At 63.6% G+C, this 56,779-nt stretch carries 53 protein-coding genes (1 of these 53 cut by a window edge); 23 read left to right on the top strand and 30 right to left on the bottom strand.

Annotated features, from left to right (window positions below):
- Positions 1–921 carry the beginning of a hypothetical protein gene (locus Q8P46_07810; protein MDP2620068.1) on the bottom strand. It extends 1,437 nt beyond the left edge of the window, so the window shows 921 of its 2,358 coding nt (coding positions 1–921); it begins with the start codon at positions 919–921; the stop codon falls past the left edge of the window.
- A gap of 282 nt (positions 922–1,203) precedes the next feature.
- Between Q8P46_07810 and Q8P46_07805 the strand changes: the two genes are divergently transcribed.
- The 3 genes from Q8P46_07805 to Q8P46_07795 are packed head-to-tail and all read left to right on the top strand — an operon-like array spanning position 1,204 to position 3,335.
- Positions 1,204–2,280 carry a lysylphosphatidylglycerol synthase transmembrane domain-containing protein gene (locus tag Q8P46_07805; GenBank protein MDP2620067.1) on the top strand — a complete coding sequence of 359 codons (1,077 nt, stop codon included), beginning with the start codon at positions 1,204–1,206 and terminating at the stop codon, positions 2,278–2,280.
- Between the two features lie 45 nt (positions 2,281–2,325).
- Positions 2,326–2,856: a hypothetical protein gene (locus tag Q8P46_07800; protein MDP2620066.1), complete on the top strand. Its 531-nt coding sequence runs from the start codon at positions 2,326–2,328 to the stop codon at positions 2,854–2,856.
- The gene (locus Q8P46_07795; protein MDP2620065.1) at positions 2,856–3,335 is read left to right on the top strand and encodes a hypothetical protein; all 480 of its coding nucleotides are present in this window, start codon (positions 2,856–2,858) and stop codon (positions 3,333–3,335) included. Before Q8P46_07800 ends, Q8P46_07795 begins: the two co-directional genes overlap by 1 nt.
- Before the next feature lie 4 nt (positions 3,336–3,339).
- On the opposite strand, the gene Q8P46_07790 is transcribed toward Q8P46_07795, so the two are convergent.
- The 6 genes from Q8P46_07790 to Q8P46_07765 form a co-directional block, all read right to left on the bottom strand.
- Complete coding sequence (locus tag Q8P46_07790; protein MDP2620064.1) at positions 3,340–5,835, bottom strand: hypothetical protein; 2,496 nt, start codon at positions 5,833–5,835, stop codon at positions 3,340–3,342.
- A 66-nt stretch (positions 5,836–5,901) separates the two neighbouring features.
- The gene (locus Q8P46_07785; protein ID MDP2620063.1) at positions 5,902–6,729 is read right to left on the bottom strand and encodes a class I SAM-dependent methyltransferase; all 828 of its coding nucleotides are present in this window, start codon (positions 6,727–6,729) and stop codon (positions 5,902–5,904) included.
- 169 nt (positions 6,730–6,898) lie between these two features.
- Positions 6,899–7,708, bottom strand: coding sequence for a glycosyltransferase family 2 protein (locus tag Q8P46_07780; protein MDP2620062.1), 810 nt, complete (start codon positions 7,706–7,708; stop codon positions 6,899–6,901).
- A 213-nt stretch (positions 7,709–7,921) separates the two neighbouring features.
- Complete coding sequence (locus tag Q8P46_07775) at positions 7,922–8,065, bottom strand: DUF3096 domain-containing protein (protein ID MDP2620061.1); 144 nt, start codon at positions 8,063–8,065, stop codon at positions 7,922–7,924.
- Positions 8,066–8,121: 56 nt separating this feature from the next.
- On the bottom strand, positions 8,122–9,138 hold the full coding sequence (gene cydB / locus Q8P46_07770) for a cytochrome d ubiquinol oxidase subunit II (protein ID MDP2620060.1): 1,017 nt from the start codon (positions 9,136–9,138) through the stop codon (positions 8,122–8,124).
- Positions 9,135–10,523 carry a cytochrome ubiquinol oxidase subunit I gene (locus Q8P46_07765; protein MDP2620059.1) on the bottom strand — a complete coding sequence of 463 codons (1,389 nt, stop codon included), beginning with the start codon at positions 10,521–10,523 and terminating at the stop codon, positions 9,135–9,137. Before Q8P46_07765 ends, cydB begins: the two co-directional genes overlap by 4 nt.
- Before the next feature lie 616 nt (positions 10,524–11,139).
- On the opposite strand from Q8P46_07765, the gene Q8P46_07760 reads away from it, so the two are divergent.
- From Q8P46_07760 to ccmI, 3 genes are all read left to right on the top strand, one after another.
- Complete coding sequence (locus tag Q8P46_07760; protein MDP2620058.1) at positions 11,140–12,042, top strand: DmsE family decaheme c-type cytochrome; 903 nt, start codon at positions 11,140–11,142, stop codon at positions 12,040–12,042.
- Between the two features lie 19 nt (positions 12,043–12,061).
- Complete coding sequence (locus Q8P46_07755) at positions 12,062–14,380, top strand: MtrB/PioB family decaheme-associated outer membrane protein (protein MDP2620057.1); 2,319 nt, start codon at positions 12,062–12,064, stop codon at positions 14,378–14,380.
- A gap of 253 nt (positions 14,381–14,633) precedes the next feature.
- Entirely contained in the window at positions 14,634–15,830 is a 1,197-nt protein-coding gene (ccmI, locus tag Q8P46_07750; protein ID MDP2620056.1) for a c-type cytochrome biogenesis protein CcmI, read from the top strand.
- Between the two features lie 4 nt (positions 15,831–15,834).
- Here ccmI and Q8P46_07745 read toward each other — a convergent pair whose 3' ends face one another.
- From Q8P46_07745 to Q8P46_07735, 3 genes are all read right to left on the bottom strand, one after another.
- Positions 15,835–16,296 carry a DUF411 domain-containing protein gene (locus Q8P46_07745; protein ID MDP2620055.1) on the bottom strand — a complete coding sequence of 154 codons (462 nt, stop codon included), beginning with the start codon at positions 16,294–16,296 and terminating at the stop codon, positions 15,835–15,837.
- 114 nt (positions 16,297–16,410) lie between these two features.
- Entirely contained in the window at positions 16,411–16,701 is a 291-nt protein-coding gene (locus Q8P46_07740) for a c-type cytochrome (GenBank protein MDP2620054.1), read from the bottom strand.
- 129 nt (positions 16,702–16,830) lie between these two features.
- The gene (locus Q8P46_07735; GenBank protein ID MDP2620053.1) at positions 16,831–17,229 is read right to left on the bottom strand and encodes a c-type cytochrome domain-containing protein; all 399 of its coding nucleotides are present in this window, start codon (positions 17,227–17,229) and stop codon (positions 16,831–16,833) included.
- Between the two features lie 573 nt (positions 17,230–17,802).
- Between Q8P46_07735 and Q8P46_07730 the strand changes: the two genes are divergently transcribed.
- The 6 genes from Q8P46_07730 to Q8P46_07705 all read left to right on the top strand — a co-directional run bounded on the left by Q8P46_07730 (position 17,803) and on the right by Q8P46_07705 (position 25,438).
- A complete protein-coding gene (locus tag Q8P46_07730; protein MDP2620052.1) occupies positions 17,803–19,779 on the top strand; it encodes a cytochrome c3 family protein in 1,977 nt (658 codons plus the stop codon).
- Between the two features lie 34 nt (positions 19,780–19,813).
- Positions 19,814–21,025 carry a c-type cytochrome gene (locus Q8P46_07725; protein MDP2620051.1) on the top strand — a complete coding sequence of 404 codons (1,212 nt, stop codon included), beginning with the start codon at positions 19,814–19,816 and terminating at the stop codon, positions 21,023–21,025.
- 206 nt (positions 21,026–21,231) lie between these two features.
- On the top strand, positions 21,232–21,993 hold the full coding sequence (locus Q8P46_07720) for a hypothetical protein (GenBank protein MDP2620050.1): 762 nt from the start codon (positions 21,232–21,234) through the stop codon (positions 21,991–21,993).
- A gap of 73 nt (positions 21,994–22,066) precedes the next feature.
- Positions 22,067–23,212, top strand: coding sequence for a c-type cytochrome (locus Q8P46_07715; GenBank protein MDP2620049.1), 1,146 nt, complete (start codon positions 22,067–22,069; stop codon positions 23,210–23,212).
- A gap of 695 nt (positions 23,213–23,907) precedes the next feature.
- Positions 23,908–24,822 carry a tetratricopeptide repeat protein gene (locus tag Q8P46_07710; GenBank protein ID MDP2620048.1) on the top strand — a complete coding sequence of 305 codons (915 nt, stop codon included), beginning with the start codon at positions 23,908–23,910 and terminating at the stop codon, positions 24,820–24,822.
- Between the two features lie 88 nt (positions 24,823–24,910).
- Positions 24,911–25,438: a DUF3592 domain-containing protein gene (locus tag Q8P46_07705; protein MDP2620047.1), complete on the top strand. Its 528-nt coding sequence runs from the start codon at positions 24,911–24,913 to the stop codon at positions 25,436–25,438.
- 96 nt (positions 25,439–25,534) lie between these two features.
- Here Q8P46_07705 and Q8P46_07700 read toward each other — a convergent pair whose 3' ends face one another.
- From Q8P46_07700 to Q8P46_07670, 7 genes are all read right to left on the bottom strand, one after another.
- Positions 25,535–26,818 (bottom strand): hypothetical protein, encoded by a 1,284-nt coding sequence (locus Q8P46_07700; GenBank protein MDP2620046.1) that lies wholly within the window; start codon positions 26,816–26,818, stop codon positions 25,535–25,537.
- A gap of 13 nt (positions 26,819–26,831) precedes the next feature.
- Complete coding sequence (locus tag Q8P46_07695) at positions 26,832–27,020, bottom strand: hypothetical protein (GenBank protein ID MDP2620045.1); 189 nt, start codon at positions 27,018–27,020, stop codon at positions 26,832–26,834.
- A 4-nt stretch (positions 27,021–27,024) separates the two neighbouring features.
- The gene (locus tag Q8P46_07690) at positions 27,025–27,585 is read right to left on the bottom strand and encodes an OmpA family protein (GenBank protein MDP2620044.1); all 561 of its coding nucleotides are present in this window, start codon (positions 27,583–27,585) and stop codon (positions 27,025–27,027) included.
- Positions 27,586–27,595: 10 nt separating this feature from the next.
- A complete protein-coding gene (locus Q8P46_07685) occupies positions 27,596–28,066 on the bottom strand; it encodes a hypothetical protein (GenBank protein MDP2620043.1) in 471 nt (156 codons plus the stop codon).
- Positions 28,067–28,509: 443 nt separating this feature from the next.
- On the bottom strand, positions 28,510–29,724 hold the full coding sequence (gene nrfD, locus Q8P46_07680; GenBank protein ID MDP2620042.1) for an NrfD/PsrC family molybdoenzyme membrane anchor subunit: 1,215 nt from the start codon (positions 29,722–29,724) through the stop codon (positions 28,510–28,512).
- Complete coding sequence (locus tag Q8P46_07675; GenBank protein ID MDP2620041.1) at positions 29,724–30,572, bottom strand: 4Fe-4S dicluster domain-containing protein; 849 nt, start codon at positions 30,570–30,572, stop codon at positions 29,724–29,726. The genes nrfD and Q8P46_07675 overlap by 1 nt, the downstream gene beginning before the upstream one ends.
- 37 nt (positions 30,573–30,609) lie before the next feature.
- Positions 30,610–31,647 carry a c-type cytochrome gene (locus tag Q8P46_07670; GenBank protein MDP2620040.1) on the bottom strand — a complete coding sequence of 346 codons (1,038 nt, stop codon included), beginning with the start codon at positions 31,645–31,647 and terminating at the stop codon, positions 30,610–30,612.
- A gap of 380 nt (positions 31,648–32,027) precedes the next feature.
- On the opposite strand from Q8P46_07670, the gene Q8P46_07665 reads away from it, so the two are divergent.
- From Q8P46_07665 to Q8P46_07655, 3 genes are all read left to right on the top strand, one after another.
- Entirely contained in the window at positions 32,028–32,921 is an 894-nt protein-coding gene (locus tag Q8P46_07665; GenBank protein ID MDP2620039.1) for a helix-turn-helix transcriptional regulator, read from the top strand.
- 187 nt (positions 32,922–33,108) lie between these two features.
- Positions 33,109–33,978 (top strand): site-specific DNA-methyltransferase, encoded by an 870-nt coding sequence (locus tag Q8P46_07660; GenBank protein MDP2620038.1) that lies wholly within the window; start codon positions 33,109–33,111, stop codon positions 33,976–33,978.
- Entirely contained in the window at positions 33,978–34,946 is a 969-nt protein-coding gene (locus Q8P46_07655) for an XcyI family restriction endonuclease (protein MDP2620037.1), read from the top strand. The genes Q8P46_07660 and Q8P46_07655 overlap by 1 nt, the downstream gene beginning before the upstream one ends.
- A gap of 175 nt (positions 34,947–35,121) precedes the next feature.
- Here Q8P46_07655 and Q8P46_07650 read toward each other — a convergent pair whose 3' ends face one another.
- The 6 genes from Q8P46_07650 to Q8P46_07625 form a co-directional block, all read right to left on the bottom strand.
- Positions 35,122–35,952, bottom strand: coding sequence for a substrate-binding domain-containing protein (locus Q8P46_07650; protein ID MDP2620036.1), 831 nt, complete (start codon positions 35,950–35,952; stop codon positions 35,122–35,124).
- An 82-nt stretch (positions 35,953–36,034) separates the two neighbouring features.
- Positions 36,035–36,658, bottom strand: a complete 624-nt coding sequence (locus Q8P46_07645) for a hypothetical protein (GenBank protein MDP2620035.1) — start codon at positions 36,656–36,658, stop codon at positions 36,035–36,037.
- A 219-nt stretch (positions 36,659–36,877) separates the two neighbouring features.
- Positions 36,878–37,651, bottom strand: coding sequence for an ATP-binding cassette domain-containing protein (locus Q8P46_07640; protein MDP2620034.1), 774 nt, complete (start codon positions 37,649–37,651; stop codon positions 36,878–36,880).
- Positions 37,644–38,351, bottom strand: a complete 708-nt coding sequence (locus tag Q8P46_07635) for an ABC transporter permease (GenBank protein ID MDP2620033.1) — start codon at positions 38,349–38,351, stop codon at positions 37,644–37,646. The genes Q8P46_07640 and Q8P46_07635 overlap by 8 nt, the downstream gene beginning before the upstream one ends.
- Positions 38,352–38,740: 389 nt before the next feature.
- Positions 38,741–40,171 (bottom strand): RtcB family protein, encoded by a 1,431-nt coding sequence (locus Q8P46_07630; protein MDP2620032.1) that lies wholly within the window; start codon positions 40,169–40,171, stop codon positions 38,741–38,743.
- A gap of 24 nt (positions 40,172–40,195) precedes the next feature.
- Positions 40,196–40,624, bottom strand: a complete 429-nt coding sequence (locus Q8P46_07625; GenBank protein ID MDP2620031.1) for an archease — start codon at positions 40,622–40,624, stop codon at positions 40,196–40,198.
- A 177-nt stretch (positions 40,625–40,801) separates the two neighbouring features.
- Here Q8P46_07625 and Q8P46_07620 point away from each other — a divergent pair, with 177 nt between their 5' ends.
- From Q8P46_07620 to Q8P46_07605, 4 genes are all read left to right on the top strand, one after another.
- Entirely contained in the window at positions 40,802–41,743 is a 942-nt protein-coding gene (locus Q8P46_07620) for an EamA family transporter (protein ID MDP2620030.1), read from the top strand.
- Positions 41,744–41,802: 59 nt separating this feature from the next.
- Positions 41,803–42,024, top strand: a complete 222-nt coding sequence (locus tag Q8P46_07615; protein ID MDP2620029.1) for a hypothetical protein — start codon at positions 41,803–41,805, stop codon at positions 42,022–42,024.
- On the top strand, positions 42,021–42,293 hold the full coding sequence (locus Q8P46_07610) for a type II toxin-antitoxin system RelE/ParE family toxin (protein MDP2620028.1): 273 nt from the start codon (positions 42,021–42,023) through the stop codon (positions 42,291–42,293). Before Q8P46_07615 ends, Q8P46_07610 begins: the two co-directional genes overlap by 4 nt.
- A gap of 125 nt (positions 42,294–42,418) precedes the next feature.
- The gene (locus Q8P46_07605; protein ID MDP2620027.1) at positions 42,419–43,369 is read left to right on the top strand and encodes a D-2-hydroxyacid dehydrogenase family protein; all 951 of its coding nucleotides are present in this window, start codon (positions 42,419–42,421) and stop codon (positions 43,367–43,369) included.
- A 9-nt stretch (positions 43,370–43,378) separates the two neighbouring features.
- On the opposite strand, the gene Q8P46_07600 is transcribed toward Q8P46_07605, so the two are convergent.
- Entirely contained in the window at positions 43,379–44,746 is a 1,368-nt protein-coding gene (locus Q8P46_07600; protein ID MDP2620026.1) for a porin, read from the bottom strand.
- Between the two features lie 778 nt (positions 44,747–45,524).
- Here Q8P46_07600 and Q8P46_07595 point away from each other — a divergent pair.
- Positions 45,525–45,929, top strand: a complete 405-nt coding sequence (locus Q8P46_07595) for a hypothetical protein (GenBank protein ID MDP2620025.1) — start codon at positions 45,525–45,527, stop codon at positions 45,927–45,929.
- Between the two features lie 564 nt (positions 45,930–46,493).
- Here Q8P46_07595 and Q8P46_07590 read toward each other — a convergent pair.
- A complete protein-coding gene (locus Q8P46_07590; GenBank protein MDP2620024.1) occupies positions 46,494–46,883 on the bottom strand; it encodes a hypothetical protein in 390 nt (129 codons plus the stop codon).
- Between the two features lie 325 nt (positions 46,884–47,208).
- Between Q8P46_07590 and Q8P46_07585 the strand changes: the two genes are divergently transcribed.
- The 3 genes from Q8P46_07585 to Q8P46_07575 all read left to right on the top strand — a co-directional run bounded on the left by Q8P46_07585 (position 47,209) and on the right by Q8P46_07575 (position 52,498).
- Positions 47,209–49,176, top strand: coding sequence for an acetoacetate--CoA ligase (locus Q8P46_07585; GenBank protein MDP2620023.1), 1,968 nt, complete (start codon positions 47,209–47,211; stop codon positions 49,174–49,176).
- Positions 49,177–49,436: 260 nt separating this feature from the next.
- Complete coding sequence (locus Q8P46_07580; GenBank protein ID MDP2620022.1) at positions 49,437–51,065, top strand: ATP-binding protein; 1,629 nt, start codon at positions 49,437–49,439, stop codon at positions 51,063–51,065.
- The gene (locus tag Q8P46_07575; protein ID MDP2620021.1) at positions 51,062–52,498 is read left to right on the top strand and encodes a sigma-54 dependent transcriptional regulator; all 1,437 of its coding nucleotides are present in this window, start codon (positions 51,062–51,064) and stop codon (positions 52,496–52,498) included. The genes Q8P46_07580 and Q8P46_07575 overlap by 4 nt, the downstream gene beginning before the upstream one ends.
- A gap of 45 nt (positions 52,499–52,543) precedes the next feature.
- Here Q8P46_07575 and Q8P46_07570 read toward each other — a convergent pair whose 3' ends face one another.
- The 5 genes from Q8P46_07570 to Q8P46_07550 form a co-directional block, all read right to left on the bottom strand.
- A complete protein-coding gene (locus tag Q8P46_07570; GenBank protein MDP2620020.1) occupies positions 52,544–53,215 on the bottom strand; it encodes a cytochrome b/b6 domain-containing protein in 672 nt (223 codons plus the stop codon).
- 31 nt (positions 53,216–53,246) lie between these two features.
- Entirely contained in the window at positions 53,247–54,605 is a 1,359-nt protein-coding gene (locus Q8P46_07565) for a multiheme c-type cytochrome (protein MDP2620019.1), read from the bottom strand.
- Between the two features lie 116 nt (positions 54,606–54,721).
- Positions 54,722–55,438: a response regulator gene (locus Q8P46_07560; GenBank protein ID MDP2620018.1), complete on the bottom strand. Its 717-nt coding sequence runs from the start codon at positions 55,436–55,438 to the stop codon at positions 54,722–54,724.
- A 389-nt stretch (positions 55,439–55,827) separates the two neighbouring features.
- Positions 55,828–56,259: a response regulator gene (locus Q8P46_07555; GenBank protein ID MDP2620017.1), complete on the bottom strand. Its 432-nt coding sequence runs from the start codon at positions 56,257–56,259 to the stop codon at positions 55,828–55,830.
- An 82-nt stretch (positions 56,260–56,341) separates the two neighbouring features.
- Positions 56,342–56,605 (bottom strand): hypothetical protein, encoded by a 264-nt coding sequence (locus Q8P46_07550; GenBank protein ID MDP2620016.1) that lies wholly within the window; start codon positions 56,603–56,605, stop codon positions 56,342–56,344.
- Positions 56,606–56,779 lie beyond the last annotated feature (174 nt).

Raw genomic sequence — 56,779 nt, 5'->3', positions numbered from 1 at the left:
ATGCAGGAGCCGGTCGAGGACGTCCGGCCCCACGGGCGTGGTGAAGTCGATTGCCAGATAGTCGAAAAGGCCGGTTTCCGCACCGCCGGCGAAACGGGCGGAGCGCTTCATGAAGCTGAGGAGGAAACCGGGCAGATCGACGATGAACGCAACGGCCAGCGATGCCAAGCCGGCCATGATGCGCCAGACCACCGTCTGCAAGTCGGCCGAGGTCAAAAAGACGATGGCGAAAAAGACCAGATCACCGATGAGAAAGCCGGCGTTCCAGAACGGAGCCGCCAGAAACAGAAGCGCCAAACAGGCGAGGATGCCGAAAATGAGAAGGAGATTTCGCGATGCCCCGCCATAGGGCCAAGGAGATCGCGCCGGTTTGGGTCCCAGCCTGACGAACAGCGACAGCATCGCATTGCCGACCGCCAAGGTTTGCGCCTGGAACGCCGAAGAGGCCACGATCCCGGGAAGTCCGAAGACGAAATTGAACGGCGGGAACACGATCCAGCTCGTCACCAGGGCGGCGAAGAAGGCCCGCGGCGCAGCAAGACCCAGAGCGCGCGCCAACAAGAGCGCCGAAAGAAAGACTTCCCCCCAATAAAGCATTCCCGACCAGACGATTTGCGCGTGCAACGGCAAATCCAGAAGAAACAGCCAGGCGGGCGGATGGAACCAGGGATTGACGGGAATCAGCATGCTGCCCATGCCTTGAAAGGGATTCAGCGTCGTCGATTGAAATGGCGTGGACCAATCGATATGAGCGAGAACCAGCCACAGACTGAATCTTCCGTCCCGGGGCAGATAGACCGTGCCTGGATATTCGGAAATCGCAAAATAGGCGGCCGACGCGACGATGAGGAAGGCCGACAAATAGTCAATGTAGCAGACGATATGCCTTTTTGATTCTTCCGAAACCGCCGCATAAAACATATCGCTTCTCCGGTTCAATATTTTTGCGGCAAATTCAATCCATATTGCAGCGCGCCAGGCCAAGGGCTCAGGCCGCAGCAATTTCTCGAACCAGGCGCAAGTTTCTTTTTGCACTAATTCAATCCATAGGCACACTGGAGAGCCAATGGTCACCGGACTGCACGCCAAACGTGTAATTAAAACTTATTTATTGTCAAATAGACGGGCGGGTGTCTATTATGAACCGGACTCGCCGTCCCGGCCGTCCTTCGATCTCCGGCGATGGGAAATGCGGGCGCGGACATGTCGCCGGTCGGTCCGGCTTCACCCCGAATAGCTTCGCTGGTAAGCACAGCCACACGAATGATGCAGCATCGGGATCAGCCCGGGCGCAGGGGCGCCTCCAAATTCATTGGCCTCGGCGCAAAAATCCTCACGTCCCTGGCGGCCCTTGCCTATTTGGGCACCAAGATCGAACAGGACACGCTGGTCCAGACGATCGGCGGCGCCGACCCCGGCCTGATCCTGGCGGCGATTCTGGCGCTCGCCTTGCAGCCGCTTCTGGCGACGATCAGGTGGTGGGAGCTGTTGCGCGCCATGTTGATGCAGGTCGGCTTCGGGCGCCTTCTGCAAATCATCTACGTTGCGCATTTCTTCAATCAGGTTCTGCCGGCCAGCATCGGCGCCGACGTGATCCGCGTATGGCTGGTGCGCCGCGACGGGTGCTCCCTCAGCAAGGGGGTAATGAGCGTCTTTATCGACCGCATTGTTATGCTGCTGATCCTCTTAATGCTTGCGATTTTCGGTTATTTCATGTTGCGGCGCTCCTTTGCGATGCCGGAAGCAAATCTATTCGTACTTGGATCGCTTATTATATTTCTCCCGATCCTCATCCTGTCGATCGCGTTCAAGACGAATTTTGTAAGAGCCCTTTCGCGGCGTGCATGGCGGTTTGCCGCTTTGCCAATTCAACATTTGCGGATGTTTCTGGTTCACCCGAAAGCCTTGGCGTCGGTCTCATTTTTCAGCCTGGCGAGCCACGTCAACATCATCTTCACGGTATTCCTGTTGATGCTGGCCTTCGGCGCCAAAGCGAGCTTTGTCGAGGTTGCGGCGCTGATGCCGCTGGTGCTGGTCGCCGCAACCCTGCCGATCTCGCTCGGCGGATGGGGGGTTCGCGAACTGGCGATGGTGACGGCGTTCGCGCAACTGGGCATTCCGGAGGCCGCGGCCCTGTCCGCGTCGGTGATGCTCGGGATCATAAGCATTGTCGTGACGTTGCCCGGCGCCGCCTTTTTCGCCACTTTGCGGCGCGATGTACGTCCTGCCGGGCCGATGTCTGAAAATCTCCGGGAACTGGAGGCCTCGCAGCGTCCCTGATCGAGGCCGGACACGTCCCATGGCCGCGTTTGGATGCCGACCGAGATGCTGGATTTCTCGATTACGCCACCGCTGATTGCCGCCTTTGCATTTGCCGCCGCAAATCCGCTGTGGCTGGCGCTGCTCGCCCGCCTCCCCGGTCTGCGCGGCCGCAATCCGCTTCAATTCCTGCTCAGCACGTCGGTCGGTCTTGCCGCTTGGGCCGCCTATCTCCTTTACGCCGTCCAAAGCGAGCCGGTCGCTGCGTCCGATGTCCTGCTGGGAGCCATGGCGATGGCCGCGGCGAGCCTGTTCTATCTCGAGGTCTGGGCGCTGTTGTCGCGCGGCTACACGCTTGCGCTGCTATTGGCCTTGTTGCGGGCCGGCGGCCCGCTGTCGGCCGAGGAGCTGGCCCGTGTCTATCGCGGCGGAGAAGGTTTGGGCTGGGTCTTCAGACACCGGGTTTCCGGGCTCGTCAGGGCCGGCTTGATCGCGCGTGGCAACGGCATCCTCGCCCTGAAGGCGCCGTTGGGAGTCATGCTTGCCGTCGCCTGCAAGGCGTGCATCGCCTTTCTAGGTCTTAAACGGACGGGCTGATGTTCGAGCTGGTCGCGGGCTTCACCGTTGCTCTGGCCTATGTCGGCTCCGTCGCGCTCGTCGTGCGGCGGGCGGAGGCCTCGCCGGCGGCCCTGGCGATCATCTTGGCGGTGGACGGCCATCTTGTCCTCTTGGCTGTTGTCCTCGTGCTCGGAGTCCCGGCCTCTTTCTGGGCTCTCTCCATTTCCTACTGGTTCGTCGCGGTCTCGTTCCTGATGCTTTTCGGCGCCGTCTACAAATCGATCTCGCTGCGGATGATCCTCAATCTGTATGAGCGGCCCGCCCGGTCGGCGCCGGAAGACGCCGTCAAGTCCGGCTATGTCGAAGCGGACAGTTTTGAAAGCAGGCTCGCGGTCATGGTGCGAAGCGGTTTCGTCGAGGAGGTCGCCGGCGGCTATCTGCTGCTGCCCAAGGGCAGGCGCGTCGCCGGGGTGGCCGCGGCCTTGCAGAAGGCATTCGCGATCGAACGCAGCGGATGAGGCGTCAGGATGGCGGCGCGGTCATCGCCGCGACGTCCCTTCCATCCTTGAGCCGGCAGGACCCGTTGCCGAACAGTCCGAAGTCGAATTCGATCGTGGCGTCGAGCCTGTCCCGAAACAGAACCCCGGTCTGGGCGAGGTTGGCGCGGAAAAGCCGCGGCCTGGAATCGCCGCCGGCATGGTCGGCAAGCGTCAGGCAATGGGAGAATTGGACCGGCAGAAGCAGCAGCGAGACGCCGTCCGCTTCGGCGCTCACCCGGTAGCCGTCCCGCTTGAGCGTCATTGAAGAGCGCCTTGCCGGCGTGAACGGACCCTGCAGCGGGTCCCGAACGAAGACGAGTTCGTCGAGCTCGCCTGCGGCGTCGCCCATCCTCGACAAGATCGCTTCGGCGTCCATTTCGACCCGGATCGCCCGGATGGGCGAATAGGTGGCGAGATTGGGGCGCTCGATCTCGTAGAGGTAAACGGGAAATGCGTCCGGCGCGCTTTCCTTCATGCGAAAGACTAGGCGCGGATCGTCGTCGATGGCGAGGTCCGTAATCAGGAAGCGGATGCCCAGCGCCCGCATGATGTCGATGTCGAGCTTGTAGATGCGCAGGAAGGTCGGAAAGTCATACGGGACGCCGGGTTCGGCCAGCAGGCCTTTGGCTAGAATCTGCGACTGGCGCGACACCCACTGGCCATATTCCTCGAAGGTCGGAATGCCGGCGCGCCACAGATCCACCTCGGTGAATGTCGTCCCGTATCGGGCGACGAAATAGGTCCGGGCATGGATGTAGCGGAACACAGGCGATCGCGCCGCCATGCCGGATTCGTCGACGACGTTAAGCGCCGGCGACCAGAACGTGGCGGCATAGCCGCGAAACGGCTTGTCGAGGCCAAGCCGCGCTTCCCTGGCGATGGTGTCGGTGATGGGCCCTTGGCGCACCGGATCCGGCCGGCCCGGCGCCACGTGCGCGACGGTGATGTAGCCGGCGGCAGCCGGAACGGCGAGTAGCGCCAATAGGGTCGCAAATGGCAGAGCCGGGGGAAGAGGGCTGTCGGCCAGCGAACGCACGATGTTGGTCAGCACGGGGTGGATCTTGCCGGCCGCGGTCACCAGCACCAGTGCGATCGCGCCCCACAGCGCGAACGCGGTACCTGTTCTGAAGACGGCGGCGAAATTCAATTCCCTGAGGCTGACCCCACCGCTCTCCCGGATGGCGCGCCACGGCCCCCAGAAGGCCAGCATTCCGAGCAGGATCCAGATGGCGAGCATGGGCAGCGAGATTTGGCCGTCGCGCACGATCCGGGTGAACGCCCTTGCCGCAAGGCAAATGGCAGCGATGGCCAGAACCGGCAGAACCGCGTGCGCCGACCAGCTCAGAAAATGCGTCGACAAGGTGCCGATGGGTCCGAGCGTGCCGGACTGATAGGCATAGGCATAAAGATGCATGCCGCCAAGGAAGAGGATGCCCCAGACGCCGGCCGCCCGAGGCCCGCCCCGGGCCGCGAGCGCGAGATAGGCGCCGCCGGCAAGCGCCAGCGCCTGCAGCCACCAAAGCGGATAGTCCAGGCACATCAAGCCGCGCGGATCGGTGCTGCAGATGGAATGGCCGAGGACTCGCTCGAACCAGGCGGCCGGCGATAGGAGCAGGCTCCAGTTGGCCGGGCCGACCGGCGTCCGCGCCGAGGTTGCCACCGTTCCGAGCAGATAATCGGTAAAGCCGGCGAAATGGGCGGTCAGCAGAAGGCCTGCGATCGCGCCGGCCTTCCACGCCAGCTCGCGCAGCGAGGGCGGACGGGCGCAGATAAGGGCAAGGCCGAGCGTGGCGAAGGGAACCGAGAAGAATATGAAGGAGAAGGGCGCGGAAAGAATGCCGGCCAGCACCAGAATGCCGAAGCCTGCCGCGGCCAAAATGTCGATAGATCCGCCCTTGCGCCCGCACGCCATGAAGACGGCCAGCGCGAAGCACCAGACCGCGGTCAGGTGGGCGTAGACGGGGGCAGCCGAGTACCACTCCAGCGGCATGAAATAGGCTGAAAAGGGCGGGAAAAGTACCAGGATGTGCAGCTCGGCCGCGATCGTCGCGATTGCCCACGAAAAGCCGATGCTGCGCGCAAGGATCGTCAGCGCCGCCCCGACCTCGACCATGTAGGCGAGGTAGGACAGCAGATATGCATCGTGCTGGCCGAAGGGGGCGGCCAGCATCAGCGCGCCGGGATTGAGCCACGGCAGGTTGGGCAGAAACATCGACCCCATGCCGGCAAAGGCGTTGAAGGGGCTCGGGTCGAGAAATTGGCCGTAGTGCATGATGAACGACGCGTTCCATTCCGCCCACATGCCGTCGGTGCCGGAATAGATGCCGCCGGTGGTCACATAGGCGCCGTCGGCGTTGATGTTCGCGGTCAGCGACAGGCCGTATGCGGCGACAGCCGCAAACAACAGCCACGAGGCCATGCACATCAATGCCGTGGCAAGCGAGGTCTCCGCCGAGAGCGCCGCCGGCCGGCCCGCCATGGCCGGAGCCGGCGGGCCTGAGCGAAGAGGGGATGCATCCGGCTCCGCGTGCATGCGGCGATACCCTTATGCGGGACGCCGGGCGACGGCGGCGATATTGCCGAGACGCACGCCGACCAGCGGCGTCGTCCAGGCGGGAATGAGATCGGGCGAGCGGCCGATGAGCGACAGGCCGGCGCGCGCCAGATACGCCGCCGGGAAGAAATTGACCGTCTTCTCGATCTTGATGCACTCGAGGCCCGCCGCCGCCGTGACGCGGCGCATCGAGCGGGCGGAGAACAGGTGCGGATGCTGAAGGGTGAAGGGCGGCCATCGCCGCCCCAGGAGGCGGGCGAGCAGCGAATGCGCATCGTGGGTCACGATCAGGATCACCGCGCCCGGCTCCAGCACCTTCTTGATGTCGCGAAGCGCGCCGACGGGGTCCAAGAGATGGTCGAGCACGTGGATCATCGCCGCCGTCGAGACCGACCGTTCCGCAAGATCGGAAGGCGAGAAGGGCGTGGAGTGGATGCGATGCCGTCTATCGCGGAAACGGCGCGACAGCTCGCCATGCACCTCGACGTTCGGCTCGTAGAGATCGAAGCGGTCGAACCGGTCTTGCCGGGCACAGGCCTCGGCGAAAAGGCCGATGTCGCAGCCGATCTCCAGATAAGTGCCGGCGCCGCGGCTGAGCGGCATCAGCATGCGGGCATAGCCCTCCTGGGTCCGCCGGCGGGCCTCCAGAGGCGCCTCGGCCATGTTCTCGTCCTGGCGCGCATAAAGGCGGCCGAGCTGGCGTTCATTGAAATAGACGGGGCAATAGAGCGTCGCACAGTCGGGACACGCGACATAGGTGAAGAACACCCTGTTTGCAGTGTATCCGGAAAGGAATCGGCCGTGTTCCTCCTCCGACAAGGCTTCTGCGGGGGGTGTGGAAACGACTTTTGGTATTGGATTGGTATTCAGGCCACCACAACACGGGCAGTGGTCGCGCCGGAGGAAGCCGCAATGCGCCATTTCTGCTTTCGTATACTTACGGCATTCCCCCGAAGACGGATGTTAGCATGGATTTTTGGCGCCGCAATCACTTAAACAGATAGACGCGCAAGCGGCCGAGCCAGATCTTGAGCAGGGAATGGCCGACCGAGATGAAATTGCGCATGTTCAGGGTCGCCGAGCCTTCCCGGTCGATCGAGACCAGAGGGACCTCGACGAAGCTTTTTCCCTCGCGCAAGAGCCGCGTCAGGAATTCGGCCTGATAGCCGAAGCCGGTGGCTTCCACATGGTAGCGCAGCACGTCGACGCGCCGGAATATCGGGCAGCCATTGTAGTAGCGCAGGCGGTAGCCGCTGACGAAATTGACCAGCCACGTATACAGCCGCGAAATGACGTGGCGGTGGGGTTTCCTTCCGCCGATCTCGGTGAAATAGGGAATGATGATGTCGGCCTCGTCGATCCTGCGGGCAAGCGCGAGGTGGCTCTCGATCGGCTCCACGTCGTCGCCGCAGACCAGCCGGTAATATTTGCCCCTGGCGCGGAACGCCCCCTCGACGAAGTTCCGCGCCACGCCCCGGTTGAGGCGGCTCTCAAACAAGCGCAGGGGGATGTCGGGATGCGCCTCCTGATAGGCATTGACCGCTTTGACGGTGCGGTCCTTGGAGGCGTCGTCGAAAACCAGGATCTCGTAGGTCAGGTCCGCCCGCGCCCCCAGTTCGACCAATTTCTCCACGGCGCCGATGACAGTATTTTCTTCATTGTAGCAGGGGACGAAAAACGAGATGTCGACGCTGCTGACCAGCCCGTATTGCGTGCCGTCGGCCTCCGACGAAGTCACGTCGATGACGGTGGCGTGCGCCGGTCCACTAAGGCGTGATTCACGAAGAAGACGTTCCATTTGGCCCAGGTTTATTCATATGGGATCGGCAAGACTATCGGTGCGCAGTTTAGGGAAGTTGAATTTCCCTGGGAGCGATTATAGACGCCGTGGATTTATTTGGCGATGGCAAGCCGCGCAAAATCTGCAGCGTGCGCTGCCGGTTCGCCCGCGCAGCACAAAACCCCCCGGTCGAACGCGTCGACCCGGTCGAAAGACCGCCGGAGCCTGCGCCTATAGCTTGTCGGCCAGGCCGAGAACGCCGATCACGATCAGGTAGATGGCGACAATGTAATTGAGCAGCCTTGGCACCAGGAGGATCAGGATCCCGGCGGCCAGCGCCACGAGGGGAGAGAGATAGGTGACATTGAGCATCATTTTCGTCTCCTTTCAGCCGATGAAGTTGGCGCGGTCCACACCGCCTTCCGTCATGCTTAGTGATAGCTCGCCCCAGGATCGACCTTGCCGCGGAAAACCCAATAGGCATGGCCTGTATAGGCGAGGATGATGGGAACGAGCACCGCCACGCCGACAAAGGTGAAGGCGAGGCTGCTCGCGGGCGCCGCCGCCTGCCAGATGGTGACGCTGCGCGGAATGATATACGGATAGAGCGAGATGCCGAGGCCGATGAAGGAAAGCGTGAACAGGCTGAGCGCGAACAGGAAGGGCAGGACTTCGCGGCGCGCGGCAAGCGCCCGGTAGAGGCCGAACGCTGCAGCCGCGACCAGGAGCGGCACCGGAGACAGAAATGCGATGTTCGGCCAGGAGAACCAGCGCGTCGCGACCGCCGGTTCGGTCAACGGCGTCCAGATGCTGACCACGCCGATCAGTGCCACCACGGCGGCGCCGAGCGGCCGGGCGAGCCGATAGCAGTGCCCTTGGAGGCCGCCTTCCGTCTTCATGATCAGCCAGGTCGCGCCGAGCAGCGCGTAGCCGACGACGAGCGCCGCCCCCGTCATCAGGCTGAAGGGCGTGAGCCAGTCCCACCAGCCGCCGCCATAGGCGCGGCCCTCGACCGCGATGCCCTGAATGAAGGCGCCGAGCGCGATGCCCTGGCAGAAGGTGGCGACGATCGAACCGGCGCTAAAGGCGACATCCCAGAGCGGCTTTAGGCGCTGCGTCTTGAACCGGAACTCGACGGCGACGCCGCGAAAGATCAGCGCCAACAGCATAGCCATCAGCGGCGCATAGAGGGCCGGCAGCACCACCGCATAGGCGAGTGGAAAGGCGGCGAACAGGCCACCGCCGCCGAGCACCAGCCAGGTCTCGTTGCCGTCCCAGACCGGGGCGATGGAATTGACCATCGTGTCTCGCTGTTTCGCGTCGCGGATGGCGACAAAGAGGGTGCCGACGCCGAGGTCGAAGCCGTCGAGCACCACATAGGCATAGACGCCAAAGGCGATGACCAGCCCCCAGGCGAGAGCCAGGTCGAAGGGCGGAGTGGCGATCATGGATGCGTCTCCCGGCCGGCGATCCTGGCGGTGCGCGTCGGCCGCGCCGCTTCCTCGGCAGCCGCATCGGCCGGCGAGGCGCCCATCAGGCGCAACAGATAGAAAGTGCCGGCGCCGAAGACCATGAGATAGACGATGGTGATGGCGGCGAGCGACCCGGCGAGGGCGGGCGCGCCGACGGGCGAGGCCGCGTCCGCAGTGCGCAGGAGCCCGTCGACGGTGTAAGGCTGGCGTCCGATCTCGGTGGTGAACCAGCCGGCCAGGATGGCGATGAAGCCGGCCGGCGCCATGGCCACCGACAAGCGCAGGAAGCCATTGTTCCGATACAGGCTTCCGCGCCATCGCAAGGCCAGGCTCGCGAGCCCGGCCAGCATCATGGCAAGACCGAGGCCGAGCATGATCCGGAAGCTCCAGAAGGTGACCGGCAGCGGCGGCCAGTCCTCTTTGGGCCAGGCTTCGAGCCCTTTGACCGGGCCGTCAAGGTCGTGGGTCAGGATCAGGCTGCCCATCCGGGGCAGGGCGAGGGGGTATTTGAGCCGGCCTTCCTCCGCCGACGGCCAGCCGAACAGGTAGAGCGGCGCGCCGTGTTGCAGCGCCTCGAAATGGCCTTCCATCGCGGCCACCTTGCGCGGCTGGTATTCGAATGTGTTGAGGCCGTGCAGATCGCCGATGAATATCTGCACCGGAGTGACCAGGGCGGCCATCCACATGGCCATCGAAAACATCAGCCGCGCGGCCCCATCGTCCCGCCGGCGCAGCAGATGATAGGCGCCGACCGCGCCGACCAGGAACGCGGTCGCCAGGTAGGCGGCGACGGTCATGTGCAGAAAGCGATACGGGAAGGACGGGTTGAAGACGATCGCCCACCAATCCTCCGGCACGAACTGGCCGGCGGCGTTGACGCCGTAGCCGGCAGGCGTCTGCATCCAGCTGTTCGCCGACAGGATCCAGAAGGCTGAGATCAGCGAGCCGGCGGCGACCATCGCCGTCGAAAAGAAATAAAGCCCTTTGCCGACCCGCTCGCGGCCGAACAGCATGATGCCGAGAAACCCCGCCTCGAGGAAAAAGGCGGTCAGCACCTCGTAGCTCATCAGCGGGCCGAGGACGGGGCCGGTCTTGTCTGAAAAGACGCTCCAGTTGGTGCCGAAATGGTAGCTCATCATCACCCCGGAGACGACGCCCATGCCGAAAGCGATGGCGAATATCCGCAGCCAATAGTCGAAGACCTGGCGGTAGGTCTGGCGCCCGGTCGCGAGCCAGAAGCCCTCGAGAACGAAGAGATAGCTGGCAAGCCCGATGGTCAGCGCCGGAAAGACGATGTGGAAGCCGATGGTGAAGGCGAATTGAATTCGCGCCAGAATGACCGGATCCAGTTCTTCGAGCATGGCCGTCAAGTCCTCGCTCGTGTTGCGTCCCAGGGGGACAGTGGTCGCAAGCGCGGGCGGTTTGCCCAGAGACTCTAACCTAGCATTTTCCGACGCGTGTTTAGCGCTCGCTAATGCCGGCTGCGAGGTCAAGGCGGAGCTGATTGAAACCGATGCGGCAGGAGTCGAATCTTCGCCGCCGTTGCAGGATTGCCACAGGCGGTCCGCGGCCCGTCGGTACCTACTCTGATACCGCGATCCAGGGCTCGATAATGGCCCATGCGGGCGTTAATTTTTTCTTAGGATTCAGCCTTCTGGCGACTGATTCGCCAAAGCCGGATAGGACCTCGCCGGTACCCCATACGGGTCCTTTTTGGGAGCCAAAACGGACCTTGCGCGGCGCTCCCGCCCGCATGCGGCGGGTGCAAATGCCGCACTCTCACGCTATGAAAAAATTGGTAAATGGGAGACGGATTTAGCTCCCAAGCTGCGCGAATTCCTCCTCGCGCGGTGTCAACAACCAGGTGCCAGGGGGGGCATCGACATGAAGTATAGGATGAATATCGAGGCAGCCCGTTCGTTTCGGTCCACTGCCGGACCCGGTCCATCGCAGGCGCTATCAAAAGGGTTAGTGAGATTGGCATTCCTGTGGCTCGTGAGCTGCGGGCTGGTCTTTCTTGCGCAGCCGGCCCACGCCGCGATGCCGACCTACCTTCCCGAAGCCACCTATGTCGGCTCCGAGGCCTGCCTGGGCTGTCACGCCCAGTATTTGGAGGAATTCGAGAAGACCCTCATGGGCCGGATCTTCATGAAGAATCCGCGCAACGAGCTTGAGAAGCTGGGCTGCGAGAGCTGTCACGGCCCCGGCTCCGAGCACGTCGCGGCCGGCGGCGGCCGCGGGGTCGGCGGCATCGTCGGCTACGGCAAGGATTCGCTGTATCCGATTTCCGAGCGCAACGGCGTCTGCCTCGGCTGTCACCAGGGCGGCATGCGGTTGCACTGGACGGGCGGCGTCCACGAGTCGCGCGGCGTGGCCTGCACCGATTGCCATACGGTGATGAAGAAAGTCTCGCGCAAGAACCAGTTCGCCAAGCGCACGGAGATCGAGACCTGCTACCAGTGCCACAAGCTGAAGCGTGCGCAGATGCAGCGCTCCGCGCACATGCCTCTGCGCGAAGGCAAGATGACCTGCTCGGATTGCCACAATCCGCACGGCTCCTTCACGGATCCGATGCTGAGGGAGGCCTCGGTCAACGAGACCTGCTACACCTGCCACGCCGATAAGCGCGGGCCGCTCCTGTGGGAGCATCCGCCGGTGCGCGAGAACTGCATGAACTGCCACGACCCGCATGGCACCAACCGTCCGAACATGCTCAGGGTCGCGCCGCCGCGGCTGTGCCAGCAGTGCCACTCGGAAAGCGGCCACGTTTACAGCCTGTACGACACGGACTCGAATCGCGGGTTCAACCGCTCATGCCTGAACTGCCACACGATGATCCACGGCTCCAACCACCCGGCCGGTATGCGGTTGCACAGGTAAAGTGATGGGGGCGAAAACCATGAAGAACCAAGTTCAACCTTTACTGGCCGCGGTCCTGCTGAGCGGCGCCATGTCGCTGGGCTTTGCCGGCGAGGGATTTGCCGAGGATGCAACCAGCGATTGGTACTCCCACGGATTCGTCAAGCTGGGCGGCCTCGTTTTCATCGACCGTCCGGCGGTGGGGGAAAGGTCCAAATTCGAGGAATATGGCGAGGTCTCGCCGGGGTTCATCATCGACACCGCTCATCTCGAGTTCGGCAGCATGGACATGCTTCGCGTTGCCGAGATTTGGGCGGACGACCTGACCCAGAACGACCGCAATGTGAGTGCGAGTCTGTCGTCTGCCGGGAACCACTATCTGGACCTCGAATTCGACCAGACGCCGCATCTCTACCGGAACCGCGCCTTTACACTGCATGATGGCGTCGGGACGGGCACCCTGACCGTCGACGATGCCGTGCAGACGGCTTTGCAGGCGGCGCAGTTTGCGGGGGACACCGCCGCCATAGACGCGACCATAGCCGCCAATGTCAGGCCCGTGACGCTGGACGTCGACCGGAAAGCCGGGAAGTTGGCATTCCGCTACACGCCGACGCCTCAGTGGGACCTCAACTTCAACTATTCCCTTGAGCAGCGGGATGGGACCCTGCCCATGGGCCAGGTCATCGGCATGACCCATACCCTTGTTCGTGGCAGCCCCGGCATCGTCGAGGGCATGGTCGAGATTCCCGCGCCGGTCGACTATACGACGCACAATTTCGGCGCCAGCGTCGAATACAAGATGGATCTCGGAGACGACCGGAAGTGGATTACCAATCTGTCCTATGGCGGTTCGATCTTCGAGAACAAGTACGACTCGGTGACGTGGGACAATCCGTTCCGCATCAACTACGATCTCTCGCCCTTTTCAACGGGTGTCGGGGGCATCTTACCGGGCGAGGACGGCTCTCCCTTGGGCCGCGCCAGCCTGCCGCCGGACAATTACGCGCACCGGGTCATGCTCCAGACCGCGGCCGACATCTGGGAAAAAACCCGCTTCACCGGCACCGTGTCCTACAATGCGATGCGCCAGGACGAGGCTCTCCTGCCCTGGACGGTCAACGACCCGCTGTTTGCTTTGAATCCGCTGCCCTTGCCGGCCGACAGCGCGAACGCGGAGATCAACACGCTGACCATCGACACGAAACTGACGACGCGGGCTCTTCACCCCGATCTTACCAACACGCTCCGTTACCGGTACTATTCTTCCGACAACGATACGCCGCGTCTCTATTTTCCGGATCGCATCGCATTCGATTCGGAATATGCCGACGAAACCTACATCAATCTGGCTCCCTCGTACGTCAAGCAGAACGCCGGCTTCGACACGGTGTGGCGGGCGGACGACTGGGTCACGCTCGGCTTCCTGCTCGGATGGGAGCAGTATGACCGCGGTATCGGCCGCGAAGCCGATATCACGAACGAATATTCGGGCAAGCTGACCGCCGACATGCAACTCCACCCGTGGATGTCGGTCCGGGGCTCGGCCTACTATTCCCAGCGCCGGTACGATAATTACGACTATCTCAATCGCATCGACAGACCGGGGAGCCTTGTCGGCGACGAGACCGAATCCGGCTCGACGAATTACCGGCTCATTCGCAAATACTCGATGTCGAACCGCGACCGGTTCAAGCTCGAACTCTCGAGTGAAATCGGTCCCTTCCAGGGGGTGACCTTCACCCCGCTGGTCGGCTGGCGGGACGACGATTACGATCTCCCCTGCACCCCCGACTTCGCTCTGGCTCGTCCCTACGACCCGTGCCACCAGGGCCTGTTGTATGACCGCTCCTGGGACGCCGGTGTCGAATTGAACTATATGACCGGCGAGAGGACCTCGCTGTTCGGTTCGTACGTCCACGAGGACTTCGATCGCAGAATCCGGAACAGGGGTTATGGCGTAGGGGGACACGCGGATATCGAGGAAGCGGTGGACACGTTCATGGCCGGTTTGAACGTGGCCCTGATCCCGGACTCCGTCGACCTCAAGCTCGCCTACACCTACGCCAGGGGAGAAGAGGTATGGGTGCCGGACGTCTTCCCGGTCGTGAACACCCGCTTCCATCGTTTCGACGCGAGCCTCAAATACACACTGCCGGAGGAAACCACCCAGGGCACGGGGCTGAGCAAGGCCTTCGCCAAGATCCAGTACGCCTATGAGCGCAACCGGATCGACAACTGGGCCCTCAACGAAGACGTCTACGTGCCGACGTTGGCATCGTCCTCCATTTGGCTCGCCGGCAGGGAAGCGAACTACGACGCCCAGATCGTGACGGTGAGCGTCGGGCTCGGCTGGTAGGCGAGAAAAAGCAGGCCCCTGCGGCCAAAGAAACGGCCCGGGCATGGCCGGCCGCCCTGCCCGGGCTTTTGCTTGACCGGCAGGCCCGGTTTCGATGCCGGGGCCGGTTCCGGTCGAAGGGTCGCCGATGACGGAAACCGCCGCAGACCGCGGCGCGGGCTTCTCCTGCCCGCGCAGCCGTGCTACCCACGCGCCGCGGGCTGGGGAATGATCGGCGAGGCGGCCGGGGCCGCCGGCGAAGGCGAATAGAGCGATGCTGCTTTGGTACATTTTGGGCGTTATGACGGGCCTTGCCCTGCTGCCCATCTTCGGCCTGCTCGGCTGGCGGCTGCGGCCTCTGGCCGGCGCCGGCCAGGAGAGGAAGGTCTATGAGGACCAGCTCCGCGCGCTCGAGGCGGAGGCCGAGCGCGGCGTGATCGACAAGCAGGAACTGGAGGCCGCGCGGGCCGAGATATCGCGGCGGCTGCTCGCCGCCGCCGACCAGCGGGACAAGGTGGCGGCGCCCCTGCCGGCGACGAGCTGGGCGCTGATCGCGTTCGGCAGCGCCGGGCTCGTGGTGCTGATCGCTCTCGGCGGCTATCTGGCGCTCGGTCGGCCGGATCTGGTCGCCCGCGCCCCGGCCCCGGCACCGGCCGCGACGCAGGATGCGGACGTACCCGGCCAGGCGGAAATGGCCGCGCGGCTGGCTGACGTCGAGGCGCAGCTTCGCGCCAGCCCCGACAACGGCACCGCCTGGGAAGAGGCGGCGGCGCTCAATTTCGCGCTTGGTCGCTACGAGGCCTCGGCGCGCGCCTATGCCGGCGCCATCCGTATCCTCGGCGAAACGGCCCAGCGGCTCGGCGATTACGGCGAAGCGATGACCCAGGCCAATGGCAGCATCGTCTCCGACGAGGCCAGGGAGATTTTCGAGCGTGCGAGGAAGCTCGACCCCTCCCTGGTGCAGGCGCGCTTCTATCTCGCCCTGGCGCAGGAGCAGGGGGGCGAGCTGAAGGAGGCCGCCGAGTCGTGGGGGGCAATGTTGAAGGACGCGCCGGAAGGCGCATTCTGGAAACCGCTGGTGGAACGCCGCCTCGCCGAGGTCAATGCTCGCCTGGGCGGCGGGACCGCCGCACCGGCCGCCGCACCGGCCGCCGCGCCGGGTACCGCGCCGGGCGCGGAGCCTGCCGCCCCATCCTCCGCCGGGCCGAGCGCCGAGGACTTGAGCAATGCCCGGGAGCTGTCGCCGGACGCGCGCGACGAGATGGTCGAGGATATGGTCACCCGGCTTGCCGCGCGGCTTAAGACCGAAGGCAACGACCTCGACGGCTGGCTGATGCTGATGCGTTCCTACGTGGTGCTCAACCGGCCCGACGATGCCAAGGGGGCCGCGTCGAGCGCGCGCCAGCAGTTCGCCGGCGACGATGCCGCGCTCAAGCGCATCGAGGAAGCCGAAAAGTCGCTCGGATTGTGACGCCCTAATACTGCGCGTAGACGCTTTGTCCGCCGTCCCCGAACAGGATCACCGCATAGCGGTCCGGCGGCCCACCCATGCCCGGCGATCCGGACGGCATGCCGGGAACGGCAAGTCCCCGCGCGGCGGGCTTCTCGCTCAACAGCCGGCGAATCTCCCGCGCCGGAACGTGGCCCTCGATCGCATAGCCGCCGGCAAGCGCGGTGTGGCAGCTCTCCAGCGCCGCCGGAATGCCGGCCTGCGCCTTGATCGGCGCCACATTGTCGGTTTCCTGCACCGCCACCGTGAAGCCGTTGGCGCGCAGATGCTTCACCCATTCTCCGCAGCAGCCGCAGGTCGACGACTTGTAGACGGTAATCTCGGCCGCCTCGGCCGCCGGACCCGGTGTCGGATAGAAGGCGATCCCGGCCGACGCGGCAACCGCGCCAAGGGCCGACTGGAGCGCGGCGCGACGAGTCATGATCATGGTATGAACTCCCTCCTCCGGCAGGTACGGCTCGCCCGCGCTCACATGCGCGAGCGAGCCGAACGGTGCTGCGGTTGGCGCTGTCGCGACGGCCGCTAGTCCGCCGCCCAGAGCCTATTTCGAAGCGAAAAAGTTTGCCATCTCGGCGATGTCGCCGGCGCTCAGATTCTTGGTGACCGCGTTCATGGCCGCATGCTTCTTGGCGCCCGACTTGTAGGCGTTCATCGCCGAGGTGAACGCGCCCGTGGACATGCCGGCAATCTTCGGATTGGCGGCCTTGCCCTCTCCGTTGGCGCCGTGACAGCCGCTGCAGGCGGCCGTGTTGGCGGCCTGTGCCGAGCCGGCCGCGCCGGCCAGACCGAACGCCACCGCGGCTGCGGCAATGATGAGCCATTTCGCTTTCATTTCTTAACTCCTCAAGATTGTGTGCTCCCGAATGCGATCATTCGGGTCCGCTCCCGGAACCTTCGCCGGCCTTTGCGGCGCAGTGCCGCGGCTCGACTCGCAAGTGGTTTATGTTTGCGGCCTCTTGCCTCAGTTGTTCTTCGCCCCCTGGCTGATCCAGAACCTCAGCATCAGCCGTTCGCATTTGGAGAGCTTCTTCTTGTTGTGCGGCATCCATAGCGTCGGATCGGTGCGTTGATCGATCACCGCGATGAAATTGCTTTCGAACGCCTTGCCGGGCAGGACGACCGGACCGTGCTCGGTCCCCTTCATCAGGCTCTCGTAGGTGCGCATGTCGAGCCCGCTGGCTTCGTAACCTTCCCCTCCCGGCTGGTGGCATTCCAGGCACCTGAGCTCGATGATCGGAAACACGTCGTCCTTGAAATTGACCTCCTGTGCGCTGGCGCCGGACGCCCACAACGCGCCGGCAAGTGCGGCGCCCGTGACCGCCGCCCTCGATACAATGCGAATATGGCGCCGAGGCGACATCGCCAGACCCCTTTCATGCTGCGACCGGTCCGACAACCGGTCGTTCTCAGTGGCCAAACTAACAGATGCACGCCGAGCCGCATATTGACTTAGGTCAATGTAATCGCGCCGGCTGCGCGCGGCAGGGCGCCGGAGGCCTGAAAACGGCGGTTTCCTGCGGTAGGGACGCCGGAATCGACGGCCGCGGCGCGGTCAAAATTGCGTTACCGTATGCCCGCCGCCGGGCGTCGCGCCGGATGTTTCAGCCCAGGATTCGGCGCCGTGTTTCAGATTGCCGCAGGGGGCCGCAAATGGCTCCTCCGAGGCCCCAAGCCGGGCTATCTATGCGCACGCGAACGATCGCTTCATCGGCCAGTTTGCAACGGCGATCGCGATCGGCACGATCGTAGCTCCGATGATGCGCGCATTTCGTTTGCGGAGACCGGCAAGCCCGGGACGCAAAGCATGGATCGGTGCTACGGACGGCAGGAAGATTTGGCCAAATTGACTTGGCTCAGTGTTACATGGAAAGCTACCGCGCGGATGTGAGCGCCGACAAACGGATGCCGGGGGCATGTGAGGACAATGCGGATCGTGAAACTCTCAGCCTGGCTGTTTGCCTGCATCGTTCTGTTCGCGGGGACGCCGGACAATTGGCTGACGCAGGCCGCCGCCCAGGAGGCGACGGACCGGCAAGCCGCCGAGGGGACCCCTCCGGAACTGCTCGACAATGCTCTGTGCCTGAGCTGTCACGGCATAGAAGGGTTCTCGGTTCCCGGCGCCGACGGCCGGGACCGCGACCTGCATATCCGGGCAGAGGAATTCGTCGACAGCGTTCACGGCGGGCGCTATTGCGTCGAGTGCCATAAAGACATCCTCGAAGTTCCCCACCGGGCCGGCGTCGAAAGAGGGGTCGGCTGCGTCGAGTGCCACCGCAACTTGTGGGACATGGCGCGGCGGCGCGGCGAGACCGACAAGTTCGCGCGGCTGGGCGTGGTCGTGCAACAGATCGAGAGCTACATGCATTCGGTCCATGCCCGCCCCAGCATGGCGGACCAGTCGCGAACCAACGCCACCTGCTATGACTGCCACAACGCCCACTACATCACCCCGATCGACAGCTCGGTCGGCGCCATGGGGCGGCTGCGGATACCGGAGATTTGCGGCCGCTGCCACACCGAGCAATTGGCCGACTACAAGACCTCGGTGCACGGCCAGTCGGTGCTCGGCGACACCAACCCGTTTGCCGCCGTGTGCACGGACTGCCACACCACGCACGAGATTGCATCGCCGGAAGTCGCGTCGATCAGGGTCGGCATCACCCGCAATTGCGGCAACTGCCACGAATATGAGCTTGAGACTTATCTCGGGACCTACCACGGTCAGGTGAGCACGCTCGGCTATGCCTACACCGCGAAGTGCTTCGACTGCCATGGGCACCACAAGATCCAGCGGGTGTCCAACGAGGCCTCCCTGGTCCACCCGAGCAACCGCATTCAGACCTGCCGGAAGTGCCACGAGGGCGCGACCGCCGGATTTGCCACTTTCCAGCCGCACGGCACCACCGGCGACTTCGAGCGCTATCCCTTTCTGTGGATCGCCGGCAAGGGCATGGGCGCGCTGCTGATCGGCGTGTTCGCCTTCTTCTGGACCCATTCGGCGCTGTGGTTGTACCGCGAGTACAAGGAGCTCAAGGAAAGGCGGAACCAGCCCCACATCCGGGTCGACAAGGTGGCGCCGGAAGAGAAGAAATACTTCAAGCGCTGGCCCGCGGCCTGGCGGCTCGTGCACCTGGTGTTCGCGCTGGCCATCATGACCCTGGTCCTGACCGGGACCTCGGTGCTCTATGGGGAGAGCGCCTGGGCGCGGGGGTTCATCAATCTGCTCGGCGGGCCGCAGGTGGCCGCGATCGTGCACCGGTTTGCCGCGGGGACGTTCATCACCCTGTTCTTCGGGCATCTCATCTATGTCGCCTACTACTTGTCCCGGAACTGGAGGACGTTCAAGGTCTTCGGACCGACCTCGACGGTGCCCAACCTGCAGGACCTGTTCGACGTGGTGGCGATGTTCAAATGGTTCTTCGGCCTCGGGCCGCGGCCATTGTTCGACCACTGGACCTATTGGAAGAAGTTCGACTATTGGGCGCCGTTCTGGGGCATGGTGATCATCGGCTTCAGCGGTCTGATGCTGTGGTTCCCCGAGGCGACGGCCTCGGTGCTGCCGGGATGGGTGTTCAACATCGCAACCCTGGTGCACGGAGAAGAGGCGTTCCTGGCTGCCGTGTTCCTGTTCTCGGTCCACTTCTTCAACGTTCATTTCAGGCCCGACAAGTTCCCCATGGATACGGTGATCTTCACCGGCCGCATGCCGTTGGAGGAGTTCAAGCGCGAGCATACGCTGGAATATCGGCGCCTGGCCGAGAGCGGCCAACTCGAGAACTATCTGGTCGACGCCCCGTCGCGGTCGATGGCGGTCGGCTCCAAGATCCTCGCGGCGGTTCTGATCCTGATCGGCCTGACGCTTCTGGTGCTGGTCTTTGTCGGCTTTGGCGGGCATGTTTTGTCCGCGTGAGTGGCGTCACATCGACGATATGGAGGCTCTATCGATGGCAACAACGCTCAATGGGGAATGCAGGACCGTTTCCGCCCAGCGCGGGGCGATGCACTCGCCGCCTGCCCGGTCGTCTTCGATCCTGAGCCTGTCGGCGCGAATGCTGGCGATCGTCGTGGCGTTGCCGCTGGCGCTCATCGGCTGCGAGGAAGAGGAGGACGCCGGCGCGGCGCAGGCCGATATCGCGGCCGGCAAGGTGGTGGTCGAGGCGCAGTGCGTCGGCTGCCATGGTCTGGACGGGCGCGGCGTTGCCCCCGCCATCCCGGATCTGGCCGCCCAGACCGAGCGCTATCTGCGGGCGTCGTTGACCGCCTATAAGGAGGGCACGCGGACCCATGCCGCGCTGCACGATCTGACCTCCGAGTTGACGGATGCGCAGATCCGGAACGTCGCCGGCTATTTTGCCAGCCTGCCGCTGCTCCAAGCCGAAGCCGGAGAGGAGGTGCAAGCCGTCGTTTCGCCTTATGAAAAGGGCGAGGCGGCCTCGCAGGTTTGCGCCCGCTGCCACGGCAAATCCGGCGACAGCACCACCGCCGGCATACCCAGCCTGGCCGGCCAGCAGCCGCGCTATTTCATCTCCGCCGTGCGGGCCTATCTGGACGGGCGCCGCAGCATCGAAGGACAGGAGATGCTGCGCGAGCTGAGCCATGTCGATATCGAGGCCCTGGCGCTTTACTACGCCACGCAGACGCCCGCCCGGCGCGAGGCGCCTGGCTTCGGCGATCCGGTCGCCGGCGAACCGCTCAGCGCCCGCTGCGGCGGCTGCCACGGCGCGCGCGGCGTCAGCCACGACACCTCGACGCCGAGCCTCGCCGGCCAGGATCCGGAATATCTGGTCAAGGCCATCAAGGCGTACCGGGATCAGACCCGCCAGCACAGCGTCATGCTCGACGAGAATACCGACGAGGAGATCGAGAATCTTGCCGCCTTCTACGCGGTTCAGGAATCCATGGCCGCCGAAAGCGCCGAGCTCGCCGTGCGGGCGTTGGCCGAAAAATGCGATATCTGCCACGGCGAGGGCGTCGAGCAGCCCGCCCTGATCGTGCCGAAGATTGCCGGACAGGACAGGGCCTATCTGATCAACGCGCTCAGGGCCTACCGCGACGGCAAGCGCGGCAGCTCGATGATGCACAATATGAGCCTGCCCTACAGCGAGGCGATCATCGAAAGCGTTGCCTCGCACTATGCGGGTCAGCCGGCCAGATGAGCCTTGACCAGGGTCCCACGCCGCGCATTGGAAGCGGCCGCGGCGAGTGCGTAGCGGTCGGTCCGCGCCGGGCATGACTGATCGGCCGGATTTCGGAGGCATGCGAGCCGGCTCACGTCCCGGAAGGGGATGGCGAAACGCCGCGGCGGCGTGATATTGGGGGACACAAAGACGGAGAGGCGCGGGTGATGCCACAAGTGCACCGAATGTTTTTCCACTACAGCGAATTCCCGCTCAGCATGCGGACGCTGTTCACCGGCACGCTGATCGTGCTCGGCATCGGCTACCTCTTCGCCATGATCCAGATCTACACGGTCGACGCCGGGCGCGATGGCAAGCCGGGGCTTTCCGCCGACGACATCGCCATTGCCTATAGCGGCAACAAGGCGGCGACCAGACTGGAGTCGGCCTTGGCGGGGCCGATGTCGGGGATGCTGCCGCCGGACGAGCGCGCCGACATCATCGGCTGGGTGAACCGCGGTCTCGACGAGAGCGAGTACGATACGCGCATTGCCCCGATTTTCGAGAGACGCTGCCTCGCCTGCCACGACGGCAGCAACCCGCATATCGTCAACCTCGACGGCTACGAAAACGTCTCGAAGGTTGCTCAGATCGATACGGGCAAGAGCCTGGCGACCCTGGTGCGCGTCTCCCACATCCACCTGTTCGGCGTTACCTTCATCTTCTTCATCATGGGGCTGATCTTCAGTCATGCCTATGTGCGGCCGGTATGGTTCAAGTCGCTGGTCATCGCCTTGCCGTTCCTCGCCATTGTCATCGATACGGGCTCCTGGTACCTGACCAAGATCAATACCGCCTTCGCGTGGACAGTGATTGGCGGCGGCGCGCTGATGGGGTTGAGCTTCGCCACCCAATGGATCGTTTCGATGTATCAGATATGGTTCTACAAATTCAGCGCCCGAGAAACTTCGGTCGACGAGCCGGCCGGCTCATCGCAGCCGGGGTAAGACCGACGCCGATCGGCGGCGCCCGCCCCAGGGGCATCGAAACTTGCCGATGCTTTAATCGTTCGAGGATGTCATGACAGGCAAGACTTTGATGATTGCATGCGCTGTCATCTTGCTGGGAGCAACCGGCGAGGGCCGGGCCCAGGACGCGTCGGGTGCCGGCGACGTCGTGGCCGGAAAGGCCGTCGCGGCCTTGTGCGCGGACTGCCACGGCTGGGACGGCATCGGCCGCGAGCCGGGGGTTCCCCATCTCGCCGGCCAGTATGCCGACTACATTCACGCCGGGCTGACGCGGTACAGGACCGGCGATGGGAAAGACGAGAGGATGAACCAGGTTGTCGCCGCGCTCGCCGACGAGGACATGACCGATGTCGCCGCCTATTATGCCAGCCTGAAGCCGTTCAGCGAACGGCCGGCCGAACCGGGGGCGGAGGCAGCGGCGGCCGCCGAGCCGGACCCCTTCGCGGCGGTCCGGGAGACGGCGGCGGCGTGCGTCGGCTGTCATGGCGAGGACGGCAATACGGACATTCCCGGCATGCCGAGCCTGGCGGGACAGCACGTTCTCTACCTGATGACGGCCTTGAAGGCCTACCAGGAAGGAACGCGCCCGGATCCGACCATGCAGGCGTTCGCCGCGCCGCTGACCCGCGGCGACATCGAGGACATGGCCTATTTCTACGCCACCATGGAGCCGCGGCGGTCCGAGACCCCGGCCGAAGGCGATCCCTTGGCGGGGATCGCGGTGACCGCCCCCTGCGTCGGCTGCCATGGCCGGGACGGCAACAGCGGCGATCCCAAGAACCCCCGGCTCGCCGGTCTCGACGCCGCCTATCTCGTCGCGGCGGTCAACGCCTACAAGGACGGCGGCCGCGACCACGGCGCGATGCGCGACGCGGTGGAGACCCTCAGGGATCGGGACGTGAGGGACCTTGCCGCCTTCTACGCCACCCGGGAACCCAAGGCGCTGCCGATCCGCAAGCCCCTCACCGTCGCCGAATGGACCGAGAGGTGCGGTCGCTGCCACGGCCCCAGGGGCAACAGCGCCGACGAGCGTTTCCCCAAGCTTGCCGGGCAGGACGAGGCCTATCTGGCCAGGGCCATGCGGCTGTTCCACGCCGGCGAGCGGGCCAACGAGATGATGTACGCCATGTCGTTCCAGATGTCGGAATCGGACATTCGCAACCTCGCGGCCCATTACGCGCGCCAACGCAAGCGGTAAATGCGGGCGACGCTCCAGGACGTGAACTCATGAACGCCCAGCCGCAACACCAAACAAGGACGTCCGGACTTATACCAACGGCCTTTGACATTGACTCGTCATGCCCCACGAAAGCGGGGCATCCAGTAGCCACCGCGCGGGAGCTGGAATGAGGCGGTGCATTGCATCGGCCATCGCGGTTACCGGATTGCCCCCCGGGTATCGCCTTTGGCGATCCCGAGGGCAGGCTTGTCGAGCCGGGCAACGACAATAAGGGTCAACAATTCGGGCCGTTGGACTTACCCAAGGAGCGGCACTCGATGGCTTGAGGGTCGAGGTCGCGGTTTGACCAGGAGCGGACTGTCGGACGATATCGAATTACGAAAGTGGGATAGCCGTCCCAATTCCAACTTGTCGAGAACGCAGGGACTCATCAATGCAGCAAAAGGGAACCCTTTCGCCGCGATTCGGTCGGCCGCATCACTTCCGCTCGTGAAACCAAGGGAGACGTGCTCGACGATAGCCGTCAGGACCGAGAAGCGCCATAACCGGACATTCGACCGACGCGCGGCGTGGGCTTCGTCGACGAAGCAGGAGCTTGATAAGGCGCGCACTGCGGCTGCCAAGGGGGCCGGAGTCCTGCCCATGCCCCCGGCACGCAAAGAACGCTTTTCAACAAGGGGCGATTGATCTAGCCTTTGGAGAGGTTTTCGTCGATGCGAAGTCGATCTGCCTTAGCCGCGCTGATTGTCGGTTTCTCCGCGCCTGCCGCGGCCGACGATGCCGCCGATTGCGCGAGCGGCGATCCTGCAAAGGGCATTCCCGCGTGCACCCGCATCATCGAGCGGGCGGGCGAGCCGCAGGACAAGCGCGCGCAAGCCTACGGCAACCGCGGCATCACCTACGCGCTGCAGGGCCAGCACAAGGAGGCGCTCGCCGACCTGAGCGAAGCGATCCGCCTCAATCCGAACGACGCCGAGAGCTTTCACACGCGCGGCAGGATCTACGGGGAGACAGGCGACTGGGACAAAGCGCTCGCCGAATTCGAGGCGGCGCTGCGGGCGGACCCGAAGCACGTGGATGCTCTGATCAGCCGCGGCGGCGCGCGCCAGCTGAAGGGCCAGGTCGATCTCGCGGCGGCGGACTACGGCGAGGCGATCAAGATCGACCCGAACAACGCGGACGCCTATTCGAGCCGCGGTGCGCTGTATCTGACGACCAGCCGCTTCCCGCAGGCGATGGCCGATCTCGATCAGGCGATCAAGCTCGACCCCGACCACGGCACCGCTTATCTCAACCGCGGGCTCACCTACTTTTTTCAGAAGCAGTATGACAAGGCGATCGCGGACTTCGGGCAGGCGCTGCGCATCGATCCGCAGAACGCGCACGTGCGCGTGCAGCGCGGGGTGGCGTATTTCTTCAAGAAGCAGCCGGAGCAGGCGCTCGCCGATGCGAACGAGGCCATTCGCCTCGATCCGCGCCATCTCATGGCGTACAAGTTGCGCGGTGGCGTCCTCGGCGGCATGGGCCGCCGCGATCAGGCCATCGCCGACTTCCGCAAGGCCCTTGAGCTCGATCCCTCCGACGAAAGCGTCAAGAAGAACCTGAAGGATCTGGGAGTCACGCCCTGAACGGCAATGGCGATGCCGCAGCGCTCAACGCGGCTTGACCTCGTTTTCTGCCCTTCGGCGAGATCGCACGGACAAGCGCGCTGCTGACATGCCGCCGGCGACATTCGCTCGGCGCGCGCTGGCGCTGTGCTTCGGCTACTATGGCGCCATGGGCGGCGACCGCTTCTTCTGGCATCTGTTCGGCGGCATCTGGCTGTTGGTCGGCGCTGGCTTCCTCGCCGCGACCTTCGGCATCAATCTGTTCGCCGACCCGGAGGCGTTGAACACCGACACGCCGCTGTGGCTGTTCGCTCTCATCGGCATTGTCTGCTGCATCGGAGGCGCGGCCGTCATCTATGTCGCGCGCAAGTCGGCCGCGCGCGATCGGCACCTGATGCAGTCCGGCGTCGAGCTCACGGCTACGGTGATCGATATCCGGCGTAGCCTGATCGATATCAACCGCCAGACGCGCTGGCACGTGGCCTATCGCTACGAATATCCGAAAGGCCAGCCGCGCGAAGGCAAGAGCCGCGCGCTTCCCGGCGAGGCGGTCTGGGCGTTCAAGCCGGGCGATAACGTGCAGATCAAGATCGATCCGCAGAAGCCGGAGGAGAGCCTGTTTTTCGGCGCGGCGTGAAAGTTGCCGCGCCGTCGTTGAGAAGATGAAGCTCGTGTGCGCCTGCTGGCGTCGCAGTGGCCTACTGGAAGTCCCCGCGCATTGCGCCATGAGGCCCTATTGCCGCGCTTGATGGATTGTGATCGTGTCGCGCATAACCACACCCCACGGCAACGCACCTGCGGTTTGCTCGATCGCGTCCGTCGCGCCGTCTCGTGCAGGTATGCGGTATTTGGTTTGCGCATGCACGGCCGGGTTGATGTGAGAAGGAAAGGTGTTTGACGGCTGATCCCCCGCGCAGGGACCCGTGTTCGTAATGGTCGCAGTTAGCGTGCCCGGCGTAAGCGTGATTTCGAAATCCTCAATGTCGCGCCGGCCGCTGAGCGGAATGTCGAACTCGCTCGGCGAATAGGTCCATCGCATCGTGCAGGCAGGAACCTCGCCCACCTCGGTGCTGATCCGGGCGCTCGCACGGCCTTTGAGCGTCCCGCTCCTTTCGATTTCGAATGCGTAGTCGATGTCTATCGTATGGTTGTGTCCGCCGCCCTTTGCCGTTTTCTTGATGGTGCCATACCAGTCGGCGATCGGGAACTCGGCGATATCGGTGTCGATGTTGCCTGCAAAATCCTCCGCGATCGCGCGCAGCCGCACGACCGGCGGCGGGTTTCGCGGCACCTCGTAGGTGAGCACCAACGTCCGCGGTTCCGGACGGCCCTCGCAGTTGGGGCGAATAACGGGCGGATAATCCTTAGCGCCGACCAGCGCGTCGCCGACGGCAATGAGTTGGATGCGCTGGATTCCGGTTTGCCAAGTGGTGGCGTCGTCGCGCGCCACCATCGTGACCGTGATCGTGTCGCGGGCCTTGACCTTTCTGCCCTTGGGCGGAACCGAACTGGTGTGCAGATTCGGCTTCTCCCGATCCGGCATCCGCTGGTAGTCGACTTGGACATCGTCCTTGCTTCCGATTTCGCCGCTAAATTCCATCCTCGTGAACACGGGACTGTCCGCGAAAAAGGCTCTAAGGGCGTCCCGGCGCGCAAAAGCCAAAGCCAGCTGGAACAGTGGGTCGCCGCGCTTCACAATGACCTTGAATTTGGCTTGCTGGGGACACCCACGCGGATTGATCGCTTGCCCGGCGGCATCCCAGAGTTTTCCCTCCGCGCCATCGCGAAAGTCCGTGCCGTCGGGGGGGGGCTTGAACAGGTCGCCGAGCGAGACCGGGCCGGCGGTCCCCGCGGTTTGCGCGAAGACAGCGCCGATCGGTGCCAAAGAACTCACGCCGCCGATGACGAGCACGGCGAATGCTGCGGCCAGCGCGGCGGCAAGCGCCTGGCCTGGCGCGCGTCGCCGTGTTTCGGTCCCGCTGCCGCCAACCTGGCTGCAATGATTGAGGCGTATCATGCGGCCCTCCCAACTACTGCGGCTTCAGCTCAAGCACCTCGCCTTCGGTCGCCGGGAACGGAATCTTGTTGCCGTCGACCTCGACGATGTAGTCGCCCGGTGGCAGCGCTCCCTTGACCGCACGCTGCGCCACCGCGATGCGTGTCTCGCCGTTGGGCAGTTTGGCGTTCATGCTGCCCGAGGCATCCATGATCAACAGCACGCCGCTACTTGCCGATCACGATCTCGACGCGGCGGTTCTTTTGCCGACCTTCCGGATCGTCGGAGCCGTCAGGGTGCTCGTTCGGAGCGGCGGGCTGGCTCTCGCCGAAGCCGGTGGTCTCAAATGCAGAGGCGCCAATGCCGGCCTCATCGGCGAACCACTCCTTCACCGACAAGGCACGGTCCTCCGACAGGCCCTGATTGTAGGCGTCGGAGCCCTTGGAATCGGTATGCCCCTCGATCCTGACCGGCTGGTTCGGGTGCTCGCGGATGATCGTCGCGACCTGGCCGAGCGCCGCGGCAGCTTCGGGTTTTATGTCGGAGCTGTCGAAATCGAAGAGCACATCGGCGGCCAGCGAAATGCGTATCTCGGTGTCGGTCTCTTCGACCGCGAGATCAGTCACCGCGCCCTCCACTTCGGTCGCTGCGATCAGCAAATCCCGCGAACGAAAATCGAGGTCGAGCGTTCGGAAGTCGATATCGAGCGTGCGGAACGCGGTGTCCTGAGCCGCCGCGGCCGCAGTCAGCAGCAGCAGCGCGGCGACCGTAGCGAGAAGAGCGCGCATCGGCCGCCCCTCAGTTGATGGGAACACCTTCAATCGGTTCGAACGCCGGCACGATCACGGTCAGCTTGGTTACGTCGGCCGGTGGCGCGGGATAGGTCGCCCAGATATTCATCTTCTTCCCGTCCTTCAGGTCATCGATGCCGCTGCAGACGCAATTGCCCTCCGTGTCGCGAACCACCAGGTATTTCTTCTTGTTGGCTGGGTCGAGCAGATAGGCGCCGCTGAACGTGCCGCAATTGTCGTTCGACCCATACTCGCGCATGAGGCAGCTTCCTTTGAACTCCCCACCGGATTCGTTTACAAGCCGAAGCCTCAGCGTCACCGTGTTGCCATCGCCGCGCTTCAGGTCGCGGACCTCGATGCGGACGTCAGGCGTCTCCCCTTCGGCTGAGAGGACATCCTGGGCTAAAACGGGCGAACTTGAGCAGATCGCTGCCCCCACGATTCCAGCCATCAGTCCGCGCATGGCAAATCGGCGCATTTTCCCCTCCCTCGGCTAGGCGGCCACCCTACCAAGCCGGCGAAGCATCTGCCACAGAATTCTCTGATTTCGCCGCCTCGCGGGCAGGTTACTTGCCAGAGCACTGATAACGGATTGCTGTGCCGCGCGAAGAATCGCCGAACGCTTGAGGGAGACCGCACAACCCAAATGTCGGATTTGGGTCAACTGCTGACCTGAGCGGTCGGCGGACGAGTGTCCGATCGCGGTGGCAAAGCGGAAATGTTCGGGGCGCCTCATCGCGCGAAACCGGTCCCTTTTGCACTGTCCAAATTGTGGAAGTTGGTTCGTCGTAGCCTTATCCAAAGCGCGGAGGAGTTCCCACCGTAGATGGCCCCTCCTCCCACGCCAGCGACATTCGTGGGCTCGGCCGCAATGTCCGTATTGCCCCCAAACACGGCAGTCGGGACGGGCCTCGGCGTCGGTTATGAGTTCATGGCCTGTTGCGCCGCGGCGGCGGAGGGAGCCGTGGTTTCCGCCTCCTCGAAAGGCGGGAACAGCCGCGCCAGACCGAGCAGGAGAATGACGGGAGCGATCGTCAACAGCGCGGCGACGACAAGCCCTTCCTTGCTCAGAATAAGCGGCTGGTAGTACAGCAGCCCCTTTCCGGTCTTGGAAATTTCCTGGCCGCCGATCACCACGTTCCAGCGCATCATGAACACCGAGAACAGCACCAGACAGGCGCTCAGCGTGACGCCGACCACGAGCGCCCGCCCGGTGGTCCCACGCCAGATCATGTAGGAAAGGACGAAAAATGGCGTGATGGCGCCAATGGCGAACTGCAGAACGAAGTAGGGAATGAGCAGCCGGCCGGTCACGTACTCCAGGATGATTTCGATCCCCTCGCGGCCCTTGTAGACGAGGTTGGCGAATTCCAGCGCCTCCAAGGCGATGGCCACCATGATGAAGGCCCAGATGGTGTAGGCGAGGCCCTTCAGGCACGCCAGATCGACCGGGATCTTGCGCAGCTTGCACGACGCCACGTAGAGCACGACGAGCAGGGCGACGCCGGAGATGATCGCCGAGAACAGGAAGATCACCGGCATCAGGTCGGAGGACCACCATTCGCGCGATTTGAGCGAGCCGTACATGAAGCCGACATAGCCGTGCAGCCCGTGCGCCCCGGGTATGCCGATGACCGCCAGCGCGAACAGCCACTTCCTGTCGTAGCGCATCGCATGCTCGGAGAGATCGTAGGAGCCGAGCGTCAGCACGCGATAGAACCGCCCCAGCAGGTCCTGCCTGCGCTGCGCCTCGCCGACGATGAAGGGCCGGTAGGCGAACCACGTCTCGATCAGCAACAGCACGACGTAGGCGCTGGCGAAATAGCCGAACATCGCCATCGCCGAGGTCCAGTGCGGCGTCAGCGTGGCGTTGAAGGCGCGCTCCGGATGTCCGAGGTGCAGCAGCAACGGCGAGGGCACGAAGATCATGAAGCACAGCGAGGTCAGGAGCGCCAGGTGCGCCACCGGCTTCAGTCGCTTGAAGCCGAACACCTGATACAGGCTCGAGACCGTAAAGGCGCCGGCCACCAGTCCCGTAAGATAGGGATAGACGGCGATGAGGACGGACCACTCGAACACCGTTTCGTTCGGATAGACCCATCCGGTGTAGGGCGCTAGATTGGGAAGGGTCTCCACTACAGCACCTCCTTGTCGATACCGACATAGAAGACATTCGGCCCGTTGCCGGTCTCTGGCCTGAGCACGTCGACGCGGTTTTCGCGAATGAACCGGCTAATGTCGCTCTGCTGGTCGTTGAGGTCGCCGAAGATGCGTGCGCCGACCGGGCACACCTCGACGCAGGCGGGCTGCAAGCCCTTGGTGATGCGGTGATAGCACCAGGTGCACTTGTCCGAAACGCCCGCCTCCTCGTTGAAAAGGCGTGCGCCGTAGGGGCAGGCCTGCACGCAGTATCGGCAGCCGATGCAATAGTCGTGGTCGATCAGCACCACGCCGTCCGCGGCCTTGTAGGTGGCGCCGACCGGGCACACCTGCACGCACGCCGGCTCCGCGCACTGATTGCACAGCTTCGGCACGAAAAAGGCCTTCTCGACCTTCTCGTCCCGATAGCGGTCGGCGAAGCGGAAATGTTCTTCCGATCCGGAAGCGGCGATGTTGACCGGGTCCTGCTGACTGTCGATGCGCGCGCGCTCGTCCCCCTCGAGATAGACGTAGCGCTCCACCCAGGTGCGGAACTGGTGGGCGTTGTGCGGAACGTCGTTTTCCAGCTTGCACGCCTCGACGCAGCGCAGGCAGCCGATGCATTTTTCGGCATCGACTCCGAACGCCCAGCGATGCTTGGTCCAGTCATAGCCCGGAATGGCCGGTGGGGTGGCCTGTGCCGCTTCCTCGGTGGCGGCCATCGCTTCGGGCAGGACGGTGCCCGCCGCCACCGCCGCGGCGCCGCAGGCAAGGGCGCTTCCGAGCCAACCGAGAAATTCGCGACGCTCTTTTTCGCGCTTCTCGAGTTGTTCCTTTTCTTCCATGTGCGGGGCTCCTGGCTCGCTTCGCTACCGCGCCGTCTCACCTGCAACTGGCGCCGGCGTAATAGGCGGCCACGTTTTCGATATCCGCGTCGCTCAACTTGCGCACGGTCCCGGCCATCATGGCGTTCTTTCGGCCGCCGTCTCTGTAGGCGTTCAGCGCGGTGACGAGGTGATCCTTCGAAAGCCCGACCAGGTTCGGCCAGGCGGGATTGGGACTGACGCCATCGGCGCCGTGGCAGGCGACGCATGGGGCGGCCTCCGCGCGGCCGGGGGAAGCCGCCTGCGCATCCGCCGTCAGAGTGCTTTCGCACGTCAAGCCTGAATAGTAGGCGGCGAGGTTTGCGGCATCCTCATCGCTGGCCATTTGCGCGAAGGCGCTCATCATCGGCTCGGCGCGGGCGCCCGTCTTGTAAGCCTTGAAGGACTCGACCAGATAGGCCGCCTTCTGCCCGGCCAGCGTCGGTCCGGGAAGGCCCACGCTCACCCCCTCGGCGCCGTGACAGCCGATGCAATCGGCAGCCTTGGCCGCGCCCGCCGCCGCATCGCCCGCCTGCGCCATCGGTGTGGTCGAAACCAGGTTGAGCAATGGCGAATGCGGATCATGGCAGACCGCGCACTGCTGCTCTCCGGCATGCTCGGCGACCACGATCTGCGGCTGCTCGGCCGGCCTCGCCGGCATCTTCTCATGGCAAAGCGTGCACAGCTCTCTCGTGTCGCTCGGGACGGCGAGCTTCAGATCGTCCGGATGAACCGGGCCGGTCGACACATGCGCGAGCATTTCCTCGCCGTCGCGCCCGCCGGCAGGGCCGTGGCAGGTCTCGCATATGACGGCCTTTCCGGCGTCGGTGCGGTTGTGGGCGCCTTCGGACCATGCCGCGGATTGCTCGGCGTGGCATGACTGGCAATAGGCGGTGCCTTGATATTTCGGCTTGTCCGAGGCGATCTCCGCGACGGAGTCGCCCCGGTAGTGACCGTATTGGTAGAACGAATCGACGGTGAGAAACGCTATCGCCGCATACCCCAGGGCGGCGGCGGCGACCAGGAGCAGGATGAGTCGAACGATGTGTCGCGGCATGACTTCCGGTTTCTCGGATCGGGGCGGCCAATTTCGCTCACGTCTTGGCTAGCTTCCCCTGCGCCGATCCGTCGCTGGGAAAGTTCTTAACTCACGAACTTGCACTGCGGATGCCCTGAAATTCTCTGTCATTGGGAGGTCGAAGGGTGCAAAAAAGCTATCGGGCGCCAACCCACGCGAAGTTGATCTAAATCAACATCTGGCCTGCGACATTTGCCCTCACCCTGTTGCGCGCGGCGGCGCAAGGAACAAGGGGGCTGTGCCTTGTCGGGCCGAGTGCTCCAGCGGCGGCATTGGCGAAGAAGCGCCGCGCAACTTGCAGGCGCATGGCCTATTCTGGCCATGCTGACTTTCGAAGCATTGGCGGAAATGGATAATCCGTGGCCGAAGACCTGAAATCGGAGTTCCTGACCACCAGGGAGCTCGCCGAGCTGTTGCGGATCAAGCAGCGCAAGGTCTACGACCTGGCGGCCTCCGGCGAGATCCCGTGCAGCCGCGCCATGGGCAAGCTCCTGTTTCCACGGCGCGCGGTCGACGCCTGGCTTGCGAGCCACGCCACCGGGTTCGAGCCGCGGCCCGCGGCCCGGCGCCCCAACGTCTTTCTCGGCAGCCACGACCCGCTCTTGGACTGGGCCCTGCGCCAATCCCGCGCCGGCCTTGCGAGCTTCTTCGATTCGAGCGCCGACGGCCTTGAGCGCTTTGCCCGCGGCGAGGGCGTGGCGACGGGTCTGCACGTCCACGAGGTGCATGAGGGCGGCGCCGAGACGTGGAACGTTAAGACCGTCCGCGCCCGCTTCGCCGGCGAGCCGGTGGCGCTCGTCGAATGGGCCTGGCGCGGGCGCGGCCTGATCCTGGCGCAGGACAGCACGATCCTGGAGCTTGCCGACCTTGCGGGCAGGCGCGTCGTGCCGCGCCAGGCGGAGGCCGGCAGCCAGCAGCTCTTCGACCGTCTGCTCGCCAAGGCGGGGCTCGCGGCGGACGCGGTGGAGCTGACGGCGCCGGCGCGCTCCGAAGCCGACGCCGCGCTCGCCGTCCAGCAGGGCAAGGCGGAGGCCGCCTTCGGCCTGCGCGCGCTCGCCAGGCAGTACCGGCTCGGATTCGTCTCGATCGCCTATGAGCGCTTCGACCTATTGGTCGACCGGCGCGCCTGGTTCGAGCCGGAGATGCAGCGGCTCATGTCCTTCTGCCGCACGGAGGCCTTCGCCGCCAAGGCTAAGGAGCTCGGCGGCTACGACCTTGCCGGCTTCGGCACCGTGCATTTCAACGGCGGGTAGGGGGGATTTCCGCCATTCCGCCGGAGGTGCAACAGCGTTTGCGTGAATCTCGCGTTCTTGGTATGTTCGCAACGTCGTCGGGGTGTTACTGCAAACGGCGCCCGAGTCGCGTCTGAACACCTTCCGCTGGATATTGTAAAAGGTCCAAATCAAAATACGAAATGTTGTCAGGGGCATTCCTGGGGCGATGAAAACTCAAAAGGTCGACAAACCAGAAGTAATCCGATTTTCTGATTCGGTGATCTTCGAGGGCGACGCACTCGCGGTCCTGCAACGGCTGCCGGATGAGAGCGTGCAATGCATCATTACGTCTCCACCCTATTGGGGACTCCGAGATTACGCTTTCCCGCATCAAATCGGCCTCGAGCCCGCGTTGCCGCAGTATATCAATTGCCTTCAATCTATTTTCACGGAAGCCCGGCGGATCCTGAGAAAGGACGGCGTTTTCTGGCTCAATATCGGCGACGGGTATACCAGCGGCAATCGCGGGTGGCGTGCGCCAGACAGAAAGAACCCTGCTCGGGCTATGTCCGTGCGGCCCGATACACCGGATGGATTGAAGCCCAAAGACCTGTTGGGTATTCCATGGCGGCTGGCGTTCGCACTACAGAATGACGGTTGGTATCTGCGAGCGGATATCATCTGGCACAAGCCGAACGTTACACCGGAAAGCGTCAAGGACCGTCCGACGCGCGCGCATGAATATCTTTTCATGTTCACGAAGGCCGAACGGTACTACTACGACCGCGAGTCGATTATGGAAGAAAACGGCCACGGTAGACGAAACCGGCGAACGGTGTGGAGCATCAACACGCAACCGTTTCCTGGTGCGCACTTTGCCACCTTCCCTCCGGCGCTCATTGAACCTTGCATTGAGGCATCGACACGGCGGGGCGATTACGTCCTTGATCCTTTCTTTGGCTCGGGCACGGTGGGAGTCGTGGCGCAGCAGCTACGCCGTCGGTACGTGGGAATCGAATTGCACCGCGAATATGTCGAGCTTGCGGCCGAACGGTTGGAGACTGACGAAAGGGCGATAGTGAGAATCGCGGCGTAATGCTCAAAATTCCGGACCCGGAATTGCAAATCGACTTCTCCGTCGCGCTCGCCGGAATTCGGACTCAATATCTGCAAGATGCGCTCAGTGCCACCGTCAAGACACTCGATATCGCTGAACTCGACAAGAGCCTTGCCGTGTTCGTTCCCAAGGCCAGCTTGGCGATGCTGGCGAGTCATGGATTGCGCGGCGAGCTTATGTTTGCCGTTCCGCCTGTGCTGACCGCGAACACGCGTCTACTTGGCTATTATCGCTTGCTGTACGGGTACAGTCGGAAGGAATTTTACACGCCAGAGACGGGCGTTTCGCGGTTCCAGCCGATGGAGATGAAAGGCACCCTGTCCACGGCCAATGCAAAGCTGCTACCCGATCTTTGTCACGCGATGGCCCGCGCCGGAGCAACTCTGCTGAAAGGACTCGGCGCGAGCCGCGTTAGCGGTGCGCTCTTGGACGACTTGACCTTGCTGACGCTTGGTCCGCAGCTTCGCGGTGGAGCAAACGTCAAAAAGGGAACTTTGGGCATCGTGAAGGTCTTTGATGCGATTCATGAAATTGTCAAGAGCGCCGTAACGAATGCCCGCCCGAACCGGATCAAAATCAAGAACGCAGCCGGCCGAGTCGTTCTGGTCGAGTTCGCGCCTGACCCGGACATTATCATCCGCGAGGAAATGGCTGAGGGCAGTTACAGTGAGAAAATCGCTATCGAAGTGAAAGGTGGTTCCGACTTTTCCAACATTCACAATCGAATCGGCGAGGCGGAAAAAAGTCACCAGAAGGCACGAGCGGCGGGTTACGTCGAGTGCTGGACCGTGGTCAACGTCGACAAGATCGACATGAACATGGCGAAACAAGAAAGCCCGTCAACGAATCGCTTCTACCGGATTTCCGATATCACCTCCGGCAGAGGGGCGGAATTTCAAGACTTCCGCCACCGCATCATATCGCTTACCGGCATCAAAGCGACGTAGACGGTCGCAGCTCAGGATGGCCGACGAAAATCAGCGGCCGTGGCCCGGATGACATCCGGGGTAATGATGTACGGCCGTCAGCGCGACGGGGATCAAAGGATGCGGCGCCGGCCGAAAGGCCGCCCCCGAAGAGGACACTCGCGAGGCGAGCATGCCCGTGAGGCCCCCTTCCCCCTCACATCGTCTTGGCGTTGGGGAAGAAGAGCTGCTCGCCGTCGACCTTGAAGCCGGCGATGGCCGCCTGGCCTTCCGGGCCGATGAGCCAGTCGATGAATTGCTGGCCGAGGTCGGCCTTGACGCTCGCGTGCTTCGCCTTGTCGACCAGAATGACGCCATACTGGTTGAACAGCTTCGGGTCGCCCTCGACCGCGACCTTGAAGTCGCCCTTGTTCTTGAACGCGCCCCAGGTGGCGCGGTCGGCGAGCGCATAGGCGCCCATGCCGACGCCGGTGTTCAGCGTCGCCCCCATGCCGGAGCCGGTCTCGCGGTACCAGCCGCCGCTCGCCGCCTTGACGTCGACGCCAGCCTCCTTCCACAGGGCAAGCTCGGCCTTGTGGGTGCCGGAATCGTCGCCCCTGGAGGCGAACGGGGCCTTGGCTTCGGCAATCTTCTTCAAGGCCGCCACGGCATCGTTCATGCCGGCAACGCCGGCCGGGTCCGCGGCCGGTCCGACGACGACGAAATCGTTGTACATCACGTCGAATCGCTTGACGCCCCAGCCGTCGGCGACGAATTTCTCTTCCGCCGGCTTGGCGTGGACCAGCAGCACGTCGCCGTCGCCGTTTGCCGCGTTCTTGATCGCCTGGCCGGTGCCGACGGCGACGACGCGCACCTCGATTCCCGTCTTGTCCGTGAAGATCGGCAGCAGATGGTCGAACAGGCCCGAATTCTGCGTCGAGGTGGTCGACTGCACGATGATGAACCTGTCGGCCGCCCGCGACACGCCGATGTCGGCGGCAAGCGCGACGCCGGTCAGCGCCAGGCCCAGAAAGGTTCGTCTCAACATGCGTTTGCTCCCTTCTTTCCCTTTGCGGCAATGACGCCAAGTGGCAAACCCAACTCCGTGGTGCCGTGCCACGATGAGTCGCCTAGCCCTCCCGGGCATTCCCGTGCTGAGACTGGAAGATAGGCGTACCAGGACCGCCTGAACCAGGAAACTGCCAGCCCATATGTGTCACGGTGTTGATTACGTCACATGTCAATTCGGCAACATGCCCCTGCAACCGTTGAAGGAATGCAACATCAATCGGCGTATCAAACTTTCTGATATTCTTATCAACGAAGAACGGAATAGACCTCCCTTGGGCGTCTGGAATGCTCCAGGAGCCGTGGCAGAGAACATTTCGATAGGTAGACACCTTACGAAGATCGTTGAGGAGGTCATCAAGGTCGGCTTCAGTTATAGTCGCGTTACTATTCGCGCGCACTGCTTTGCAGTAGGACTTGATCAGGCCGCCAAGCGGATCACTCAGCGCCCTTTTCAAGGTCGGCAGCCACCTTTCATATTCCGCTTCTATTTCGTCGTCAGGAATGCGTCGTGTTGCCGTGAAAGAAAATACGGCTTTTCCCAACATTTGTTCAAGAAACCCGAACGTAGCAACGGTACGCCCCAAGGCTTCCCAGAACTCGGCACTATGCCGATGGGTGGGAAAATTCGGCGGCAGATTTTTATGATGAGCGGCGAACATCTTCGGCTCCGGAACGTCAGCCATTTGCATTGTCTCCCAAGTGGGCGCAGTTAGCGGCTCGCGTCCTAGATGGGGACGCCGTGGTGTCCGCAATGCTGCGCAGCTCCGTGCGCACTTCCGAATAACCGTCATTCCGGCACAGGCCGAAATCCAGGGCATTTCGACGGGCTTGGGTGTGTCGCCCCTGGACCCCGGCTTTCGCCGGGGTCCAGGAGACATGCAGACGGAGCCGAGCCCGTTCGCTCACAGCAGGATCCGGCCCTCCAGATAGGCGCGTCCTTCCTTGGAGGCGGGGTTGTCGAAAAACCGGGCGGCGGGCGAAAGCTCGGTCATCCGCCCGCGGTTGAGAAACATCACCTGGTCGGCCATGCGCCGCGCCTGGGCGAGTTCGTGGGTGACCAGAACGACCATGATGCCGGCGCGCCGCGCGGTGCCGATCAGCTCCTCGATGGCCTGCACGGAGGCCGGGTCGAGGCTGACGGTCGGCTCGTCGAGCAGCAGCACCTCGGGGTCGAGCGCCAGCGCGCGGGCAAGCGCCAGGCGCTGCTGCTCGCCGCCGGAGAGCACGCGGGCGGGCTGACGGGCAAGCTCGGCGAGGCCGGCAAGCTCCAGCGCGCGGGCAAGCCGCTCCTCGCGGTCGGAAAACGGGCGCAGGCCGAGGGCGAAACGGATATTGGCGGCGACCGAGCGGCGCAGCAGCACCGGCCGCTGAAAGACGAGCGCCTGGCGCAGGCGCAGCGCGTCGGAGGGCGGCTTGCCGCCCCACAGAATGGTGCCGCTTGTCGGCTTGAGAAGCCCGTGCAGCAGGCGCAGCAGCACGCTCTTTCCCGCCCCGTTCGGCCCCAGCAGCACGGTGACGGCGTTGCTGGCAAGCGTCAGGTCGAGACAATCGATGATGCGTTTTCCCCCGGCCTCGAAGGCAAGATCGCTGACGGCGAGCGGCAGGAGGTCGCCGCGTGCAATCGTTTGCGCCGCGTTCGCGGGTTTCGCGGCGGACGTGGCGGCGGGATCAAACATAGGCGAGCCTTGCCGCCGTCGCCTTCAGCGCCATCGCCGCGGCGTTGACCGCCATGGCGATGAGGAGCAGCACCATGCCGAGCGCCAGCGCCAGCGCCAGGTCGCCCTTGGAGGTCTCCAGCGCGATCGCCGTCGTCATCACTCGGGTGACGTGGGCGATGTTGCCGCCGACGATGATCACCGCGCCGACCTCGGCGATGGCCCGGCCGAAGCCGGCGAGCGCCACGGTCAAGAGCGAATAGCGGGCATCCCACAGAAGGGCCGCGACGGTCTTCCCCCACGGCACCACCAGGGAGCGGAACTGCTCGGCATACTCATTGTGCAAATCCTCGATCACCTGCCGCGCCAGTGCGACGATGATCGGGGTGACCAGCACGGCCTGCGCGACGATCATGGCGCCCGGCGTGTAGAGCAGCTTGAGGACGCCGAGCGGGCCGGCGTTTGACAAGGCCATGTAGACCAGGAGCCCGACCACCACCGGCGGCAGCCCCATCAGCGTGTTGAACAGGGCGACGGCGATGAAGCGGCCGGGAAAGCGGGCGACGGCGATGAGCGCGCCGAGCGGCAGGCCAACCAGGCAGGCAAACGCGACCGCCGACAGGGAAACCCGCAGCGAGAGCCGGACAATCTCGGTCAGCTCCGGATCGCCGGTCGTCAACAGATCGAAGGCGAGGCTGAACGCTCCTGCAAAATCCTGCATAATTTCCGTCTCTGCTGCATAATGTGCTGTTCAGAGCATTATACTGCATGACGATACCGGTCGCCGCAAGCCCGCCATTTCCGAGCTCGCCTCACTTCGTCATCCGGAGAAGCGACCGCGGCTTGTCAGGCCCGACAACGACGAAGGAGAAAGGGCAGGGGTCCGATCAACCCTCATGCGTCGTCACCCGGGTTGACCGGGTGATCCAGTATCCTCTGAGGCTAAGCATTGACACCGGGGTTACTGGATCCCGGCTCTCCGCTTCGCCGCGGCCGGGATGACAACAAGAGGCGGAGAGCGCCCGTTGGGCGCGACAGGGACGTAAGAAGATCCATTGCCGGGTCAGGTCCGGCAATGACGACAGATGGGGGTGGCGCCACGCCGCCGCCTCAGCCCTTGATGCAGATGAGCGGCTTGAGCCGGGCGACCTTGCGCGCCAGGCCGGCGGCCTCGGCCGCGTCGACGACGGCGCCGACATCCTTATAGGCGCCGGGCGCCTCTTCGGCGATGCCGCGCATGCTCGGGCTGCGTACCAGGATGCCTCGGTCTGCGAGCTCGTCGACCACCTGGCGGCCCTTCCAGGTCCTGTAGGCCTGGTGCCGGCTCATCCGCCGTCCGGCCCCATGGCAGGCGGACGAGAAGGCCTTCTCCTCGCTCTCCTTGGTGCCGGCAAGCACATAGGAGCCGGTGCCCATGCTGCCGCCGATGAGCACCGGCTGACCGCAAGCCTTCAGACCCTGCGGCAGATCCGGGTGGCCGGGGCCGAAGGCGCGGGTTGCCCCCTTGCGGTGGATGAACACGTCGCGGACCTCGCCGTCGATGCGGTGGCGCTCCTCCTTGCAGGTATTGTGGGAGACGTCATAGAGCAGCGTCAGCTTCGCTCCCGGGATTGCCCGGTCGAGCGCGGTACGCGCGAGGTGGCCGATGATCTGGCGGTTGGCGAGCGCGCAGTTGATCCCGGCCCGCATGGCGCCGAGATAGCGCTGGCCGATCGGCGAGGTGATCCTGGCGCAGGCAAGCTCGCGGTCGGGAAGGGCGATGCCCTGCTCGGCGGCCGCGACCGCCATGTCCTTCATATATTCGGTGCCGATCTGATGGCCGAGCCCGCGCGAGCCGCAATGGATGCACAGGATGACGCGCCCCTTTGTCAGTCCGAAGCTTTCGGCGATCCCCTCGTCGAAAATCTCGGCCACCTCCTGGACCTCCAGATAGTGGTTGCCGGAGCCCAGCGTCCCCATCTCGCGGCGCTGGCGCTTGCGCGCCCTTTCGGAGACAAAATCGGGACGCGCGCCCGGCATGCGCCCATGCTCCTCGATGCGCATAAGGTCGGCGGCCTCGCCCCAGCCGCGTTCGAGCGCCCAGGCGGCGCCGCCCGAGAGCATCGCGGTCATCTCGGCATCGTCGAGACGGATGTCGCCGCGGCTACCGAGGCCGGCGGGAACGGTGGCGAACAGCGCCTCGGCGAGCGCCGGCTTGTGCGGCTCGAGATCCGCTACGCTGAGATCGCTCAGCATCGCCCTGACCCCGCAGGAGATGTCGAAGCCGACCCCGCCGACGGAGATGACGCCGTCCTCCTCGGCATTGAAGGCGGCGACCCCGCCGATCGGAAAGCCGTAGCCCCAATGGGCATCGGGCATGGCATAGGAGGCGCGCACGATGCCGGGAAGCGTCGCCACGTTGGTGACCTGGTCGAAGACCTTGTCGTCCATCTCCTCGATCAGCGCCCGGTCGGCATAGATGATGGCGGGAACGCGCATGCTCCCGAACGGCTCGACCCGCCACTCGGTGTCGGAGACCTGGACGAATTTCCGCGGCTCCATGGCGATGCCTTTCCGAGCGATGCTCTATACGTCGACCACGGTCTGGGCGACCCAGCCGCCGTCCGGTTCCCGGCCGACCTTGAGCGCGGTCAGGGTCGCGCCCTTGATCTCGACCGACGGCTCGTGGCGGCCGCGGTCGAGCGCCTCGCCCCACAGATCGGCGGTAAGCCGGTGGCCCTCGATCGTGACCTTGAAGCGGCTGAACAGCATGTCGCGGGTCGCCATCTCGAAGACCACGGCGTTCAGCCATTCGAGCAGCAACAGCTCGTCGTCGGGCGCCTCTACTGTGAGGCTCACCTGCGTTTCGGCCTTGACCTTGTCGGGATCGGTGAGGACCGCCGTCATGGCGCGGGCGGCTGCGGCGAAGGCTGCCTCCTTGCTTGGCCCTCGCCCGCGCACGCCGACATCGGCGCCGTGGGCAAAGAGCTCGAAATGCTCCTTCGGCTGTGTCATGGCCGGTTCCGGATTTGTCATCGCGTCCATCCGTGCCGGGCTCAAGAATGGGCTATCGGATTGTATATGGCGATGACGGAGATCATGCGCCAGCGGTCGCGCTTGGTACCCTGATCGTGCTAGAAAGCCGGGCTCTGTCGCGCTTCAAGGCGGCGCACCGGCCAGGGAAACAGCAGAATGCTCGGTATCGTCTACGGGGTCCTCGCCGCCGCCAGCTTCGGCTTCAACAATGCCAGCGCCAGGCGCGGCGTCATCACCGGGACCGCCATTCAGGGGCTCGCCATCTCCATGCCGCTCGGCATGGCCTTGTTCCTCGCCGCCGCCTTCATCTTCGGCGAGTGGAGCCAGATCACGCGGCTTGAGCGCCAGGACGTCATGTTCCTGATCGCCGCCGGCATCATGCATTTCGTCTGGGGGCGCTATTTCAATATCCGCTCGCTCGCCGCCGTTGGCTCCAATCTCGCGGGCCCCGTGCAGCAGACCCAGCTCCTGATCTCGCTGACGCTCGCCATCGTCTTTCTCGGCGAGACGCTGACGCCGCTCAAGATCGCCGGCATCCTGCTCGTCGTCAGCGCGCCCATGTACATTCTGCGCCGCCAGGCCCAGGCCAGGGCGCTTGCGAAGAGCGCCGGCGCGGCGGCGGCGCCGGCCGAGGCGCCCGCCGAGCCGGGATTCAAGCCGCGCATGGCGGAGGGCTATATCTTCGCCCTTCTCGCGGCCCTCGGCTTCGGAACGAGCCCGGTGCTGATCAAGGCGGGCCTCGCCAATACCGGCTTGAGCCTCGCCGGCGGCTTCGTCTCCTATGCCGCAGCCTGCGCCGTGGTCGCCCTTCTCCTGCTCATGCCCGGCCTCTTCTTCCAGGTGCGCGCGATCAAGCCCCAATCCCTGAAATGGTTCGCCTATTCCGGCGTCGGCGTGTCCTTTTCGCAGTTGTTCCGCTATCTGGCGCTAGGCGTCGCGCCGGTGACCATCGTGCAGCCGCTGCAGAGCCTGTCGCTGATCTTCCGCATGATCTTCGGCTATTTCATCAACCGCGACCATGAAAGCTTCGATGCCCACGCGATCCTCGGCATCTTGCTGTCGTTTCTCGGCGTGCTCGCCCTGTCCTTGTCGCTGTGAGGCGGCGGAGCCTGCAAGAGAGGTTCGCGTTTCGTCACATGTGATAGATTGAGGATGACATGACGAAGTTGCTCGAAAAGGCGATCGAGGCGGTGCGCAAGCTGCCCGCCAGCCGGCAGGACGAGGCGGCCAAGATGCTGCTGTTTCTCGCTGCCCAGGAGAAGAGCGATCTGCGCCTGTCCTCCGATCAGGAAGCGGAGATCAAGCGGCGCATGGAGGGCGAGCCCTACTATCTGTCCGACTCCCAGGTGCGCGCGCTCTTCAAACGCCTTGGCGCATGAGGCTTCGCTACCGCGCCGAGGCGGCATCCGACCTTGATGCCATCTACGACTATGTCGCCAGCGACAGTGAGGTCGCGGCGGTCAAGGTGCTCGCGCGCATCCGCGACGCGATTGAACCGCTGCTCATTTTTCCATTGTCGGGACGCATCGGCACGGTTCCGGGCACGAGGGAACTCATCGTGCCCAGCCTGCCCTACATCGTCGTCTACCAAGTCTTGGACGATCGCATCGATATCCTCGGCGTCGTGCATGCCGCACGGGACCGGTGAATTGATCGGGTCTTGAGCCCATTGACCGCCTCGGCGGGATAAAGGAGTCTCCCGCCCAATCGGTCGTTTTGTTGGCGGCAGAAGGTCGCAATCCGGGAAATGCAACAGCGCGCTGCGGAGGTCACATGAAAATTGCGGTTCTTGACGACTTTCAGAACGTATCGCGGCAAATCGCCGACTGGTCCGGTCTGCCGGCAAACTGCGCCCTGACGGTGTTCAACGACCATGTTGCCGACGAGGACAAGCTCGTGGAGAGGCTCCAATCCTTCGATATCGTATGCGTCATGCGCGAGCGCACCCCGCTGCCGAAGCGCGTCATCGACCGGCTTCCCGATCTCAAGCTGATCGTCTCGACCGGCCACCGCAACGCCTCGATCGACGTTGCCGCCGCCAACGCGCGCGGCGTCACCGTGTGCAACACCAACACCCCCGGCCGGGCGACGGCGGAGCTCGCCATGGCGCTGTTGCTGGCCCTGTTCCGCAAGCTGCCGGCGCAGATGGAAGAGATGCGCAAGGGCGGCTGGCAGGCGGAGCTCGGCCGCGACCTCGGCGGCGCGACCCTCGGCATCCTCGGCCTCGGCCGGCTCGGCACCCAGGTTGCCAAACACGCCAACTCGTTCGGCATGGAGGTGATCGCCTGGAGCCAGAACCTGACGGCCGAGCGGGCGGCGGAGGCGGGTGCCGGGCTCGTCGCCAAGGAGCAGCTGTTCCGAACCGCCGATGCGGTGACGGTCCACCTCAAGCTCTCCGAGCGGACCATCGGGATCGTCGGCGCCGAGGAGATCGCTCTGATGAAACCCGACGCCTGCCTCGTCAACACGTCGCGGGCGCCGATCGTCGACTATGACGCGCTCGTCGCGGCGCTCAGGGAGGAACGGCTCGCGGGCGCGGCGCTTGACGTCTTCGACATCGAGCCCTTGCCGGCCGACAGCCCGCTGCGCGGCGTGCCGAACCTGCTGCTCACCCCGCATATCGGCTATTCGACGCGCGACACCTACGCCGTCTTCTATCCCGAGACGGTCGAGGCGGTTCTCGCCTTTCTTAGCGGCAAGCCGATCCGCGTCGTCGAGCCTTAGGCTTCGAGGCTATTGCCCGATCTGGCGCTTGGCGTAGATCATGGCGCTGAAGAAGTCGACGCTTTCGCTGTGGTTCGCGGTGCCGACGCCGGGCGGCAGCGGCAGGGCGCGGTAGGTGTATTCCGCCTTGTCGGCGGTGAAACTGACCTCGGTTCCGATGACGAAATTGGGTGCCGGCATATATTCGATGCCGGCCTGGGCGAGGAGCCCGCGCACCCGCCACCTCAGGTTGGTCACATCCGTTTCGGTCTCGTAGACGGAAAGGGACAGGGCGGATTTGAGGTTGGGGTTCCAGACATGCTCGTAGGACACCACCGCCGAGGCGCCGCGCGTGGTGACCACGGAACCGTCGCGATCGGTGATGTAGTCGGTGGCGAAATAGGGAATGCCCAGATAGTCGACGGCGCCATCGGCGATGGCGCCGGAAAGGAGAATCCGGCCACGCTGTTCGCCGAATTCCATGCGGTATTCGATGCCGCCGGTCGCGGCCCAGCCATAGGCGTGGTCGTAGATGTCGGGCGGGACGGCCTTGCAGCAGGCGACCGCGTCGCTGATGCGGTGAACGGCTGCCGCCGCGTGCAGATTTCCCCACTCCCGGGCCACGTCTAGCGCGGCCAGGATGTCGGGCATTTCGACGCGGCCGTAAGTGGCCCAGTCGCCGGCCTCGACGCGGCGCGCCGCATTGTCCTCTAGCGACAGGGTCAAGGCGGCGGTGTCGTGGACGGGCGTCGAATAGGCAAACAGAACCAGCTTCCGGTCCGAGGCATAGCTTGAGCTATAATTGAAACCCGGAACGAAATTGAACACCGAGCCGTGCAGGCCCGCGGTGAAGCCCGCCCACTTGATCCACGCATATTCCAGTCGCGCCGTCTCGGAGTCGGCCTCGATGGTGATCGGCCTGACGGGTCCCGGCGTTACCAGCGTTCGCACTTCGCCGGTTATCTCCGGCAGGAACCTCACCCCGATGTAACTCACCAGCGGGCCGCGCTCCGTCGGCGTGGCCGTCGTCAGGCTTGTCCGGGCGTTGACGCGAAACTGGGTGAGGCTCGGAAACGAGCTCACATCGGCGGTATCGAGGATCACGAACGCCTCGCCGACCGCGTCTCCAGGCACGATCACCGGATTGCGCGTGACCCGGACATCCAACTCGTCCTCGACGAATTCATTGAGATATTCCGTCGCAACGTTGATGCCGACAAAAAAGCAGGTGTCCGAGCCCGGAAATTCGATAAATCCCTTGCCCAAGGCTTCGCAGGAATAGACGGGTTCACGAGGTTCCGCCGCCACGGCCGGCGCGAGAAGGGCTTCGCCGCCGATCCCCGCCAGAAATGTGCTGCCAAGAACCAGAAGAAATCTTCTTACGACTGCCGGAAACATCGGCGTGCGGCCCCCTCGTTACAAACTACTCCGCCAAGCTGCTCCGGCCTTCGTCAGCGGCGCACGCGTGGCTTATCCTGTTGTCCCACGGTGCGCTGGATTCGAGTCGACCGTCCTGTTGCGATCGCCCGCTACGGCCAGTTAGCAGCCTATCTCCTTGCATCTTAGCGCCGCTTTGCAAACGAGGCGAGTCATGCAATCTTCCCGTTTGCGAGGCGCGCGCGGCAAGGCTCCGTGTGCCCCGAATGGGGACGAACACGGTCTTGCCCGGCGCGGAGCCGAATCCATGCTCGCGGGCGTATTGCCGACCGTCGGCGGCCCTTGAAGCACCATCATCGCGCTCTGCACCGGACAACCCAGCCGCCGATACGGTACCCCGTTGCGGCGCGACCCAAAAGCGACTGTATGCCGGTGAACGCAAAGAGCAGCGCGAGTGATGCGACTCTGCCACACATGGATCGAGTTTGAACACGATTACGGCCGAGCCCGGCCGTTGACCGATCGCACCGGCGACCATATGACTCCCGCCTCCTCTTGGCACCTCACCTCACATCGTCAAAGATGTTCGGCAAGTATTAGGTCGGGCGGGTTAACGTTAAACTTCAGCAAAATCGTGAACTGTAGTTAAGGTTAATATTGTTTTGCCAAATATTGATCGAATTTGTATTGACTTCTCACTATTGCAGCGCCAGTTTCGGGGCCAGGAGGACACATTGGGGTGAGGGCGGCGGGTTACCCTTCATGATCCAATGGATCTGATGCAGCATAGGAGGGTAATATGCTTCGTAGTGCAGTATTCGCCGCCGTGGCTGTGGCGGTTTCTTTCTCCACGACAGCCTTCGCGGACAATGTCTCTGAGTCGACCCAGATCGGCGTGCAGGGCGGCGCTTTCTTCAACAGCAACAACGTCACCCAGCGCGGCGTGATCAATATCAACACCAACCAGCAGCTTGGCGTCGTCAACATTGCGACGGCCAATCAGCAGGCGAAGTTGCGTAACCGCAACTTCAACACCCAGATTGGAGTCGTCGCGAACTGGGGCAAGAACGTCAATATCGTGAGTCAAGAATCCAATTTCGTGGATGACTACAACAACTATTCCGAGAATTATCAGGAAGGCTTTATCAACATCTACGACGTGACGCAGATCGAGCATTCTTGGCGCCACCGTCGGCACGACTAACAGAAACGCATCGGCGGGCCGAGACCAGAACAGGACCGCCAAAGACGAACGCTAGCAGGGGGGCGATGCCGCCCCCCTCAGCAGCCCGCCTGGCTTCCAAATCAACTCCCCATCGGCGTGTTTCAAGAATAGGCCCGGCCCGGTTTCGGCCGGGGCGTAGCGTTGAGCGCGGCCATGGCCCAAAATTGCACCATTTCGTTAGATGGCTGAGGCATTTCTTGCGCCCGATCCCGGTTGCCGGCCCGCACGACCTTCCATCGCGATCAACCGCCAAAGCAGCTCATTGACGATCGACCGGCTGGACGAAGCCCGCCGGATCGCCGGCCAGCGTGCGCGCCCAGAACCCGATACCCGATCGGGTCCGGATCTGGCGGCAGGCGGTGCCGTTACAGCTGCTTTAGGGATGGAGAGTTGAGGCGTTGAAGCCGTTCAACGCCTGTGTCGGCAGTGGGGTGCTTGGACCTGGTTCGGGAGCTCCGCGGGCGGCCTGAACGGGACCTCTGACGCGCGGCGCTCGGTCTTGTCCGGAAAATGCCGGCCCTTGCGGGCGGCAGCCTTTCAAGCCTAGCGCAGTCTGCCGATCCTGTTGAAGGACATCGGCGTCATCGAAAGAACGGAGTAGTTGAAACCGTTCTGCGAGTAAGTGAACAGATAGCCTGGGCCCGGCTCGTTGTTGTTGAATTGGGTCACCTGAAACACGTTCGACACGTTGACGATGCCGAGCTGGTTGATGTTGGCGGTGTTCTGTTTTCCCCTCTGGATCACGAGGCTCGTGTTGCCGCGGCCGATTTGTGTCAGCTTGAATTTATTGATGTCGGTCCGCTCCTCGGCAAACGACACGTTGAGCGAACCGATCTGAGTCACCGACGCCTCGATCCTGCTGCCCGCCACAGCCGTGCCGGCCATGATCGGAAACAGCAGGGACGCCGCCGCAATTGTCATTGAACGCTTCATTGCCTGATCCCCCCAGGTGCGGGTCACGCCTGCCCGTGGCAGGGTCCAAAATCGTTAAACTTTAGACCTAGGGAATTCAAGTAAACCTACTGATTAACCACAATAATTACGGTTAACGCGAATCGACATTTTGGGGGGCTATTCGCCTGGGGCCGGGGAGTTTCCGGACGTCCATGGCGGTGCAGGCTCGGCTCGCGTTTAGCGGCAGGAGCGATCGGCGGCCGGATTCGCCGCGATGGGCTTTGGCATCGGCACGACTTGCCGCTAAAAGGCTTTAGTATCGACGCCGCGGCCGACACGGCCGCAACGAGAGGAGCGCCGCAAGATGACGGGCACTCCCGATCCCGGACCGCTTTGGCAGCCGACGCGCCGGCGCGCGGAGGCGAGCGCCATGGCCGCCTTCATCGAGGCGGTGGAGAAGGACTACGGTCTCGCCATCCGCACTTACGACGACCTGCACCGGTTTTCTCTCGGATCGCCGGAGCGGTTCTGGCCGTCGCTCATTCAATTCACCGGTCTCATCGCCGAGACCTGGGGCGATGCCGTCCTTGTCGAGGAAAACGGCATGCCGGGGGCGCGATGGTTTCCAGGCGCCAGGCTCAACTACGCCGAGAACCTGCTTCGGCGTCGAGATGACAGCGATGCGATCGTATTCTGGGGTGAGGATCGGGTTCGTCGCCGGCTGAGCTGGGCGGATCTGCATGCGGCCACGGCCCGCCTTGCCGGTGCGCTGGTTGCGGCGGGCGTCGCGGAAGGCGACCGCGTGGCGGGCTTCCTGCCGAACATGCCCGAGACCATCGTCGCGACGCTGGCAACGGCGAGCATCGGCGCGGTGTGGTCCTCCTGCTCCCCGGATTTCGGCGTCGCCGGCGTGCTTGATCGCTTCGGCCAGATCGAACCCCAGGTACTGTTCGCCGCGGACAGCTATTTCTACAACGGCAAGCGGCACGACCTACTGCCCCGCATCGAGGAGATCGCGAGGCAGATGCCGTCGCTGCAGCGCGTCGTCATTGTACCCTATGGCGGCGAGGAACCCGCGCTTGGGTCGGTGCCCAAGGGCTTGAGCCTGGCGGCGTTCGTCGACGGGTTTGAGGGCGGCGAAATCTCCTTCAGGCGCCTGCCGTTCGATCACCCGCTGTTCATCCTGTATTCGTCAGGCACGACGGGCACCCCGAAGTGCATCGTTCACGGCGCCGGGGGCACCTTGCTGCAACATGTCAAGGAGCATCGGATGCACTGCGACATCCGGTCGGGCGACCGGGTGTTCTACTTCACCACCTGCGGCTGGATGATGTGGAATTGGCTGGTCTCGGCGCTGGCCTCGCAGGCGACGCTGCTTCTCTATGACGGCTCTCCTTTCCATCCGAACGGCAACGTCCTGTTCGACTTTGCCGATGCGGAGCGCATGAGCCTTTTCGGCACGTCGGCCAAATATATCGACGCCGTGGCCAAGGCCGGTCTATGCCCCATGCAAAGCCACGATCTTGCTTCGGTCCGGACCATCACTTCTACCGGATCGCCGCTGGCGCCGGAGAGCTTCGATTTCGTCTACGGCTCGATCAAGCGCGAAGTTCATCTCGCTTCCATCGCCGGCGGGACCGACATCATCGGCTGCTTCGTCCTCGGCAACCCCATGGCCCCGGTGTGGCGCGGCGAGATCCAGTGTCGCGGACTCGGCATGGCGGTCGACGTGTTCGACGAAGACGGCCGGTCCGTGACCGGCGTCAAAGGCGAACTCGTCTGTACCCGGCCGTTTCCGTCGATGCCGGTCCGGTTCTGGAACGATCCGGACGGCAGCCGCTACAGGCAGGCCTATTTCGAACGCTATCCGGGCGTCTGGCATCATGGCGACTATGTGCTGCTGACCGAGCATGGCGGCATGATCATGTACGGCCGGTCCGACGCCACGCTCAATCCCGGCGGGGTGCGCATCGGCACGGCCGAGATCTACCGGCAGGTCGAGCAATTGGACGAAGTATTGGAAAGCATCGCCGTCGGTCAGGACTGGGCCGGCGATGTCCGGATTATCCTGTTCGTCGTCTTGCGGCCAGGGCTGGCATTGGACGACGATCTCACGCGCAAGATCCGCCGCCGCATTCGCGACGGCTGCTCGCCCCGGCACGTCCCGGCCAAGATCGTGCAGGTCGCCGAAATACCCCGCACCAAGAGCGGCAAGATCACCGAACTTGCCGTCCGCGACGTCATCCACGGCCGTCCGGTGAAGAACAAGGAGGCGCTTGCCAATCCAGACGCACTCGATCTTTATCGCGCTCTTCCGGCACTGCGGGACTAGGTCGGTTCCTGGTCATAGGAGACCATTCGATCCCTTATAACCATGAACCGCTCGAGTTGCGTCCGAAACGTATAGATTTGGGCACCGATTCGCCGCTTGGGCGCCGTTTGACACGCATCAATGGCCGGTCTGCGATGAACGGCTAAGTAATTATTCAGTGGGCGGACTCTGGGCCCGCGGGCCGCGACGGGTTTGGCGGTGGTTCACGCTGTTGAACAGTTGTGGCCCTTTCCGGCGCTGGAAGGAAAGTGACGGCACTCATGCGCCCGCAAACCTTGAAGTCGAAGCTCGTGCTTTACCTCACGATTGCGCTCTCGGCCGCGATGATTTTGTTCACCGGGCTGGTCGCCTGGTTCCTATACGAGGAAATCGTCGACAAGGTGTCCGATGACGTCACCCAGCTCTCCGAGGTGATCACCAAGAGCACCCGCTTCGCCATGCTGCAGAACCAGCCCACCTACGTCGACCAGATCATCCACGATGTGGCCAATCAGGAAAAAATCGACCTGGTGAGGATATTCAGCAAAGAGGGAAGGATCATCCATTCGACTTACGCGCCTGAAATCGGCGAAACGGTGGACCGCAACGCCGAGGCCTGCTCGCTCTGCCATCAAAGCGAGCGGCCGCTCGAACAAGTTCCCGAGAGCGAGCGAACCTGGACGTTCACGGGGTCGAACGGCAAGCGGCTCCTCGGCAGCATGGAAGTCATCCGCAACGAGCCGGCTTGCTACAACGCTGCCTGCCATCAGCATCCGAAGGAGAAGACCGTCCTCGGCGTTCTCGACATCGTCTATTCGCTCGACGAGATCGATCAGAGGTTGCGCACCAGCACGCTCGGCGTTGCCGGCTTTTCTCTGGGATTTATCTTGATCGCCGCGCTGGCGGTCGGCATCTTCGTTCACCGCCTAATTTATCTGCCGTTGCGCGACCTCGAAAACGGGGCGCAACGGCTCGCCGCCGGCAATCTGGAGGAGTCGATTCCGGTGCGCAGTTCCGACGAACTCGGCAAGCTTGCCGCTTCGTTCAACACCATGATGGACGCTCTCAGCAAATCGCAGTCTCAGTTGCGCGACTGGGGGCATACGCTGGAGCAGAAAGTCGAGGATCGGACGCAGGAACTGCGTCTCGCGCAAGCGGAGACGATGCGCGGGGAACGGTTGGCTTCGGTCGGGCTGCTGGCCTCGGGCGTCGCGCATGAATTGAACAATCCCCTGACCGGCATCCTGACCTTTTCGCATCTCTTGCGGCAGAAAATGCCGGACGGCAGCGCGGACGCCGAGGACATGGATCTGGTGATCCGGGAAACCAAGAGATGCGCGGCCATCATCAAGCGGCTGCTCGATTTCGCCCGTGAAAAACCACCGGAGAAGAAATTCACCGACCTCAATCAGGTCATCGAGGACACGGTCCGCCTCGTCGAACGGCCGGCGCATCTGCACGATATCGAGATTAGCTTGGACCTCGACCGGACGCTGCCGCAGATCTGGATTGATGCGGATCAGATCAAGCAGGTCATCATGAACATGCTCGTCAACGCCCAGCACGCCATTGAGGAGAAGGGAAGCATTACCGTCCACACCCGCCTTTCGCCGCAGCCGCGGGCGCCCGCGCCGGGTGCCGAACCCGAACCGATGGTGGAAATATCGATCGTCGATACCGGCTGCGGCATTTCGGAACAGAACCTGCAGCGGATCTTCGATCCGTTCTTCACCTCCAAGGCCGTGGGCAAGGGAACCGGATTGGGGCTCTCCGTCAGTCACGGGGTCGTCCAGGCCCATGGCGGGCTGATCGAAGTGGAAAGCAAGGTCGGAGTAGGATCGACGTTCCGCGTTTTTCTGCCGCTGCATACCCCCGCGCCCGAAAACGATACCGGCGGGAGCGTTCGATGAGCGCGCGAATTCTGGTCGTGGACGACGAGGAAATCGTCATCAGGAGCTGTCTGCGCATTCTCGGCGACGGCGAGTACCAGGTCGAGGCCGTGCGGGACGGCCGGGAGGCGCTGCGCAAGATCGAGGAGAATCCTCACGACGTGATGATCCTCGACATCATGATGCCCAACATGGACGGCCTCGAGGTGCTGCGCCGGGTCAAGGAGGCGCATCCCAACGTGGAAGTCATCATGGTCACCGGCCTGTCGGAAATCGACACCGCGGTGCGGGCGATGAAGCTCGGTGCCTTCGATTACCTCTCCAAGCCGTTCGAGCCGGACGAGCTCAAACTTCTGGTGCAGCGCGCGCTGGAGCGGCGGCAGCTCTTGCAGGAGAATCTCAACCTCAGGACCGAGGTCAGCTCGAAATACCGGTTTGAGAATATCATCGGTTCGAGCCCGCAAATGCAGGCCGTCTATCGCCTCATCGCGCAGTGCGCGCCCACCAATTCAACCGTCCTGCTCACCGGGGAAAGCGGAACCGGCAAGGAGGTGGTCGCCCGCGCGATCCACTACAACAGCTTGCGCAAGGACAAGCCGTTCGTTCCGGTGGACTGCAATTCGTTGAGCGAGAACCTCTTGGAAAGCGAGCTGTTCGGCCACGTCAAGGGCGCCTTCACCGGCGCGGTCACCAACAAGAAAGGCATGTTCGAAGTTGCCGGCAGCGGCACGCTGTTTCTCGACGAGATCGGCAATTTCTCCCTGGCGATCCAAGCCAAAATGCTGCGCGTCCTGCAGGAGCGGGAATACAGGGCGGTCGGCGACACCCGGACCCAGACCGCCAATTTCCGGCTGGTCACCGCCACCAACAGGGACCTCAAGGCCATGGTGGCCGCCGGCACCTTCCGTGACGACCTCTTTTATCGGATCAATATTTTCCCGATCCACGTCCCGGCGTTGCGCGAGCGAAAGGACGACATTCCGCCGCTCGCCTACCATTTCCTCAAGGTGTTCAGCGCGGAGTTGGACAAGAGCATCACCCACATTTCCGAAGGCGCCATGAGCGTACTCGTCAATCACCGCTGGCCGGGCAATGTGCGCGAACTCGAAAACACCATGCACCGGGCCGCGATCCTGGCCAGCGGCAACATCATTCGTCAGGCCCAACTGGTCAACATCATCGACCCATCCCAATTGCAGGCCGAGCTCGCGGTGCCGCGCACGGGCGATGAACTCAAGCGCGTCAAGAAGGCGGCGCGCGAGAAGTCGGTTGAAGGGATCGAGAAACAGTTCGTGCTCGAGGCGCTGAAGCGCAATGGGTGGAACGTGACCAGGAGCGCCGAGGACACTGGCATGCAGCGCCCGAATTTCCAGGCGTTGATGAAGAAATACAATATCCGCGTGCGCGACACTGAACACGGCGTCGACGACGCCGAGACCCCCGAAGAATCGTAAATGGCTATCCCCCTGACGGCCGCGGCCGCTCTAGGTGCAATCCGATCAGCTGGAGCGGACATCGCCCGATGGCGCAGCTTCGGGCTCGGCCGCTTCCGACTCCTCCACCTCCTCATAGCCGCTCAGCATCGCCTTGTAATGCGCCGACGCGGTGTGGCCCAAGGCGCCGAGATAGGCGTGGATCGGCACATAGGCGACGAAGAAGATGAAGATCAGAACGTGCACGGTGTCGATGATGCGCACGCCGCCGAAGAAGTCGACCTGGCCGGAGAAGCCCTTCACGTCCCACAACAGGATGCCGGTATAGAACTGGATCGGCACGAGCAGCAGCATGATGATCTGGTAAAGCATGCTCTGCAGCGGATTGAACTTGCGATAGATGCTGATGTGGAACGGATTGGGATCGCCCTTGAAGATGCCGTAGCCGTAGTACTGCATCTGCCGGAAGCTGCCGAGGAAATGCTTCCGTGGGCTCAGCTCCGGGTGATAGACCTTGATCCGGTCGGAAAACAGATAATACAGAAACCACAGGAAGAAATTGGCGATTAGCACGAAGCCGACCCAATTGTGCACGGTGACCGCCAACCTGAATGACATCACGTCGATCAGCCCGACATAACGGATCTGCACCCCGGTGAGAATCATCAGGACGAAGCCGACCGCATTGGTCCAATGCCAGATCCTGACCGGAAGCGGGTGGACGTAGATTGTCTGCATGTGGCCGTTCCTTATCCGCGCTGCCGCGCCGTCATGCCGCCTTGGGACCGTCGCCGCCGGCCGGCCGATCGCCGCCGTCGGTCGGCCGCTGGACCAAGAAGTAGCGTTTGAAGACCCATCCCATGGTCATGTGCCCGATGGGAACGGCAAGGCCGGCGAGGACGGCCATGATCAGCAGAATATCGAGGATCTTGATCCGGGTGCCGCCGATCGCATAGAAGCCGCTCACCGAATCGAGCGAGATCACCGAGCTCAGCACCTCCGGGCTTGCCCCGAAGCGCACGCGTTCGCCGGCCGGTCCGGCGAGCGAGATGGTGACGCTGTCGAAGGCCTCCGATCCCGCGCTATGACAGGTTTGGCAGTCGCTGAGCGCCTGGCTCTTGTCGGCAAGCTGATGGGCCTGCGGACCGGTGCGGACCTCCAGGCGGCCGCGCAGGATGGTCTTGCCGCCGATCCCCTCGCGGTTGAAGGTCTGCAGCAGGTTCCACAGCGTCAGCGCATCGAGCCCCTGGCCATTGGAACGCGCGCTGGCTTCGAGCAGCGGCACACCGATCTGTTCGGTTCCGATCGCCCGGTCTTCACTGTCGACCAGCAGGAGATCGACCTTGCGCTGCGCTGCCGGCGAGTGGCAGGCGGGACAGGACACGACCTCGAAATGCAGGCCCGCATTGGGAAGCCATTTCTGGTGGGCCTCCAGGGCGTCGGAGTGACAGCCGGAACAGGCCGCCTTCGGACCCTCGCCGAGCACGGTGGGTTGCACATCATGGGCGCTGTGACAGCCTGAGCAAATCGGCGCAATACTCTCATCGGAACCGCGCCTGGCCTTTGCATGCATGCTGCCGAGATAGGCGGTGAAGATCTCCCCATGGCAGTTCTTGCAGGGCGTCTGGTCCAGTGTCGCCACCTGGTCCTTGATGACCGCGTGCGGGCTATGGCAGTCCGTGCATATCGGGGCCGTCGGATTGCCGACGCGGACCAGGGCCGCGTGAACGCTCTTTTCCCAGTGTTCGACCATTTCGGCATGGCAGCCCATGCATGCTTCGGTCGACGCGATGGCGTAGCCGCGCGCGCTCTCAATGTCCTTGTCGCTTGGCGGATGGGCGGCAGGATCGATGTCGGCGTGACAGCCGGCGCAACCGATGGCGCCGTGCACGGATTTGGCGAACATGTCGGCAGGCACATGCAGAGGCAGCGTGCTTCCGTCCGCCAACGTCTTCTCCATGCCCTCGGCGCCATGACAGCTGAGACAGAGCTGGTCGTCGTCCGAAAGCGCTTCTTGCGCCGGCGCGGCGGCGGGAAGGAAGACCAGCGCCGCGGTCACGGCCGCAATGACAAAGCCGATGGGTGGAAACGATTGCGAGGATTTGGGCAAGGCTCTGTAGGCCTCCATTTGTGCCCCCAATGGAACCGTCGGTCTCAACATCATCCGGGGGGTCCTTCGACCCCCCGGATGATGTTCGCGTCTGTTGCATTATCTGCGGCCATCCCGGCCGAGTTGTAATTGATCTACCGCAGATATCGCACGCCGACCCCAACCAACGCCCGGCCGCCGATCCAGGCCATCATCGCCAGGCCGATGAACGGGAAGACGACAATATAGGCCAGGGCGATGAACGGGGCGAGCGCGAACAGGGCGGTGTTCTTCAGCGCCAGGCCGATCGTCCGCACCGTTGCCCGCTTGGCCGCCGCCCGCGCCGCCATCACGGCCAGAAGGCCGAGGCCGACGAACGGCAGGGCGATGACATAGGCCAGAGCGATGAAGGGCGCGGCCAGGAACAGGGCGATGTTCTTCAGTGCGCTTTCGGAGACTGCCGCCTCGGCCTGCGGGGCTTCGGCCGCCATCGGCACCGCCACCGCGGCGGCGACCGCGTCGCTGGCGCTGACCTCGATCATCTCGGGAGACAGCGGCTTGTGCAGGAAGCTCGCGACACCTGCGGCCTTGGCGCGGGCTTCGGCAGCCTCGGTACCGTAACCGGTGATGATCACCACCGGGGTCCACGGCTTCTGCGCCTTGACCTTTTCGGCGACCTCAAGCCCGCTCATTCCGGGCATGCGGATGTCGGTATAGACGAGGTCATAATCTTCCTCGTTCAGCTTGCGCAACGCCTCCTCGCCGTTTTCGGCGGTGATGACGGCGTAACCCTTGCCGGAGAGAACCCGGTCGAAGCTCTTGCCGACGACAGGGTCGTCATCGACAACGAGCACTTTGCGTAATGCGGTCATGGTCTGCTCCTGTTATTTCCGGTCTCGTTATCGAGGCCTCTTGTCTGATCTGTCAGCTCGATTATTGATGAGCAAGGGTCGTGCCAAATGCTCTGGCAAACCAAAAAGTGGAGGAATTGCAATTGGTTAGGCTGCCCCACATGGCCAATGAGCGAATTTGACGGGGCTCGCAGACGACGTGAAGTATATTTTTGTTATACGGATGGGTCCGTGGCGCCAAAGGATATTGATTATTTTCAATAGGTTATAGAATTTCTGAGCGGCACGTTTTTGTTATACAGCCGCCGCCCGCGCCGCCGTCACGGCCAGAAGGCCGAGGCCGACGAAGGGCAGGGCGATGACATAGGCGAGGGCGATGAACGGGGCGAGCGCGAACAGGGCGGTGTTCTTCAGGCGGTGCAGGGGCGGCCGGCCGCGTCCGATTTTTCCGCTACCCGATGCAGCGCCCAGCGTTTGCGCGTCGCGGCGCCGTCGGCGACATTGATCACGTCCTGCGGACCCACCGGTTTGGCGAGATAGTCGTACGCCCCGAGGCGCACGGCCTCCTTGGCGCTGTCCACGGTCGGGTAGCCGGTGATGATCACCACCTCGCTCTCCGGCCATTTCTGTTTGATGGTGCGCAGCACCGACAAACCGTCCAGGCCCGGCATGCGCATGTCGAGCAGCACGACGTCGAAGGGCTTTCGCTCCATCGTCTGCAGCGCCTCTTCGCCGTCGCCGGCGGCTTCGACATTGCTGGAGAAGCTTTCCAGCGACCGCAGGTAGCTCCGGCGGACCGCCGTGTCGTCGTCGACGATAAGAATTCTGGTTCTGTCGCTCATCTCGGCCACCTGGGTTTGCAGTCCTTGTCTCGACTTCAGAGGAGCAAGCGCCGTGCCACGGCCTGGCTGCGGCTCTTTTTTGTCATTGTTTGCAGACAGTTAGCTGATCAGACGGCGTGCGGGAACGCGTCGCGCCGCGGGCTGCGGGCGGCCCGAAGTATATTTTTTCGATGCGCCTGTCGGCCCGGTTCGGAAAAAAGCCTTTGTCTTTCGGACTGATGCGCCGCGCGGCCGCCGCATGGCTTTCTTGTGCGCCATTGCGATCGGCCGGCATCGGCGCTATGGGCAGGACCACCGGCGAGCCGCCAAGGCGCAAATGAGCTCCGATCCTGTTAACCTGGATCAAGGCGGCGGCGGGCTCGCAGGCCTAGGCAGGGACCTAGAGCGGTTCATGGTTATAGGGGATCGATTCGATGGGCCAAATCGGTTCATCCGGGCAGGCGTGGGCCGCGACGCGCGATACGGGATATCGGGCGAGCGCCGCAACGAACCCGGTGGGCCGATTTGGCCCACCGAAGGC

Source organism: Hyphomicrobiales bacterium (genome assembly GCA_030688605.1).
In the GTDB taxonomy this organism is placed as follows: domain Bacteria; phylum Pseudomonadota; class Alphaproteobacteria; order Rhizobiales; family NORP267; genus JAUYJB01.
This window is presented reverse-complemented; position numbering and strand designations above follow the sequence as displayed.

What these genes read in the sequence shown, in the direction of transcription:
- Q8P46_07610 (MDP2620028.1), top strand. Translation starts at nt 42,021, where the DNA reads ATGAGGCTTCGCTACCGCGCCGAGGCGGCATCCGACCTTGATGCCATC.
- Q8P46_07800 (MDP2620066.1), top strand. Translation starts at nt 2,326, where the DNA reads ATGCTGGATTTCTCGATTACGCCACCGCTGATTGCCGCCTTTGCATTT.
- Q8P46_07560 (MDP2620018.1), bottom strand. Translation starts at nt 55,438, where the DNA reads ATGACCGCATTACGCAAAGTGCTCGTTGTCGATGACGACCCTGTCGTC.
- Q8P46_07795 (MDP2620065.1), top strand. Translation starts at nt 2,856, where the DNA reads ATGTTCGAGCTGGTCGCGGGCTTCACCGTTGCTCTGGCCTATGTCGGC.
- Q8P46_07740 (MDP2620054.1), bottom strand. Translation starts at nt 16,701, where the DNA reads ATGAAAGCGAAATGGCTCATCATTGCCGCAGCCGCGGTGGCGTTCGGT.
- Q8P46_07615 (MDP2620029.1), top strand. Translation starts at nt 41,803, where the DNA reads ATGACGAAGTTGCTCGAAAAGGCGATCGAGGCGGTGCGCAAGCTGCCC.
- Q8P46_07700 (MDP2620046.1), bottom strand. Translation starts at nt 26,818, where the DNA reads ATGATACGCCTCAATCATTGCAGCCAGGTTGGCGGCAGCGGGACCGAA.
- Q8P46_07635 (MDP2620033.1), bottom strand. Translation starts at nt 38,351, where the DNA reads ATGCAGGATTTTGCAGGAGCGTTCAGCCTCGCCTTCGATCTGTTGACG.
- ccmI (MDP2620056.1), top strand. Translation starts at nt 14,634, where the DNA reads ATGCTGCTTTGGTACATTTTGGGCGTTATGACGGGCCTTGCCCTGCTG.
- Q8P46_07765 (MDP2620059.1), bottom strand. Translation starts at nt 10,523, where the DNA reads ATGCTCGAAGAACTGGATCCGGTCATTCTGGCGCGAATTCAATTCGCC.
- Q8P46_07565 (MDP2620019.1), bottom strand. Translation starts at nt 54,605, where the DNA reads ATGGAGGCCTACAGAGCCTTGCCCAAATCCTCGCAATCGTTTCCACCC.
- Q8P46_07790 (MDP2620064.1), bottom strand. Translation starts at nt 5,835, where the DNA reads ATGGCGGGCCGGCCGGCGGCGCTCTCGGCGGAGACCTCGCTTGCCACG.
- Q8P46_07640 (MDP2620034.1), bottom strand. Translation starts at nt 37,651, where the DNA reads ATGTTTGATCCCGCCGCCACGTCCGCCGCGAAACCCGCGAACGCGGCG.
- Q8P46_07725 (MDP2620051.1), top strand. Translation starts at nt 19,814, where the DNA reads ATGGCAACAACGCTCAATGGGGAATGCAGGACCGTTTCCGCCCAGCGC.
- Q8P46_07710 (MDP2620048.1), top strand. Translation starts at nt 23,908, where the DNA reads ATGCGAAGTCGATCTGCCTTAGCCGCGCTGATTGTCGGTTTCTCCGCG.
- Q8P46_07655 (MDP2620037.1), top strand. Translation starts at nt 33,978, where the DNA reads ATGCTCAAAATTCCGGACCCGGAATTGCAAATCGACTTCTCCGTCGCG.
- Q8P46_07755 (MDP2620057.1), top strand. Translation starts at nt 12,062, where the DNA reads ATGAAGAACCAAGTTCAACCTTTACTGGCCGCGGTCCTGCTGAGCGGC.
- Q8P46_07745 (MDP2620055.1), bottom strand. Translation starts at nt 16,296, where the DNA reads ATGATCATGACTCGTCGCGCCGCGCTCCAGTCGGCCCTTGGCGCGGTT.
- Q8P46_07705 (MDP2620047.1), top strand. Translation starts at nt 24,911, where the DNA reads ATGCCGCCGGCGACATTCGCTCGGCGCGCGCTGGCGCTGTGCTTCGGC.
- Q8P46_07590 (MDP2620024.1), bottom strand. Translation starts at nt 46,883, where the DNA reads ATGAAGCGTTCAATGACAATTGCGGCGGCGTCCCTGCTGTTTCCGATC.
- Q8P46_07580 (MDP2620022.1), top strand. Translation starts at nt 49,437, where the DNA reads ATGCGCCCGCAAACCTTGAAGTCGAAGCTCGTGCTTTACCTCACGATT.
- Q8P46_07575 (MDP2620021.1), top strand. Translation starts at nt 51,062, where the DNA reads ATGAGCGCGCGAATTCTGGTCGTGGACGACGAGGAAATCGTCATCAGG.
- Q8P46_07675 (MDP2620041.1), bottom strand. Translation starts at nt 30,572, where the DNA reads ATGGAAGAAAAGGAACAACTCGAGAAGCGCGAAAAAGAGCGTCGCGAA.
- Q8P46_07570 (MDP2620020.1), bottom strand. Translation starts at nt 53,215, where the DNA reads ATGCAGACAATCTACGTCCACCCGCTTCCGGTCAGGATCTGGCATTGG.
- Q8P46_07585 (MDP2620023.1), top strand. Translation starts at nt 47,209, where the DNA reads ATGACGGGCACTCCCGATCCCGGACCGCTTTGGCAGCCGACGCGCCGG.
- Q8P46_07645 (MDP2620035.1), bottom strand. Translation starts at nt 36,658, where the DNA reads ATGGCTGACGTTCCGGAGCCGAAGATGTTCGCCGCTCATCATAAAAAT.
- Q8P46_07720 (MDP2620050.1), top strand. Translation starts at nt 21,232, where the DNA reads ATGTTTTTCCACTACAGCGAATTCCCGCTCAGCATGCGGACGCTGTTC.
- Q8P46_07660 (MDP2620038.1), top strand. Translation starts at nt 33,109, where the DNA reads ATGAAAACTCAAAAGGTCGACAAACCAGAAGTAATCCGATTTTCTGAT.
- Q8P46_07685 (MDP2620043.1), bottom strand. Translation starts at nt 28,066, where the DNA reads ATGCGCCGATTTGCCATGCGCGGACTGATGGCTGGAATCGTGGGGGCA.
- Q8P46_07630 (MDP2620032.1), bottom strand. Translation starts at nt 40,171, where the DNA reads ATGGAGCCGCGGAAATTCGTCCAGGTCTCCGACACCGAGTGGCGGGTC.
- Q8P46_07605 (MDP2620027.1), top strand. Translation starts at nt 42,419, where the DNA reads ATGAAAATTGCGGTTCTTGACGACTTTCAGAACGTATCGCGGCAAATC.
- Q8P46_07690 (MDP2620044.1), bottom strand. Translation starts at nt 27,585, where the DNA reads ATGCGCGCTCTTCTCGCTACGGTCGCCGCGCTGCTGCTGCTGACTGCG.
- Q8P46_07600 (MDP2620026.1), bottom strand. Translation starts at nt 44,746, where the DNA reads ATGTTTCCGGCAGTCGTAAGAAGATTTCTTCTGGTTCTTGGCAGCACA.
- Q8P46_07805 (MDP2620067.1), top strand. Translation starts at nt 1,204, where the DNA reads ATGTCGCCGGTCGGTCCGGCTTCACCCCGAATAGCTTCGCTGGTAAGC.
- Q8P46_07555 (MDP2620017.1), bottom strand. Translation starts at nt 56,259, where the DNA reads ATGAGCGACAGAACCAGAATTCTTATCGTCGACGACGACACGGCGGTC.
- Q8P46_07625 (MDP2620031.1), bottom strand. Translation starts at nt 40,624, where the DNA reads ATGACACAGCCGAAGGAGCATTTCGAGCTCTTTGCCCACGGCGCCGAT.
- Q8P46_07715 (MDP2620049.1), top strand. Translation starts at nt 22,067, where the DNA reads ATGACAGGCAAGACTTTGATGATTGCATGCGCTGTCATCTTGCTGGGA.
- Q8P46_07620 (MDP2620030.1), top strand. Translation starts at nt 40,802, where the DNA reads ATGCTCGGTATCGTCTACGGGGTCCTCGCCGCCGCCAGCTTCGGCTTC.
- Q8P46_07650 (MDP2620036.1), bottom strand. Translation starts at nt 35,952, where the DNA reads ATGTTGAGACGAACCTTTCTGGGCCTGGCGCTGACCGGCGTCGCGCTT.
- Q8P46_07780 (MDP2620062.1), bottom strand. Translation starts at nt 7,708, where the DNA reads ATGGAACGTCTTCTTCGTGAATCACGCCTTAGTGGACCGGCGCACGCC.
- Q8P46_07735 (MDP2620053.1), bottom strand. Translation starts at nt 17,229, where the DNA reads ATGTCGCCTCGGCGCCATATTCGCATTGTATCGAGGGCGGCGGTCACG.
- Q8P46_07670 (MDP2620040.1), bottom strand. Translation starts at nt 31,647, where the DNA reads ATGCCGCGACACATCGTTCGACTCATCCTGCTCCTGGTCGCCGCCGCC.
- cydB (MDP2620060.1), bottom strand. Translation starts at nt 9,138, where the DNA reads ATGATCGCCACTCCGCCCTTCGACCTGGCTCTCGCCTGGGGGCTGGTC.
- Q8P46_07775 (MDP2620061.1), bottom strand. Translation starts at nt 8,065, where the DNA reads ATGATGCTCAATGTCACCTATCTCTCTCCCCTCGTGGCGCTGGCCGCC.
- Q8P46_07595 (MDP2620025.1), top strand. Translation starts at nt 45,525, where the DNA reads ATGCTTCGTAGTGCAGTATTCGCCGCCGTGGCTGTGGCGGTTTCTTTC.